The organism is Arthrobacter pullicola (genome assembly GCF_014836875.1).
Lineage (GTDB): Bacteria > Actinomycetota > Actinomycetes > Actinomycetales > Micrococcaceae > Arthrobacter_B > Arthrobacter_B pullicola.
The window spans coordinates 159,920-217,590 of the sequence record NZ_JACSQC010000003.1 but is presented as its reverse complement, the minus strand read 5'-3'; the positions used below and the strand labels follow the sequence as shown (position 1 = coordinate 217,590).

Annotated in this window: 49 protein-coding genes and 1 riboswitch (2 of these 50 running past the window's edge); of the genes, 9 read left to right on the top strand and 40 right to left on the bottom strand. The window is 65.8% G+C overall.

The window, feature by feature from the left end; genetic code table 11:
• From H9638_RS07250 to H9638_RS07220, 7 genes are all read right to left on the bottom strand, one after another.
• Positions 1-1,355, bottom strand: partial view of a ComEC/Rec2 family competence protein gene (locus tag H9638_RS07250; RefSeq protein ID WP_191746540.1) — the 5' portion only. Its footprint begins 1,075 nt before the window's first position; 1,355 of the gene's 2,430 nt are visible here — the first part of the coding sequence; the start codon lies at positions 1,353-1,355; the stop codon falls past the left edge of the window.
• Positions 1,356-2,032: 677 nt separating this feature from the next.
• Positions 2,033-3,325, bottom strand: coding sequence for a hypothetical protein (locus H9638_RS07245; RefSeq protein WP_191746539.1), 1,293 nt, complete (start codon positions 3,323-3,325; stop codon positions 2,033-2,035).
• A gap of 86 nt (positions 3,326-3,411) precedes the next feature.
• The gene (locus H9638_RS07240) at positions 3,412-4,419 is read right to left on the bottom strand and encodes a helix-hairpin-helix domain-containing protein (RefSeq protein ID WP_191746538.1); all 1,008 of its coding nucleotides are present in this window, start codon (positions 4,417-4,419) and stop codon (positions 3,412-3,414) included.
• 98 nt (positions 4,420-4,517) lie between these two features.
• Entirely contained in the window at positions 4,518-5,642 is a 1,125-nt protein-coding gene (locus tag H9638_RS07235; protein WP_191746537.1) for a DegV family protein, read from the bottom strand.
• Between the two features lie 11 nt (positions 5,643-5,653).
• Complete coding sequence (gene leuS, locus H9638_RS07230) at positions 5,654-8,155, bottom strand: leucine--tRNA ligase (RefSeq protein WP_404799650.1); 2,502 nt, start codon at positions 8,153-8,155, stop codon at positions 5,654-5,656.
• Between the two features lie 323 nt (positions 8,156-8,478).
• The gene (glpK, locus tag H9638_RS07225) at positions 8,479-10,005 is read right to left on the bottom strand and encodes a glycerol kinase GlpK (protein WP_191746536.1); all 1,527 of its coding nucleotides are present in this window, start codon (positions 10,003-10,005) and stop codon (positions 8,479-8,481) included.
• Between the two features lie 45 nt (positions 10,006-10,050).
• Positions 10,051-10,794, bottom strand: a complete 744-nt coding sequence (locus tag H9638_RS07220; RefSeq protein ID WP_191746830.1) for an MIP/aquaporin family protein — start codon at positions 10,792-10,794, stop codon at positions 10,051-10,053.
• 251 nt (positions 10,795-11,045) lie between these two features.
• Between H9638_RS07220 and H9638_RS07215 the strand changes: the two genes are divergently transcribed.
• Genes H9638_RS07215 through H9638_RS07205 form a run of 3 tightly spaced genes read left to right on the top strand, consistent with a single transcriptional unit; the run spans position 11,046 to position 13,903 of the window.
• Positions 11,046-11,882, top strand: a complete 837-nt coding sequence (locus H9638_RS07215) for an aldo/keto reductase (protein WP_191746535.1) — start codon at positions 11,046-11,048, stop codon at positions 11,880-11,882.
• Positions 11,883-12,809, top strand: coding sequence for an alpha/beta fold hydrolase (locus H9638_RS07210; protein ID WP_225217133.1), 927 nt, complete (start codon positions 11,883-11,885; stop codon positions 12,807-12,809).
• Positions 12,806-13,903 carry a glycosyltransferase family 4 protein gene (locus tag H9638_RS07205; protein ID WP_191746534.1) on the top strand — a complete coding sequence of 366 codons (1,098 nt, stop codon included), beginning with the start codon at positions 12,806-12,808 and terminating at the stop codon, positions 13,901-13,903. Before H9638_RS07210 ends, H9638_RS07205 begins: the two co-directional genes overlap by 4 nt.
• A gap of 51 nt (positions 13,904-13,954) precedes the next feature.
• Here H9638_RS07205 and H9638_RS07200 read toward each other — a convergent pair whose 3' ends face one another.
• The gene (locus H9638_RS07200) at positions 13,955-14,968 is read right to left on the bottom strand and encodes an NADP-dependent oxidoreductase (RefSeq protein WP_191746533.1); all 1,014 of its coding nucleotides are present in this window, start codon (positions 14,966-14,968) and stop codon (positions 13,955-13,957) included.
• 75 nt (positions 14,969-15,043) lie between these two features.
• On the opposite strand from H9638_RS07200, the gene ccmA reads away from it, so the two are divergent.
• Entirely contained in the window at positions 15,044-15,760 is a 717-nt protein-coding gene (gene ccmA, locus H9638_RS07195; protein WP_191746532.1) for a heme ABC exporter ATP-binding protein CcmA, read from the top strand.
• Entirely contained in the window at positions 15,757-16,491 is a 735-nt protein-coding gene (locus tag H9638_RS07190; RefSeq protein ID WP_191746531.1) for an ABC transporter permease, read from the top strand. The genes ccmA and H9638_RS07190 overlap by 4 nt, the downstream gene beginning before the upstream one ends.
• Positions 16,492-16,553: 62 nt before the next feature.
• Here the strand turns inward: H9638_RS07190 and H9638_RS07185 are convergent, their stop codons facing one another.
• The 14 genes from H9638_RS07185 to pyrR all read right to left on the bottom strand — a co-directional run bounded on the left by H9638_RS07185 (position 16,554) and on the right by pyrR (position 32,238).
• Positions 16,554-17,075 carry a DinB family protein gene (locus tag H9638_RS07185; protein ID WP_191746530.1) on the bottom strand — a complete coding sequence of 174 codons (522 nt, stop codon included), beginning with the start codon at positions 17,073-17,075 and terminating at the stop codon, positions 16,554-16,556.
• Positions 17,076-17,100: 25 nt separating this feature from the next.
• A complete protein-coding gene (locus tag H9638_RS07180) occupies positions 17,101-19,350 on the bottom strand; it encodes a primosomal protein N' (protein WP_191746529.1) in 2,250 nt (749 codons plus the stop codon).
• 5 nt (positions 19,351-19,355) lie between these two features.
• The gene (gene metK / locus H9638_RS07175) at positions 19,356-20,579 is read right to left on the bottom strand and encodes a methionine adenosyltransferase (protein WP_191746528.1); all 1,224 of its coding nucleotides are present in this window, start codon (positions 20,577-20,579) and stop codon (positions 19,356-19,358) included.
• Between the two features lie 112 nt (positions 20,580-20,691).
• A complete protein-coding gene (gene coaBC / locus H9638_RS07170) occupies positions 20,692-21,978 on the bottom strand; it encodes a bifunctional phosphopantothenoylcysteine decarboxylase/phosphopantothenate--cysteine ligase CoaBC (protein WP_191746527.1) in 1,287 nt (428 codons plus the stop codon).
• Between the two features lie 37 nt (positions 21,979-22,015).
• Positions 22,016-22,276, bottom strand: a complete 261-nt coding sequence (gene rpoZ / locus H9638_RS07165) for a DNA-directed RNA polymerase subunit omega (protein ID WP_066297574.1) — start codon at positions 22,274-22,276, stop codon at positions 22,016-22,018.
• A gap of 54 nt (positions 22,277-22,330) precedes the next feature.
• On the bottom strand, positions 22,331-22,900 hold the full coding sequence (gmk, locus tag H9638_RS07160; RefSeq protein ID WP_191746526.1) for a guanylate kinase: 570 nt from the start codon (positions 22,898-22,900) through the stop codon (positions 22,331-22,333).
• Between the two features lie 61 nt (positions 22,901-22,961).
• Positions 22,962-23,279, bottom strand: coding sequence for an integration host factor, actinobacterial type (gene mihF / locus H9638_RS07155; RefSeq protein ID WP_191746525.1), 318 nt, complete (start codon positions 23,277-23,279; stop codon positions 22,962-22,964).
• Positions 23,280-23,419: 140 nt separating this feature from the next.
• Positions 23,420-24,295, bottom strand: a complete 876-nt coding sequence (gene pyrF, locus H9638_RS07150) for an orotidine-5'-phosphate decarboxylase (protein ID WP_318241813.1) — start codon at positions 24,293-24,295, stop codon at positions 23,420-23,422.
• Positions 24,288-27,584, bottom strand: coding sequence for a carbamoyl-phosphate synthase large subunit (gene carB, locus H9638_RS07145; RefSeq protein ID WP_191746523.1), 3,297 nt, complete (start codon positions 27,582-27,584; stop codon positions 24,288-24,290). The genes pyrF and carB overlap by 8 nt, the downstream gene beginning before the upstream one ends.
• A complete protein-coding gene (carA, locus tag H9638_RS07140; RefSeq protein WP_191746828.1) occupies positions 27,584-28,720 on the bottom strand; it encodes a glutamine-hydrolyzing carbamoyl-phosphate synthase small subunit in 1,137 nt (378 codons plus the stop codon). The genes carB and carA overlap by 1 nt, the downstream gene beginning before the upstream one ends.
• 38 nt (positions 28,721-28,758) lie before the next feature.
• On the bottom strand, positions 28,759-29,277 hold the full coding sequence (locus tag H9638_RS07135; protein WP_191746522.1) for a PH-like domain-containing protein: 519 nt from the start codon (positions 29,275-29,277) through the stop codon (positions 28,759-28,761).
• Positions 29,265-30,605, bottom strand: a complete 1,341-nt coding sequence (locus H9638_RS07130) for a dihydroorotase (RefSeq protein ID WP_191746827.1) — start codon at positions 30,603-30,605, stop codon at positions 29,265-29,267. Before H9638_RS07130 ends, H9638_RS07135 begins: the two co-directional genes overlap by 13 nt.
• 56 nt (positions 30,606-30,661) lie before the next feature.
• Positions 30,662-31,660, bottom strand: coding sequence for an aspartate carbamoyltransferase catalytic subunit (locus tag H9638_RS07125; protein WP_191746521.1), 999 nt, complete (start codon positions 31,658-31,660; stop codon positions 30,662-30,664).
• The gene (pyrR, locus tag H9638_RS07120) at positions 31,657-32,238 is read right to left on the bottom strand and encodes a bifunctional pyr operon transcriptional regulator/uracil phosphoribosyltransferase PyrR (RefSeq protein ID WP_191746520.1); all 582 of its coding nucleotides are present in this window, start codon (positions 32,236-32,238) and stop codon (positions 31,657-31,659) included. Before pyrR ends, H9638_RS07125 begins: the two co-directional genes overlap by 4 nt.
• Positions 32,239-32,351: 113 nt before the next feature.
• Here pyrR and H9638_RS07115 point away from each other — a divergent pair, with 113 nt between their 5' ends.
• The gene (locus H9638_RS07115; protein WP_191746519.1) at positions 32,352-33,548 is read left to right on the top strand and encodes a PrsW family intramembrane metalloprotease; all 1,197 of its coding nucleotides are present in this window, start codon (positions 32,352-32,354) and stop codon (positions 33,546-33,548) included.
• A 182-nt stretch (positions 33,549-33,730) separates the two neighbouring features.
• On the opposite strand, the gene nusB is transcribed toward H9638_RS07115, so the two are convergent.
• The 14 genes from nusB to H9638_RS07045 all read right to left on the bottom strand — a co-directional run bounded on the left by nusB (position 33,731) and on the right by H9638_RS07045 (position 47,279).
• A complete protein-coding gene (gene nusB / locus H9638_RS07110; RefSeq protein ID WP_191746518.1) occupies positions 33,731-34,141 on the bottom strand; it encodes a transcription antitermination factor NusB in 411 nt (136 codons plus the stop codon).
• The gene (efp, locus tag H9638_RS07105) at positions 34,138-34,701 is read right to left on the bottom strand and encodes an elongation factor P (RefSeq protein WP_191746517.1); all 564 of its coding nucleotides are present in this window, start codon (positions 34,699-34,701) and stop codon (positions 34,138-34,140) included. Before efp ends, nusB begins: the two co-directional genes overlap by 4 nt.
• Positions 34,702-34,789: 88 nt before the next feature.
• Positions 34,790-35,911, bottom strand: coding sequence for a 3-dehydroquinate synthase (gene aroB / locus H9638_RS07100; protein WP_191746516.1), 1,122 nt, complete (start codon positions 35,909-35,911; stop codon positions 34,790-34,792).
• Positions 35,911-36,426: a shikimate kinase gene (locus H9638_RS07095; RefSeq protein ID WP_318241812.1), complete on the bottom strand. Its 516-nt coding sequence runs from the start codon at positions 36,424-36,426 to the stop codon at positions 35,911-35,913. The genes aroB and H9638_RS07095 overlap by 1 nt, the downstream gene beginning before the upstream one ends.
• Positions 36,419-37,630: a chorismate synthase gene (aroC, locus tag H9638_RS07090; protein WP_191746515.1), complete on the bottom strand. Its 1,212-nt coding sequence runs from the start codon at positions 37,628-37,630 to the stop codon at positions 36,419-36,421. Before aroC ends, H9638_RS07095 begins: the two co-directional genes overlap by 8 nt.
• Before the next feature lie 32 nt (positions 37,631-37,662).
• The gene (locus H9638_RS07085) at positions 37,663-38,541 is read right to left on the bottom strand and encodes a shikimate dehydrogenase (protein ID WP_225217132.1); all 879 of its coding nucleotides are present in this window, start codon (positions 38,539-38,541) and stop codon (positions 37,663-37,665) included.
• Positions 38,542-39,864, bottom strand: coding sequence for an endolytic transglycosylase MltG (gene mltG, locus H9638_RS07080; protein WP_318241811.1), 1,323 nt, complete (start codon positions 39,862-39,864; stop codon positions 38,542-38,544).
• A complete protein-coding gene (ruvX, locus tag H9638_RS07075; RefSeq protein WP_191746514.1) occupies positions 39,861-40,430 on the bottom strand; it encodes a Holliday junction resolvase RuvX in 570 nt (189 codons plus the stop codon). The genes mltG and ruvX overlap by 4 nt, the downstream gene beginning before the upstream one ends.
• 8 nt (positions 40,431-40,438) lie before the next feature.
• The gene (alaS, locus tag H9638_RS07070; protein WP_191746513.1) at positions 40,439-43,132 is read right to left on the bottom strand and encodes an alanine--tRNA ligase; all 2,694 of its coding nucleotides are present in this window, start codon (positions 43,130-43,132) and stop codon (positions 40,439-40,441) included.
• 61 nt (positions 43,133-43,193) lie between these two features.
• The gene (locus H9638_RS07065) at positions 43,194-43,448 is read right to left on the bottom strand and encodes a hypothetical protein (RefSeq protein ID WP_191746512.1); all 255 of its coding nucleotides are present in this window, start codon (positions 43,446-43,448) and stop codon (positions 43,194-43,196) included.
• A 37-nt stretch (positions 43,449-43,485) separates the two neighbouring features.
• On the bottom strand, positions 43,486-43,860 hold the full coding sequence (locus tag H9638_RS07060) for a DUF948 domain-containing protein (RefSeq protein ID WP_066297533.1): 375 nt from the start codon (positions 43,858-43,860) through the stop codon (positions 43,486-43,488).
• A 200-nt stretch (positions 43,861-44,060) separates the two neighbouring features.
• Positions 44,061-44,687: a 30S ribosomal protein S4 gene (gene rpsD, locus H9638_RS07055; protein ID WP_191746511.1), complete on the bottom strand. Its 627-nt coding sequence runs from the start codon at positions 44,685-44,687 to the stop codon at positions 44,061-44,063.
• Between the two features lie 279 nt (positions 44,688-44,966).
• On the bottom strand, positions 44,967-46,367 hold the full coding sequence (locus H9638_RS07050; RefSeq protein WP_191746510.1) for a replication-associated recombination protein A: 1,401 nt from the start codon (positions 46,365-46,367) through the stop codon (positions 44,967-44,969).
• Positions 46,368-46,442: 75 nt separating this feature from the next.
• Positions 46,443-47,279 (bottom strand): PhzF family phenazine biosynthesis protein, encoded by an 837-nt coding sequence (locus tag H9638_RS07045; protein ID WP_191746509.1) that lies wholly within the window; start codon positions 47,277-47,279, stop codon positions 46,443-46,445.
• A gap of 127 nt (positions 47,280-47,406) precedes the next feature.
• Positions 47,407-47,526: riboswitch (SAM riboswitch) on the top strand.
• A gap of 48 nt (positions 47,527-47,574) precedes the next feature.
• Here H9638_RS07045 and H9638_RS07040 point away from each other — a divergent pair.
• Positions 47,575-48,078, top strand: a complete 504-nt coding sequence (locus H9638_RS07040; protein WP_191746508.1) for a flavin reductase family protein — start codon at positions 47,575-47,577, stop codon at positions 48,076-48,078.
• A 105-nt stretch (positions 48,079-48,183) separates the two neighbouring features.
• On the opposite strand, the gene H9638_RS07035 is transcribed toward H9638_RS07040, so the two are convergent.
• Together H9638_RS07035 and aspS are read right to left on the bottom strand one after the other, a co-directional pair.
• Complete coding sequence (locus H9638_RS07035) at positions 48,184-51,408, bottom strand: M66 family metalloprotease (protein ID WP_191746507.1); 3,225 nt, start codon at positions 51,406-51,408, stop codon at positions 48,184-48,186.
• Positions 51,409-52,105: 697 nt separating this feature from the next.
• Entirely contained in the window at positions 52,106-53,902 is a 1,797-nt protein-coding gene (gene aspS, locus H9638_RS07030) for an aspartate--tRNA ligase (RefSeq protein ID WP_191746506.1), read from the bottom strand.
• A 126-nt stretch (positions 53,903-54,028) separates the two neighbouring features.
• On the opposite strand from aspS, the gene H9638_RS07025 reads away from it, so the two are divergent.
• Complete coding sequence (locus H9638_RS07025) at positions 54,029-55,300, top strand: APC family permease (protein WP_191746505.1); 1,272 nt, start codon at positions 54,029-54,031, stop codon at positions 55,298-55,300.
• Here H9638_RS07025 and H9638_RS07020 read toward each other — a convergent pair whose 3' ends face one another.
• Positions 55,301-56,344 (bottom strand): adenosine deaminase, encoded by a 1,044-nt coding sequence (locus H9638_RS07020; RefSeq protein WP_404799649.1) that lies wholly within the window; start codon positions 56,342-56,344, stop codon positions 55,301-55,303.
• A 129-nt stretch (positions 56,345-56,473) separates the two neighbouring features.
• Here H9638_RS07020 and H9638_RS07015 point away from each other — a divergent pair, with 129 nt between their 5' ends.
• The gene (locus H9638_RS07015; protein ID WP_191746503.1) at positions 56,474-56,725 is read left to right on the top strand and encodes a hypothetical protein; all 252 of its coding nucleotides are present in this window, start codon (positions 56,474-56,476) and stop codon (positions 56,723-56,725) included.
• A 101-nt stretch (positions 56,726-56,826) separates the two neighbouring features.
• Here H9638_RS07015 and H9638_RS07010 read toward each other — a convergent pair whose 3' ends face one another.
• A protein-coding gene (locus H9638_RS07010) for an NAD(P)H-dependent flavin oxidoreductase (RefSeq protein WP_191746502.1) crosses the window boundary here: on the bottom strand, positions 56,827-57,671 show its 3' portion. The gene runs 175 nt beyond the window's last position; 845 of the gene's 1,020 nt are visible here — the last part of the coding sequence; its start codon lies beyond the right edge, outside the window; the stop codon is at positions 56,827-56,829.

The window sequence follows — 57,671 nt, the reverse complement described above, 5'->3', positions numbered from 1 at the left end:
GGCGCGCCGGCGAAGAAGCGCGCGACCAGCGCCACCCAGCCTGCGCCGGCACCGGCTGCCCACAGCGGAACGATGGCCAGCGCCGGAAACACGGAGGCCAGGACGACAGCTGCCATGCCCAAGATGGTGATCATCGGCACCACCGGCGCAGCTGCGATATTGGCGGGCACCGAATACAGCGGCACATCGGGCTGCAGCAGAATCAGGACCGGTGCGCAGGCAACCTGGGCCGCCAATGGCACGGCCGTGAGCACTGCCAGCGGCTGCGGCAGTACCCGTTCGAGCGCCGCTGCGAACCTTGGTCCCAGCACAATGAGCCCGGAGGTGGCGCACACCGAGAGTATGAAGGCGTAACTCCCGCTGAGCCACGGATCAATGACCAGGAGAACCGTTATGCACAGGCAGAGCAGGGAGGCCGGAACCTTGCCCCGCCCGGTCAGCACCGCTGCCGTTCCGATGGATCCCATCACCGCGGCGCGCAGGACGCTGGGGTCCGGACGCACCACCAGGACGAAGGCGGCCAGGACCATAAGACCTGCTGCCGCCGCCCAGAACCTCGGCAGCCGCAGCACCCGCGCGGCCAGGACGACGAAGGCCAGCAGATAGCTGCAGTTGGCCCCTGACACAGCCGTGAGGTGTGTCAGCCCGGTGTCCTTCATGGCGGTTGCAAGATCGTCTGCAAGTGCTGCCCGGTCTCCCAGTACCATCCCGGGCAGCAGGCCCGAGGCATCCGTACGTCCCAGCTCTTTGGATTGTTCCGTGAAGTTTGTGCGGAGGGCCGTCGCCGTTCCATAGAGACCCGCGGCACGGATCACGGCCGGCGCTCGGCCGGCCCGGAGCACCGCTGCGGCCGGATCGCCTGCACCGGTGGCTGAAAGCGTGCCGGAGGTGGTGAAACTGTCGCCGAGCCGTATGTGCGCATACGCGTTGCTTCCAATGACCAGCACTGGCGCCTGGGCAGTCGAGCGGGTGCCATCCAGGGTGAAACTCTCCAGCCGTGCGGACACCAGGTAGCGCGGCTCGCCGCTAAAGCGGTCCGGCGTCCCCGCCCGGGCATCCCCCGCGGCACGAAACTCTCCCGAGATGACAGCTTGCCCGGCAATCGCGTCGTCGATCGGGCCGCCGGTGCGGTGCAGGAGGGATGTTCCAGCGGCGGCAGCAACCAGCACGACGACCGCCAGCGGTGCAAGGCACGCGGCTGCCACGCTTCGCACCGCACCGCTGCGCCGGAAAAAGATCGCAGTCCCGAGCACCAGCAGCAAGGCTGCCCCGGCGCCTGCTGCGAGGAAGACAGTTGGTGCCGGCAGGCGGATGGCTGCCGCAGCGGTGGCCCACGCGGCCGCGGCGACCGGCACGAGGCGAAGCTCGGTCAAGGGTGTCGGCAGCGGCCCGGAAGAACCAAGCAACCGTTCAGCTAGACCGCCGGTACGTTCCATCCCTGCCCGTGTGAGCCCTAAGACTGTCGGCGAAGCTGCCAGCTCGTGGGGGCGCGAACCTGGTTGGTGAGCCTGATCTGAGCCGGGCCGCGGCGGCGCCGACAGGTGCGGGCCGGTCAGGCCGGGCGGGCCACCTGCGGAGGACTGAGAGACGGCGGCTGATGTGTAGCGGTCCCAGCGGCTGCGCCGCCTCACCCCCGGTCCCGGCCGGTTCGGCGGAGGAGGGTCCCCTGGGGCCGGCCAGGAAACCATTCCCAGTGATGTGCAGCGAGCCAGGTTCCCAGGGTATTGGCGGGTTCGACATCCCAGCGGTTCGCGGTCATTCCGCTAAGTTAGGCATCTGTTGCCCTGACCTGCCCCCGGTCCCCGGACGATGCGGATACCTACCACCGATACCGTGCCCGGACAGACCGTGTGGAGGGCCAGTTGATGGCCGAATCCAGATCCGTGCCAACAGGGCACTCATTGATTGCCTTCAACCGGTTCGTCACTGATGCAGAGGATCCGAGGCAATGGCAGCGGCCACCCGGTCTTTTCGACGTCGCCGCTTAGAACACCGGTTGGGTTTGGTCCAGGATGTGCGCGGTCAAGCGACGTTACAACCAAGTCTCCCCTGGCAATTTGGCCACCAACCTCGTACCACTCAATCTTTCAAGCAATATGTGCATCACTCCCAGATGCGATACTTCGGGATATTGTGTGGAAGTTATATCACGCACGAGTGTTTCCAATGAAGGACTGGCATGCTTCCAGCGCAGCACAAGGAAACTAAAGTCCAAGAAGGTAAACAGGAGTGCAAATCGGCCATTCTCACGATCTTCATCGCTGAGTGATGCCACTACGAATCTAAACTCTCTTTTCGGCGAAGAACCTTGATCACGAAGCGCCAGCACCTGGGCTCCGCCCAGGCTAGTGTCACCAGCGCGAACAGCCTCCGCCAATACGCGCGGGACGTGAATATTCTGGGAAGCCGCGAGCGTGAGAGCGGTTTTTAGCGCCCACATATTTGTCAGTTTCTCATCACTGAGGAAACTGCCTGCGATAAACGCCTGCTCAATTGGAGACTCAAGTTTACGACCTTGCTCGTTGTTGCATGTTTCACACAAAACCGATGCCACAATTGGTTGAAGTTGCATTTTTTTCATCAGCCAGTTCGGCGTGCAGTGCTCCCGCGTTATATTTTCGGTTGTTAAACAGAGAAGGCATATCTCCTGAACGAGTGTTTTTGAGACTCGCCTGTCCACCGGGTCAATAAAGTAGTGTTCGTAAGTGACCGAATCATTAGCTTGATCGACATAAAGTCGAGGATTTGCGCTGATCTTAGCCCGCCAAGCCCTTGGAGATTTCAGAATCCTGTCAAAATTTGCCTGGGACATTAGAGCACCCGTGTCGGCTACTTGTGGCACTTTCACATCGGAGCCCTCCTGAGGCACAGACAATACTCTGAAGGTATTATCTCCGGCCGCTTGAAGCATCATCCCGAGAGTCTCTGTCAGAAGGATGAAATCTGCAAATAATCGGCTTATCGGAAGTTCCAGGCGCTTACCGTTTGCAGAAATCAGTAATATTATTACACCCTGCAGTTCGGTTATGTCGAAGGAGGCCCGGTTATCAAATTCAAGCGCCAAGGGAAAATAGAATCGACTTTCGCTCAGCGTATAGTTGGCTGGCCCCAGGTCCGGAAACAATGCGCTCCAATTCTGGATGATCACAAAGGGCACACAGCTTGTACGCGGCCTCCCCGCGACATCGGCAGCCATTCCACTGATGCTTTCTTCCAATGTTGCAAGGGTGAGAAGACGTAAAGCAGGGCGGATAACTATGCCACTCCCCTCCAGCTGAACACTAGGTTCGAACCATAAATCTTCGGGGATGGGCTCAGTGGGCATTCTGAAATAGTAGCGGCTAAAACAGGCTCCTCATTACCGGGGCTAGCCGCCTCAACGCCCGCGCCCGGGGGCAGGTCCCACAGGGGTCAGACCGTAACCAATGGCAGAAGCGCTGCGAGCATGGCCTCCCCGATTCCCGGTACGGCATCCAGGTCTTCCGGCCGCGTATACCTGCCGTGGTCGGTCCGCCAGGCTACGATCCGTGCTGCCAGGACCGGCCCCACACGGGGAAGAGTCTGTAGTTCAGCATCGGTGGCGGTGTTGAGGTTTACCGGCCCCGCAGCTGGTCTGCCGCCGGTTACACCTCCCGCTGCGCCACCACCCACCCCAGATGCATACCCCGGCGTGTAACCCACCCCCGGCCCGGATGGGTTTTCAGGCCCAGATGGACCAAAGGGGGCCGAAGCGACTGCCGGTCCCGCGGCGTCCGAGCCAATCGCGGGGATCACCACCATGCTTCCGTCTTCCATGAGTGCGGCGAGGTTCACCAGGGTGAGGTCAGCTTCGGGCAGGGCCCCGCCTGCCGCCCCAACCGCGTCGGCCACCCTGCCACCGGACTTGATACGCACGATTCCCGGGGCGGCAACGGCTCCGGCCACGTGGACCACGAATTCAGGGCTGGTGGCTGTTGTCCGTTCCGGCGACCCGGGCAGCTCACCCGGTGGCGCGCCATCCGACGGGTTCTGGGCCGGTCCCGTGGCTAAATCCGTTCCCGGCAGGCCCAACGCAGGCTGGTCCGATCCAGGAATGGATGTGACGCCACCCTCCGCGGTGTCCACGCCGGCACCAAGTTCCACGGCAATGGTTTCGTGTGGCTCACGATTCTGGATCAGGGGTATGGCGACGGCTGCCGCCACCAGCAGGCACGCAAACATAACGGCAGCACGCAGCGGAAACCGCCACCGTCGGGGAAGGGCAGCCGGTTGCTCAGCAGCCTGGATACCGTCCGGGGTCTCGTCCGGAAGGGCGCTGTCCAACCGCCTGCCAGCTGATTCCGGCGGCAGACCAGCGGCCTGCCGTTCCCTCCGGCGGCGGACTGTGAGGCGCGAGGGCAGGATTTGTGCAGGTTCGGTGTCCCAGCGGTGTGCGGCCATCCCTGAAACCTAGCCCGGGCAGCCTGTCCTGCCGGTTCAACCGAAGCCGTTGTGGATGCCTTCGGGCCGTACCGGTACCTGCCGGAAGTTGTGGAGGGTCAGTCGATGTCCGTGTCCGGATCCAAGTCACGCACTGATGCTGAGCCGCTCACCGGAGCGGGATCCGTTCCCTGCCCGGCGGCATCCGGCCGCTGACCGCGGGACGGTCCGGGATCCTGCTGGCCGGCATCCTTTGTTTCTGCCGGTCCGGGACCGGCCGGCCCGCTGGCATTCGTGCCTGTTTCAGCAGGCCCTGGATCCACCGCCGCCGCAATAGCCACCGCCAGCACACCAAGACCGGCGTGGGCGGCCAGCACAGCGGGCAGCGGACACAGCAACACCGTTGCATCGGCACGTTCACGGATCACCGCCGACGCCAGCCGCTCGGCCTCCGCTTCGTTGCCGAAATGGTGCACTGCCACACGGACCGGTCCGGTTCTGGCAGCGAGCTCCGCGCGGCAGAGCTCTTCCAGCCGGGCCAGGGCCTTCGGGGCAGTGCGGACACGTTCGATCGGGACCACCAGTCCGTCCCGGATGGCCAGGATCGGTTTGACCGCCAGCAGGGTGCCGAACCATCCGGCGGCAGCCCCGATCCGGCCGCCGCGGCGGAGCTGTTCGAGGCTGGGGACGTAAAAGAGGATGTCACCTGCGGCAGCCCGGGACGTGGCAGCCAACGCCACGCTCTGAGCGTCCGCACCCGCTGCCGCCGCTTCCGCCGCGGCCTCCACCGCGAATCCCAGTCCCATGGCCACGGACGCAGTATCTACAACGTGGACCGGGATTTTTGCCGTCCGGGCCGCCAGGCGGGCCGAGTCCACGGTTCCGGAGAGTTTGCCGGAAAGGTGGACGGAGACAATGGCTGCGTAGCCGGCGTCGGCGAGTTCGGCGTACACCGCCTCAAACTGCCCCGGCGCCGGGCGTGACGTGCGGACGTCCTGTCCCTGCGCGAGAGCCAGGGCCAGGGCACCGATCATTTTGTCGGTGCCCTCACCGTAGATCTGGTCGCCGATCATCACGGGCATGGAAACGACCCGGACCAGGGCGGCGACGCGTTCCGACTCCGCCCAGCCGCTGGGCAGCGAGCAGGATGAATCCGTGACGACGGCGATGCGCGGCGGCGGCACGGTGTCCGCCCCGGTTGCCCGGGGCTTGAACCACCGTCCGCGCAGCGCCGTCCAGTCCATGGAGCGCAGTCCTAGGCCGGCACGATGTTCACGAGCTTGGGTGCCTTGACGATCACCGTGCGGATCCCGGCTCCGTCGAGGACCTTGATGATCTGCTCCGAGGAAAGTGCCAGTTCGCGCAGGGCATCCTCGGTGATGTCGGCCGGAACCTCGAGCCGGTCGCGGACCTTGCCCTTGACCTGGACGATGGCAGTCACTCTGTCCTGTACGAGCAGCTCCGGGTCGACTGCCGGCCAGCCGGCGTTCGCCACGGAGGCCGGGTGGCCCAGCGCGTTCCAGAGGTCTTCCGCCGTGTACGGCGCGAAGAGGCTCAGGATCACGGCCACGGCTTCAGCAGCCTCGCGGACGGCCGGGTCGGCTGCGCCGGCACCGGAATCGATGGTCTTGCGGGTGGCATTGACCAGTTCCATCAGCTTGGCAATGACGACGTTGAACTTGCCGGCATCCAGCAGATCGGCGGCGTCCGCGACCGTGCGGTGCGTAACCGCGCGCAGCTTTTTATCACCCGCGGCGACATCGGCTCCGGGCTCGCTGGTGATGTCCTGGCCCAGGCGCCAGGCGCGGGCCAGGAACTTGGCGGAGCCCGACGGCGAAACATCCGCCCAGTCGACGTCGTCCTCCGGCGGAGACGCGAAGATCATGGTGAGGCGCACGGCGTCGACACCGTATTTATCCAGCTGCTGGCCCAGGTCCACACCGTTGCCCAGCGACTTGGACATGGCCTTGCCGCCGTTGAGCACCTGGCCCTGGTTCAGCAGGGCGCTGAACGGCTCGTCGGCCTCAATGAGGCCCATGTCCTTGACCACCTTGGTGAAGAACCGGGAGTAAAGCAGGTGCAGAATGGCGTGCTCCACACCGCCCACGTACTGCCCCACCGGCATCCAGTTCCGCACGGCTTCGGGATCGAAGGGACCCTCGGTGTAGTGCGGGGAAACGAAGCGCATGAAGTACCAGGAGGAGTCCACGAACGTGTCCATGGTGTCCGTGTCCCGCTTGGCCGGACCATCGCAGGACGGGCACGGGACGTTGACCCATTCCTCAACCGAAGCCAGCGGAGAGGTGCCCTTGGGCGCCAGTGCCTCGCCCTTCAGGTTGTCCGGCAGGGTCACCGGCAGCTGGTCATCCGGAACCGGAACCTCGCCGCACTTTTCGCAGTGGATGATCGGGATGGGGGTTCCCCAGAAGCGCTGCCGGGAGAGCAGCCAGTCCCGCAGCCGGAAGTTCACGAACTTCTCGCCGGTGCCCTTCTCCTCCAGCACGCGGATGGCAGCGGGAATAGCCTCCGCCTTCGGCAGCCCGTCCAGGCTGCCGGAGTTCACCAGGGTTCCCTCGCCGGTGGTGGCGGTGCCGGAGACGGCGGGGTCTTCTTCGCCGGTGTCGAGGACGGCACGCACGGGCAGGCCGAAGGCCTTGGCGAAGTCCAGGTCTCGCTGGTCATGTGCCGGGACGGCCATGATGGCGCCGGTGCCGTAGTCGGCCAGCACGTAGTCGGCGGCCCAGACCGGCAGCTTTTCGCCGTTGAGCGGGTTGACTGCATAGCGGCCGGTAAAGACACCGGTCTTCGTGCGGTCGGTGGCCTGGCGTTCGATGTCGGAGAGGGCCTTGACCTGCTCGCGGTATTCCAGCAGGGCCTCACGGTGCTCTTCGGTCACCAGGTCCAGTGCCAGCGGCGCGTCGGCAGCGACCACGAAGAAGGTTGCTCCGTACAGGGTGTCCGGACGTGTGGTGAAGACGGTGACCTGCTCTTCGGGCTTGCCGCCGGCGGCTTCGATATTGAAGCGGACGTGGGCGCCTTCGGAGCGGCCGATCCAGTTCTTCTGCATAGCCAGAACACGCTCCGGCCAGTAGCCCTTGAGCTGTTCCATGTCATCCAGGAGCCGGTCGGCGTAGTCGGTGATCTTGAAGTACCACTGGTTCAGCGACTTCTTGGTGACCTGGGTGCCGCAGCGTTCACAGGCGCCGTTGACAACCTGCTCGTTGGCCAGCACGGTCTGGTCCTTGGGGCACCAGTTGACCGGGGAGTTTTTCCGGTAGGCCAGTCCACGCTCGTAGAAGCGGGTGAACAGCCACTGCGTCCACCGGTAGTAGCCGGGATCCGAGGTGTGCAGGCGCCGGGACCAGTCCACGCTGATCGCGTAGCGCTTGAAGGACTCAGCCTGGGTATCGATGTTGCGGTACGTCCACTCGCTGGGGTGGGCGTTGTGCTTGATGGCCGCGTTTTCAGCGGGCAGGCCGAAGGAGTCCCAGCCGATTGGGTGCAGCACGTCGAAGCCGAGCTGGCGCCAGTAGCGGGCAACAACGTCGCCCATGGCGAATGCTTCAGCATGGCCCATGTGCAGGTCACCCGAGGGGTACGGGAACATGTCCAGGACGTAGCGGCGTTCACGGCTTCCGTCGTCGGCGGGCGTGAAGACGCCAAGATCGTCCCAGACGGCCGGCCACTTCTGCTCCATGGCCGCGAAACTGTATACGGCATCTTCCGACTGGTCAGTCTGTGACTGCGTGCTCACTATGCTTCGCCTCTGTCCTCAATGAATCCTGGTGATCCGCGGTCTCCGGCATGCCGCCGGTTCCGCCTGCGCTGTTAACTCTTCCCAGACACACAAAAGCCCCTCGTCAAATGCAAGGGGCTGCCGCGTTGTGCATCAACGCGGCTATCTAAGGAGGAGCAAAGCGGTCATTTATCCACTTTACAACAGGCAGTGCCCGACGGCGGCAGCGGAACAGGTGCCGCGCGCCCGGTTACGGACCCATGCAGACACCGGGAATGCCGTTTTCCGGTGGAAAACGGCATTCCCGGTCCTGGCGCATGTCCCTCCGGACAGGGAACCGGACCTTAACGCACGTCTTCGTCCACCCAATCGAAGGTGCGCGTGACGGCCTTGTTCCACAGCCGCATCTGGCGGTCGCGCTCCGCCGGCTCCATCTGCGGGGTCCAGCGCTTGTCTTCCTTCCAGTTTGACGCGAGTTCCGCGGTGTCATTCCAGAAGCCGACGGCGAGGCCGGCGGCGTACGCAGCTCCGAGCGCCGTGGTTTCCACGACCTCGGGGCGGACAACGTCAACGCCCAGGATGTCAGCTTGGAACTGCATCAGCGCGTCGTTGGCGACCATGCCGCCGTCGACCCGCAGTTCGGTGAGCGGAACACCGGAGTCGGCATTGACGGCGTCGAGCACTTCCCGGGTCTGGAAGGCCGTGGCTTCCAGTGCGGCCCGGGCAATATGGTTCTTGTTCACGAACCGGGTCAGGCCGACGATCACACCGCGGGCGTCAGCGCGCCAGTGCGGCGCGAAGAGGCCGGAGAACGCGGGGACGATGTACACGCCGCCGTTATCCTCCACCGCCTCGGCCAGCTTTTCGATTTCCGGGGCGCTCTTGATGATGCCGAGGTTGTCCCGCAGCCACTGGACCAATGAACCGGTGACGGCGATGGACCCTTCGAGCGCATAGACCTGAGGCCTGTCCCCGATTTTGTAGGCCACCGTGGTGAGGAGGCCGTTCTGCGACATGACCTTCTCTTCACCGGTATTGAAGATCAGGAAGTTGCCGGTGCCGTAAGTGTTTTTTGCGTCCCCGATCCCAAAGGCTGCCTGCCCAAAGGTCGCGGCCTGCTGATCGCCCAGAATGCCCGCTACCGGGACTTCACGGAGCAGCTGGGAACCGTGCACCGCTCCGTAGACTTCGGACGAGGACCGGATCTCGGGGAGCATCGACTTCGGAACACCGAAGACCTCCAGGATCGAGTCGTCCCACTGCAGCGTGTCCAGGTCCATGAACATGGTCCGCGAGGCGTTGCTGACGTCAGTGATATGGACCCCGCCCTCAACCCCTCCGGTGAGGTTCCAGACGACCCAGGAGTCCGTGTTCCCGAACATCAGCTCGCCCTTTTCGGCCTTTTCCCGGGCACCGTCAACATTATCGAGGATCCATTTGATCTTGGTGCCGGAGAAGTAGGTTGCCAGCGGCAGGCCCACTTTGGACTTGAACCGGTCCATCCCGCCGTCCTTGGCCAGTTCATCCACGATGGGCTGGGTTCTGGTGTCCTGCCAGACGATCGCATTGTAGACGGGTTTGCCGGTGTAGCGGTCCCAGACCACCGCGGTTTCGCGCTGGTTGGTGATTCCCACGGCGGCGATGTCGTGCCGGGTGAGGTTCGCCTTGGAGAGGGCGGTTCCGACGACTTCGCGGACATTGGTCCAGATCTCTTCGGGGTTGTGCTCCACCCAGCCGGCGCGGGGAAAGATCTGCTCATGTTCTTTTTGTCCGGACGAGACGATGCTGCCGGTGTGGTCGAAGACAATCGCCCGGCTGCTCGTGGTGCCCTGATCGATCGCGATGACGTACTGCTGCTTGCTGTCTGACACTTGGTCTCTCCTTCGAGGTGAGTGGATCGTGGGACCCGGGACCGGTTAGAGGATTGCCGGCAGTGGAATAATCGAGCCTACCCAGCCGCCGAGCGCTCCGCCGACCAGGGGCCCGAGAACAGGCACCCAGGCATAGGCCCAGTCGCTGTTTCCCTTGTTGCGGATCGGCAGCAGGGCGTGGACGATGCGGGGGCCGAGGTCACGCGCCGGGTTAATGGCGTAGCCTGTCGGACCGCCGAGGGAGGCACCAATGCCGACGACCAGCAGCGCCACAGCCAACGGCCCCAGCCCCGAAGGAGTGCCGGCGAAGGCCACGATAACGACCATCAGCATGAAGGTGCCGATAACTTCGGTCACGAGGTTCCAGCCATAGGACCGGATGGCAGGCCCGGTGGAGAACACACCAAGGATGTTGGCCGGATCCGGCTCTTCGTCGAACTGTTTCTTGTAGGCCAGCCAGGCTGCGAAGGCGCCGATCATTGCCCCGAGCAGCTGCCCGCCGAAGTAGGTCAGCGTGGAGCCGAAGGTCACGTCGATGCCGGGAACGAACTCCTCCGCGCCGCTGGTGATGATGCCGACGGTCACTGCGGGGTTGATGTGGGCGCCGGAAACCGCTGCCAGATAGACGCCGGCGAACACGCCGAGCCCCCACCCCCAGTTCACCATCAGGAAGCCGCCGCCATTGCCTTTGGTCTTCACCAAGGCCACGTTTGCGACGACGCCGCAGCCCAGGACGATCAGGGCTGCTGTACCCATCATTTCGCTGACGAATATCTCTCCTAGAGTCACCATCGACTCCCTCCGATCCATTGTTTGTTGTTCTGTTTAGGTTCTCATGGCGTGACCGTGACTCTGAGAGCGGGATGTAGCGCAGGCGGGGGCCTTCCAGCTCGGCGCACTGTAGGCCTATGGAATCAAGCTTTTACGTTTAGCGCCACGAAAACTTTAAAACTGCAGGTCAGCAAGTCTAATAAGCCGTGGTCAGGGACCCGCACCACCTCGTTGCTAACCCCGCGGGCTGATCTCGGTAGAGTTTGAGCATGCAACGGGCCCCAAAACTGACCTTGAACAACGGCGTGGAGATGGACCAGGCCGGATTCGGCACGTACAAAGTCCCGCCGAGGGAGGCCGCGGAACTGGTCACCTCCGCCCTGGACGCCGGTTACCGGCACATCGACACTGCCGCCCTGTACGGCAACGAGGAAGGCGTCGGCGCTGCGGTCCGGAACTTCACAGCCGCAGGGCATGTGGTCCGCGACGACCTGTTCGTCACGTCCAAGCTCTGGAACACCGACCAGGGGTACGATGCCGCCTTCCGCGCCTTTGATGCCTCGCTGGACCGGCTGGGGTTCGAATACCTTGACCTCTATCTCATCCACTGGCCCTGCCCCGGACGGGGACTGTTCGTCGAAACCTACCGGGCGCTGGAGGAGATCTATGCGTCCGGACGGGTGCGCGCCATCGGCGTCTCGAATTTCAACCAGGAGCACCTCGAGGAACTGGCCGCAGCCACCGGAATCGTGCCCGCGGTAAACCAGGTGGAGCTTCATCCGTGGCTGGCGCAGGCCGGACTGCGGGCCTTCCACGACGCGTACGGCATCCGCACGGTTGCCTGGAGTCCCCTGGGACGGGGCGCCGTCCTGGCCGATCCAGTGATCGAAGAGATGTCAGCTGATCTGGGACGGACACCTGCACAGGTGGTGCTGCGCTGGCATATCCAGTCCGGGAACACCGTGATTCCCAAGGCCAGCAGCGAGGACCGGATCGCCGGGAACCTCGACGTGTTTTCCTTCGAGCTCGACGCCGCCCAGATGGCCTCCCTCAACGCACTCGACCGCGGTCAGCGCACCGGCTCAGACCCCCGTGAGGTGAACTAGATGCGGCTGCTGCGCCGGCCCGGCACCGCCGGAATGGGTGCTCCCGGACCGTTCACGCGCGAAGCGGATGTCCGTACCTACCGGGTCCAGGGGACGGCCCAGCGGTGCTGGGACTTCCCCCAGCTTGGCGGGGCTCCGGACGCGCCGCCCATTTTTATGGTGCATGGTTTCCGGGGCGACCACCACGGCCTGCTCCGCATCGCCGAGGCCCTGCCGAACCACCGCGTGATCGTCCCGGACCTGCCTGGATTTGGCCAGGGCGCCGTCCTTCCGGGCACCCATGACGCGGCGGCCTACGCGGACTTTGTCCGCGCCAGTTTCAGTGAACTCGGGCTGGGCAGCGACACGGTCCTGCTGGGCCATTCCTTCGGTTCGATCGTCGCGGCACGGACCGCGGCGGAATCGCCGGAACTGATCAGCGAACTCGTTTTGGTCAACCCGATCTGCGAACCGGCGTTGGAGGGGCCGAAGGGCATCACCAGCAAGGCAGCCGAACTGTATTACCGGGCCGCGGCGAAGCTGCCGGAGGCTGCCGGGCATGCCCTGCTGGCCCATCCCCTCATCGTGCGGGGCACGAGCATCATGATGGCAAAGACGTCCGATCCGGGGCTGCGCCGCTGGATCCATGCCCAGCACGATGCCTACTTCAGCGCCTTCGCTTCCCGCGCCGTCGTACTAGAAGCGTTCCGTTCCTCCATTTCCGAGACCGTGCGGGACTCCGCTGCGGCGCTGCGGATGCCCGTCCTGCTGATCGCGGCGGACCGGGATGATCTCGGGTCGGTTCCCGCCCAGCGCAGGCTCGCCGGCATGATCCCGGACTCGGAGCTGGAGATCATCGAGGGCTGCGGGCACCTGGTGCACTACGAGGCCCCGGACGCGGCGGCGGCCCTGATCGCCGGCTTCCTGGACCGGAGGCACCGGGCATGAAAATTCTGTTCGATGCCCGGTTCACGCGCACTGATCAGCACGACGGGATCAGCCGGTACGGTGCCAGCCTTATCGAGGCCGTGTCCCGGCATGCGCAGGTGCAGATGCTGATCAGTGACGAGAGACAGCTGGCGCTGCTCCCGGATGTGCCCTGGGTCAAGGTTAATTCCCCACTCTCCCCCGCTGAGCTTTTCGTCGCGCGCAGGCTTAACCGGTTCGACGCCGATGCGGTGGTCAGCCCGATGCAGACCATGGGCAGCTGGGGGCGGAACTACCCGCTGATTCTGACCCTGCACGACCTGATCTACTACCAGAATCCGACGCCGCCGGGTTTCCTGCCGCTGCCGGTGCGGCTGCTGTGGCGGCTCTACCACCTGGCCTACTGGCCACAGCGCGTGCTCCTGAACCGGGCCGACGTCGTCGCCACCATCAGCCACACCACGGCTGACCTGATCAAACGGCACCGCCTGACCCGCCGTCCGGTCCGGCTGGTCTCCAACGCCCCGCAGCCCGGGACCGTGCCGCGTGCGGCCGGTTCCGCGCCGGAACCGTTCCTGCTCTACATGGGTTCCTTCATGCCGTACAAGAATGTTGAGACGATCGTTCGCGGCATGTCCGCCCTGCCCGGTTACACCCTTCACCTGCTCAGCAGGATCAGCCCGGACAGGCAGTCCGAGCTGGCAGCGCTGGCCGCGGAACCGTCCCGGCTGGTCTTCCACAACGGGGTAACCGATGAGGAATACGATGCCCTGCTCCGCCGGGCCACTGCGCTGGTCACTCTGTCCAAGGCGGAGGGTTACGGACTGCCCGTGATCGAAGCCATGGCGGCCGGGACACCCGTGATTGCCAGTGACATCCCCATTTTCCGCGAGGTGTCCGGCGGGGCGGCCCTTCTGGTTGATCCGGACAGGCCGGAAGCCTTCGCGGCAGCAGTCAATGATCTTACGGATCCGGGGTGCTGGGAGGCGACCGCCGCCGCCGGGCTGCGCCGGGCCGGCGAATACGGCTGGGATGCCTCAGCAAAGCAGCTCGTTGACGCGGCAGCGGAGGCCTCCCGCCTGTTCGCGGCGAGGAAACGCCGCAGGGCCCGCTAAACCGGGTGATCCGCTAAACCGGGGTGCCCGGGTGAACCCCGGTGCTCCGGGCTAGCCCAGCCGGACCACCATTTTGCCCTTGTTGGCGCCCTTCATCAGGTCGATGAACGCCTGCGGTGCGTTCTCCAGGCCGTCGACAAAGGTCTCGTCATAGCTGACCTGGCCGTCGCGCAGCCAACCGGCCATCAGCGCGGCGAATTCGTCCGCGTACTGGTTGTAGCTGCTCGCAATGAATCCACGCAGCGTCAGTTCCTTGCCGATCGCCAGCGCCAGGTTGCGCGGTCCGGTGGGCTTTTCGGTGGTGTTGTACTGCGAAATCGCGCCGCACATGGCAATCCGCCCGAACTTGTTCAGCACCGAAATCGCGGCTTCAAGATGATCTCCGCCGACATTGTCAAAGTAGACGTCGATACCTTCGGCACCGGCGGCCTGTGCCAGCTGCTCCTTGACGGGACCGTCGTGATAATTGAAGGCGGCGTCGAAGCCCAGTTCCAGCAGCCGCTCCACCTTCTCCGCGGAACCGGCGCTTCCGATTACCCGGCGTGCGCCCAGTGCCTTGGCGATCTGGCCAACCAGGGATCCCACGGCGCCGGCAGCGCCTGAAACGAAGACGGTGTCGCCTTCCTTGAATTCAGCCACCTTGGTCAGGCCGGCGTAGGCGGTCAGGCCGGTCAGGCCCAAAGCGCCGAGGTAAGCGCTGGCCGGGGCCAGGCTGGTATCGATCCTGCGGGCACGTGCGCCGTCCAGGACGGCGTAGTCCCGCCAGCCCAGGCCATGCAGAACGGTGTCGCCGGGCTTGAGGGCGTCGGAACGGGACTCGATGACTTCACCGACGGCGCCGCCGTCGAGCGGCTGATCGAGCTGGAAGGGCGGAACATAAGACTTCACATCATTCATCCGGCCGCGCATGTAGGGGTCAACCGACATTGCCGTGTTCCGAACCAGGACCTGGCCGTCCTGCAGTTCAGGCACGGGAACTTCGGTCAGCCGGAAGTTCCCGTCAACGGGCCACCCTTCGGGACGGGAGGCCAGGTGGATTTCGCGGCTTGTCTGGGGGTAGGACATCGATCTCCTTCGTGGGACGCCCTCTAATGACGGGCGCCCGAGTATTTCATAAGCACCCTGTCTATCCTGAGTGCCATGGAAAGACTATCAGCGGTGTCCGTGCAGAACCTCGCCGTGCGGCGCGGCGGGAGGGAAGTGTTCAGCGGATTGTCGCTGGAGGTTCCACGCGGCCAGGTGGTTGGCCTGATGGGTCCAAGCGGCAGCGGCAAAACAACGCTCCTGCGGTCCGTGGCAGGCACCCAGATAACCAGCGGCGGAGTGGTCACTGTGCTGGGTCAGCCGGCCGGTTCGGCCCAGCTGCGCGGCCGGATCGGCTATATGACCCAGGCGCCCAGCGTCTACGACGATCTCACGGCAGCGGAGAACCTGGCCTACTTTGCGCGGCTGCTGGGACGCGGGAGGGACGCCGTGGAGCAGGCCATCCGTGAGGTTAATCTCGGACCCGAAGCCCACCGGCCCGTGTCCGGCCTCAGTGGCGGCCAGCGCAGCAGGGTCTCGCTGGCGGCCGCACTGGTCGGCAACCCGGACCTGCTGGTGCTCGACGAGCCAACCGTGGGACTCGATCCGCTGCTGCGCCAGGAGCTCTGGAAGCTGTTCGCGCAGCTCGCCGAACGCGGCACCAGCCTGCTGGTGAGCAGCCATGTCATGGATGAGGCCAGCCGCTGTGGACGCCTGCTCCTGCTGCACAAAGGCCGGCTGCTGGCTGACCTGACCCCCATGGAGCTCCTGGAACAGACCGGGGCACGCGACGCTGACCGGGCTTTCCTTGTCCTGCTCGGCGGAGAACCGTGAAGCCCCGGCCGGCCCTGGCCACCGCTGTCCGCGTCCTCCGGCAGGTCCGGCATGATCCCCGCACCATCGTCCTGCTCCTGGTGATGCCCATCCTGCTGATCGGCCTGATGTCCTGGATCTTCGTGGACACTTCGGTGTTTGGGCAGGTGGGGCCGGCCCTGCTGGGTCTTTTCCCTTTTGTGGTCATGTTCCTCGTAACCAGCATCACCACCCTGCGGGAGCGGCGCTCGGGGACGCTGGAACGGCTGATGACGCTGCCGGTGGGCAAATTCGACCTGATAGCAGGTTACGCGGTCGCGTTTGGACTCCTGGGAACCGTGCAGTCACTGATCGCGGCCGGCTTTTCCGTGTGGGTCTGCGGCCTTGAAGTGAGTTCCCCGCCGTGGCTGCTGGTCTTCGTGGCCGTGATGAATGCCCTCCTGGGCACCACCCTGGGCCTGTTCGCCAGTGCTTTTGCCCGCACCGAGTTCCAGGTGATCCAGTTCATGCCTGCCATCGTTTTTCCACAGATCCTCCTGGGCGGGATATTCATTCCCCGCGACCAGATGCCCGATGTCCTGGCGGCAGTCTCCGATTGGCTGCCCCTCTCCCACACGATCTCAGCGCTCCAGGACGTCTCAACCGAGACGGATGCAGCGCCAGACGTCCTGCGTGAAGTGGGGATCCTGGCGGCTTTTACCGTGGCCTTCCTGGTGCTGGGTTCGGTGACGCTGCGCCGCCGGACCCCGTAGCCGGCGGCGGGACTCAGCCTGCGGGACTCAGCCTGTGGGACTCAGACTGCGGGACGGAGCCCCTACCGGGGACGGACGTCCCAGAGGTGATGGAGCGCGTCGTGAAGGAAGTAGCGGGCCAGGGAATCCACGGTGAAGGCGCTGCCGTCGGAACGCAGCCCGCGCCGGGAGAGCTGCCAGGGTTCGACGGCAGCGAAAGCCGCCGCGGTGGCCTCGGCCTGCGCTGCCAGTTCGGCGGCGACCACCGCCGGGTCCTGCTCGCCGTACCGCTCGGCAACCGCGGTGGCGTCCTGGTCCCAGTCTGCGAACCCGGCGCCGTCGGTCGCGAGCATCAGGTTCAGCCGCATCCGGTAGACCCGGCACAGGTCCCGGACATGGGCTGCGTATTCCAGGGGTGACCAGGTAGCGTCATCCGGGCGGCGCGCGGCACCCGGGGCGGCGAGAATTCCCTGCCATTGTTCCGCGCTGCCGCGCAGCAGGTCCGGAACGTCGCCGAAGGCCGTGGCAGCGGCGTCGAATCCGCACTCGGGGCACGGCCGTTCCAGGACCCAGGTCCAGTTTTTGGTATCGGGGGTTATGACCATCTGCACACTGTAGTGGACAGAACCGCTACAGGATGTCCGGGCCGTCAACCCGGACATAAACGGGATCACCGGTGCGGCGGGCGGAAAGCGCGGCCTTCGCGGCCCGCATGGCCGCCGTGACGGCTGGAGCGTCCCCGTAGGGGAAGAAGCACAGGGTGCGCCAGCGGCCTGTGCCGTTCAGGGTGCCGGGCTCTTCCCCGCGGAACGACTCCTCCACCGGTGCGGGTCCCACGATCCGGGCACGCTCCGGGAGGCTCAGTCTGGACACAAAACCTTCCAGGCCCTCCCGGGAACCGGTCAGCTCGGCGTACCGGACGGCCGGCGGGAGTCCGAGCTCGCGTCGGAGGGCAAGTTCACGTTCCGCGGCGCCCGCGGGATCCCAGCGGAGCAGATGGCCGACGGTTGCGGTGTCATCCGCCGTCACAACCACCACTCCCCCGTCCCTGGCAGGACGGACCAGGGCCGCGGCGGTCAGCCAGCGGCGCAGCGTTTCTTCCTGCGCGTCCAGGGACTGCCGCGAGAGCATCGCGGTACCGTCCAGCAGCAGCGCTGCCGCATAGCCCGACGGCGCGACGGGTTCGGCACCGGGGGTCGCCACCACCAGTGCCGGCGCGTCCGGGACCTCGGTCCGGATGTGATCCCCGGCCGAGGACACCACGGTCACTGACGGGAAGGCACGGCCCAGCTCCTCGGCTGTCCGGCCGGCGCCTGCGGTGGAGGCCCGGAGCCGGAAACTGCCGCAGGACGGGCAGTGCCAGCGCGGTTCGGGACGGGCACACCAGCGGCAGGCGGGCAGGGCATTGCGGCCGGCCTGGGCCATCGGGCCCTGGCACTGGCTGCACCGGGCCGGCTCACGGCAGTCCTGGCAGGACAGTGCAGGTGAGAAGCCGGTCCGTGCAACCTGCACCAGCACCGGGCCACGCTTCAGCCCATCCTGGGCAGCCTTCCACGCCGCGTGCGGGATCCGGGCGCGGGCGGCCAGCGGATCACGCTCCATGTTGAACGTGTCGGCAGTGCTCATGACCCGGGGTGTGGACTCGCGGACCAGCGTTCGATCAGCGGTGAGTGCAGCAGCCCAGCCCGATTCCACCAGGCGCTGTGCCTCGGTGCTTCGGGTATGGGAGGCAACGAGCATTGCGGCGCCGGCGGCCTCAGCCCGCAGCAGCAGGACGTCGCGGGCGTGCTGGTACGGTGCCCGCTGTTCGGCATGCAGGTCATCGGCGTCGTCCCAGATGCAGACCAGGCCCAGGTTCGCCACCGGCGCATATGCTGCCGAGCGCGTACCCACCGCCACCGTGGCATCTCCGTAGAGCAGCTGCAGGAAGCTGCGGTAACGCGGGGTCGGTCCGTCTTCGGCGGTCAGCCGCACTGCTGTGCCGTCCGCCAGGCGGGGCTCCAGGGCTGCCATCACGCGGGCCAGGTCCTTCTGGTCCGGGACGACGACGACGGCGCCGCGGCCTGAGCGCACGGTCGCCTCGACGGCGGCGGCGATTTCGGCCGGCCAGGCGTCGGGTCCGTAGCCGCGCAGGGAAGACAGCACGGCCCGCGGGCTGTGTCCGGCAGCCAGGTGGCCAAGGAACCGGGGTCCATGGGGATACCGCCGGAAGGGGGAAGGGGCAACGGGTTCGCTGGGTTCACTGGGTTTGCCCGGTTCAGCGGGTTCACCGGGGGCAGCCAGAGTGGAATCCACCGTGTCCTGGTCCGCTGCCGCCGGTACATCCGGAACATCCGGAGTTTCCGGAGTTTCCGCTCTTTCCGGCGCATTCGGTATGTCCGGAGCATCCGTCACGTCCGGTGATTCCGGTACCCCGCGGCCGGCGAACTCCTTTTCCACCCGCGCCACGCGGGGCGGCACGGCCACCCGGAGCACATCGTGAACGGAACCGGCGTACCGGAGAGCTACTGCCTCAGCCAGCTGCAGGACCTGCTGGCTCAGGACCGGGACGGGCGATACCACTTTACCCAGGGCGATCAGGCGGGCGGTGGTGTCCGTGGACTCCAGCCGTGCGGTCAGATATCCCGGCAGCTCCTGGCCGCCGAACCGCACCTTGACCCGGACGCCGGGCCGGGCAACGGCGTCGTACTCCGCCGCTACCAGGTAGTCGAAGGGCCGGTCTAGGTGCGGCAGCGGCGAGTCCAGGAGAACCCGTGCAATCGGCAGATGCAGGGCCGGCTGGGTCTTGCCCACCGGAGCCGCCGGTGGCGTGAAGCCGTGGAGCAGTGAAAGCTGCACGGCCTCACCGTTCCGGGCTTCCCCTTCCGGCCGCTGTCCCATCCGGATCAGGCGTTGAAGTAGCTGCGCAGGTCCTCGACCTTGTCGAGGCGCTCCCAGGTGAAGCCTTCCTCTTCGCGGCCGAAGTGACCGTGTGCTGCCGTCTTCTGATAGATGGGGCGCTTGAGGTCCAGGGCGTTGATGATCCCCAGCGGACGAAGGTCGAAGACCTCGTTGATGGCCGCCGCAATGCGCATCGGGTCTACGGTTTCGGTCCCGAAGGTCTCCACGTAGATGCCGACCGGACGCGCCATGCCGATTGCGTAGGCGATCTGGATTTCCGCGCGGCGGGCCAGGCCGGCCGCAACCACGTTCTTGGCGACCCAGCGCATGGCGTAGGCAGCGGAACGGTCCACCTTGCTGGGATCCTTACCGCTGAAGGCGCCGCCGCCGTGGCGGGAGAACCCGCCGTAGGTATCCACAATGATCTTGCGTCCGGTCAGGCCGGCGTCGCCCACCGGGCCGCCGATCACGAACGGGCCGCCCGGGTTGATGATGTGGCGGACATTGGAAGTGTCCAGGTCGATGCCGGCCAGGACGGGCTTCACTACCTGGGCAATCATGTCCTGGTGCAGCTGTTCCTGGTCAAGATCGGCGGCGTGCTGGGTGGAGACCACCACGGAGTCCACCGAAACCGGCCGGTCGCCGTCGTAGCCAATGGTCACCTGGGTCTTGCCGTCCGGGCGCAGGTACGGAAGTGTCCCGTCCTTGCGGACCTGGGTCAGCCGCTCGGAGAGCCGGTGCGCCAGCCAGATCGGGGTGGGCATCAGGACGCTGGTTTCGTCGCTGGCGAAGCCGAACATAATTCCCTGGTCGCCTGCGCCCTGCGCGTCGAGGGGATCAACGGCGCTGCCGGACCGGTTCTCCACCGAGTTGAAGACCCGCGAGGCGATTTCCGGGGACTGCTGTCCGATCGACACGGAGACACCGCAGCGGGCTCCGTCGAAGCCGTTGGCAGAGGAATCGTAGCCAATCTCAAGGATCGTGTCGCGGACCAGCTGCGGGATCTCTACGTAACCCTCGGTGGTGACCTCGCCTGCGACGTGGACCAGCCCGGTGGTCACAAGGGTCTCTACGGCGACGCGGGACTCGGGATCGGCCTTGAGCAGGCCGTCCAGGATGGCATCGCTGATCTGGTCACAGATTTTGTCCGGGTGTCCCTCGGTCACGGACTCGGAGGTGAACAGCCGGAGCGGGCGCTCGGCGCTGGCGGGAGAATTGCTGGAAGTCACGGGTTTACTCTACTTCGTTCCGGGGACAGTCCCCGTGCGGGGAGGTGCGTAGCTGTTCGAATGCCGTGCGGCTGCAATGCACAGCAATCCACAGTCATCTAACTTCTTCTGGCTAAACCGAGGGCAGTGCGGCGTCAAGTTCTTCCGCAATGCGGTCCACGAGGTGGCGGGCAACGTCTGCCTTGCTGCCGGCGACGGCCTCCGGCTCGGAGCCCGGCGCGTCCTGCGGGGAGAGGATACGGACTTCGGTGTTGTCCTGGCCAAACACCAGGGACCGGCCCACCTGATTCAGGACCAAAAGGTCGCAGCCTTTGCGTTCCAGCTTGCGGCGGCCGTACTCCAGGACCGAGGCAGAACCGTCTCCTGTTTCGGCGGCGAAACCGACGATAAGTGCTGGCCCCGTGCCGGATTCGGCCCGGCACTGCACGGCCTCCTGCAGGATGTCCGGGTTGCGGACCAGGGTGATCACGGGGTCCGCGCCGTCGTCACGCTTCTTGATTTTGGTCTCGGCGTTTTCGCCGGGACGGAAGTCCGCCACGGCGGCAGACATCACCAGGACGTCGGTGGAGGCCGCCGCAGCGTGCACTGCCTCGCGCAGTTCCAGCGCGGTTTCCACCTGGACCAGGTCGACGCCGGAGGGCACGGGCGTTTCCAGGTGGGCCGCAATGAAGCGCACCCGGGCACCGGCGGCAAGGGCTGCTTCAGCGATGGCTGCGCCCTGTTTGCCGGAGGAGCGGTTGCCCAGGAAACGTACCGGGTCCAGGGGTTCGCGGGTGCCGCCCGCCGTAACCGTCACGGTCTTGCCGGCGAGCCTGCCGCTGTTCGTGGAATTGTCCTGGTCCGTGTTTTCAGCGGCGGACTTTTCAGCCTTGGTTACTCCAGCGGCCGCAAGGGCCGCGGCGAAGATGTCATCGGGTTCAGGGAGGCGGCCCGGACCGGAATCTTTACCGGTAAGCCGCCCGGAGGCCGGCTCCATGACAATGGCGCCGCGTGAACGCAGGGTGGCCACATTCGCCTGGGTGGCCGGATGGTTCCACATTTCGGTGTGCATGGCGGGGGCAAAAAACACCGGCCCGCGCGCCATCAGCAGCGTGTTGGTCAGCAGATCGGAGGCCAGGCCGGCAGCCGCCCGCGCCAGCAGGTCGGCCGTGGCCGGTGCCACTACGATCAGGTCTGCCTCGTGGCCCAGCCGGACGTGGTTGACCGTGTCAACGGCGTCGAACACCGAGGTGCTCACGGGGTGTCCGGAGAGCGCTTCCCAGGTGGCTATGCCAACAAACCTGGTGGACGCTTCCGTGGGGATGACCTGGACACTGTGTCCGGCCTCCGTGAACAGGCGCAGCAGCGATGCCGACTTGTAGGCGGCGATGCCGCCGCCTACCCCCAGGACAATGCGCACGCCTGTCCTACCTCCCCTTGCAGCGCTAAGCCGTTAGTTACTCGGCGGTTTCGTTGGCGCGGCAGACCAGCATGCCGTCATTGATCTCGCGCAGGGCGATGGAGAGCGGCTTTTCATTGAGCTTGGTTTCCACCAGCGGGCCAACGTACTCGAAGAGGCCTTCGTGCAGCTGGGAGTAGTACGCGTTGATCTGGCGGGCACGCTTGGCACCGTAGATGACCAGGGCGTACTTCGAGTCGGCGGCCGTCAGCAGGTCGTCGATCGGCGGGTTGATAATGCCTTCAGGCTGGGTAGACAAAAGATCTCCAAAGTATTCGTGCGGGTCAGTAGGTTGCGCCTGCGCCAGAGCAGATCAGCGTGGGCGGGGACTGATCCCCATGAGTGATACGAGCTCTGCTGCAGCCCGCTGAACGTCATCGTTGATGACAGTGTGATTGAACTCGGACTCGGCAGCAAGTTCCAGTTTAGCGGTTTCCAGCCGCTGCTGCTGCTCTTCGGGTGTTTCCGTGCCGCGGCCGACCAGCCGGCGGACCATTTCATCCCAGGACGGCGGAGCCAGGAACACGAAATTCGCCTCCGGCATGGACTCCTTGACCTGGCGTGCGCCCTGCAGGTCTATCTCCAGCAGCACAGACTTCCCGTCGGCCATGGCGGCCTCCACGGTCCGCCGCAGGGTGCCGTAGCGGTTGCGCCCGTGGACAACGGCCCATTCGAGCATCTGCCCTTCGGCAACCAGCTCATCGAACTCCTCGGCGGTGACGAAGAAGTAGTGCACGCCGTTTTCCTCACCCGGGCGCGGGGCCCGGGTGGTGGCGGAAACGGAGAGCCAGACCTCGGGATAGTTGTCCCGGATGTAGGTGGACACAGTGCCTTTGCCAACGGCGGTGGGACCTGCCAGAACTGTCAGCCGCGGTTGCGACACGTAGACCTCACTTGTTTAGGGTTTCGGTCCGACGCCGCTGCCCGCAGTATGCGGAACAGCCTTAGTCGGACTCCAGTAATTCGATCAGCGCCTTGCGCTGGTGGACGCCGAGCCCCCGCACACGGCGGGTTGGGGCGATACCCACCGTAGCCATTATTCCAGCTGCGCGGCGTTCCCCCACACCGGGCAGGGCGCGCAGCAGGTCGACCACCTTCAGCCGGCCCACCGCTTCCTCGCCGGCGCGCGAAACGATGACCTCTTCGATGGAGAGTTCACCGGACTTGATTTTGGACTTAATCTCGGCCCGCACAGTGCGCGCGGCTGTGGCTTTCTCCCGCGCCCTGGTGCGCTCTTCTTCAGTCAGTGGTTTGAGGTTCAATTGACTCTCCCGGGCGAAGACGAACCGCTCAGGCACGGGTGCCGCCGGCGGTCTTTCGGTTACTTGGGCTAGTGTCCGAACCTATCCGCAAGGGTCCCGCTTTGCAACGGATACCGGCGGGGAAACCCCCGCCGGCACCGCTATGCGCGGGGCAGTCCTTCCAGCGTCCGTGCAGCCGCGGCCTGCAGCGACGCCCGGTCCGGGCCCGCTTTGAGGATGTCCCGGCTCGATGTCGCCAGCACATTGGCATAGGCGGCACCGAAGGTCCTCCGCAGGTCCTCGCCGGTGGCGCCCTGGGCTCCCAGCCCGGGCGCCAGGATCGGCGCGTTCGCGGCGGCCAGGTTGATGCCCAGATCCGCCAGCGCCGTTCCCACGGTTGCCCCTATCACCAGGCCGGTGGAGCCCAGCGTGCCCGCGGCGGAGTTCTCCGCCGCGGCCGAGTCGACAATGCGGGCCGCGACCGACCGGTCAGCACCCACATGCTGCACGGAGGCACCCTCCGGGTTGGAAGTCAGGCCCAGGACAAAAACTCCGCGGCCGGTCTCCGCCGCCAGATCCAGCGCCGGACGCAGCGACTCGAAGCCCAGGTACGGGCTCAGCGTCACCGAGTCGGCCGCCAGTGGCGAGCCGTTCCGGAGCCAGGCGTCCGCGTAGGCGGCCATCGTGGAACCGATGTCCCCCCGCTTGGCGTCGGCGATGGACAGCACACCGGCCCCGGTGCAGGCGGCAAGCAGCTTCTCCAGCACGGCCATACCGGCCGAACCATGGCGCTCGTACAGCGCCACCTGCGGCTTCAGGGCAGCAGCCTGCTCCCCCACCGCCTCCAGGACCGTGAGGGAAAAGCGCTCCAGCCCGGCGGCGTCGTCGTTCAATCCCCAGGCGGCAAGAAGGGCCGGGTGCGGATCAATTCCGACGCACAGCGGGCCGCGGGCATCCATCGCCGCCCGCAGGCGCGCACCGAAGAGTGCGCGCCCGGGGACGGCATCATGATTGCCGCGGGCCTGCTGCTCAGGCACCGGTGGAAGCCTGCAGCTTGGCAGCGTATTCCTGCAGCGAGCAGACATCCCATTCGTAGGAGCGCATGGCTTCGATAGCCTGCACCGCCGCACCGAACTCGGACACGGTGGTCATAACCGGGCAGCCGATCGAGGTGGCCGCTGCCCGGATTTCATAACCGTCGCCGCGGGCCTGGCCGCCGGAGGGAGTGTTGATCACCATGTTGATGTCACCGGCGGTGATCAGGTCCACCACGGTGCCTTCGCCGTCCGGCCCGCTGCCTTCGCCGACCTTGCGGACGGTGGTGGCCTGGATGCCGTTGCGGCGCAGCACCTCAGCGGTGCCGCCGGTGGAGAGGATCTCGAAGCCGAGGTCCACCATGAGCTTCACCGGCATGATGATGGAGCGCTTGTCCCGGTTGGCGACTGACACGAAGATCTTCCCCGAGGTGGGCAGCGCGGAGTTGGCTGCAGCCTGGGACTTGGCGAACGCGGTGTCGAAGTACTTGTCGATGCCCATGACTTCACCGGTGGAACGCATTTCCGGGCCGAGCAGGGAGTCAACGACGGTGCCTTCGGGCGTGCGGAACCGGCTGAACGGCAGCACGGCTTCCTTGACTGCCACGGGGGCGTCCAGGGGCAGGACCGAACCGTCGCCGGTGGCCTTCAGCTTCCCGGCCGCACGCAGCTCGGCGATGGTGGTTCCCATGCCGATCAGGGCGGCTGCCTTGGCCAGCTGAACGCCGGTCGCCTTGGAGACGAACGGGACCGTGCGGGAAGCCCGCGGGTTCGCTTCGATCACGTAGAGCACATCCGAGGCCAGGGCGAACTGGATGTTGATCAGGCCGCGCACGCCGACGCCGGAGGCGATGGCCCGGGTGGCTTCAACCACGCGGTCGGTCACGTCGGCACCCAGGGTGATCGGAGGCAGCACACAGGAGGAGTCACCGGAGTGGATGCCGGCTTCCTCGATGTGTTCCATGATCCCGCCGACGTACAGGTCGGTGCCGTCGAAGAGGGCGTCGACGTCGATCTCGATCGCGTCTTCCAGGAACCGGTCCACCAGGACGGGATGGTCCGGGGTGATTTCCGTGGCGTTGGCGATGTAACGCGAGAGGTTGGCTTCGTCATAGACGATTTCCATGCCGCGGCCGCCGAGCACGTAGGACGGGCGGACCAGGACCGGGTAGCCGATCTCGTCGGCGATCTTCTTCGCCTCGTCGAAGGACACCGCTGTGCCGTTCTTCGGGGCGATCAGGCCGCCTTCATCCAGCACGTGCTGGAAGGCGCCGCGGTGTTCGGCCAGGTCAATCGCTTCCGGGGACGTGCCCAGGATCGGGATGCCGGCGTCGGCCAGGGCCTGGGACAGCTTCAGCGGAGTCTGGCCGCCGAGCTGGACGAAGACGCCCAGCACGCCGCCGGTGCGCTGCTCCGCGTGGATGACTTCCAGCACGTCTTCAAGCGTCAGCGGTTCGAAGTAGAGCCGGTCGGAGATGTCGTAGTCCGTGGACACGGTTTCCGGGTTGCAGTTGATCATCACGGTCTCGTGGCCGGCTTCACGCAGGGCCATGGTCGCGTGGACGCAGGAGTAGTCGAACTCGATGCCCTGCCCAATCCGGTTCGGACCGGAGCCGAGGATGATCACGGACGGCTTGGCGTGCTGCGCAACCTCGTCCTCCTCGTCATAGGACGAGTAGTGGTACGGGGTGTACGCGGCGAATTCGGCGGCGCAGGTATCAACCGTCTTGTAGACCGGACGGATGCCCAGCACGTGCCGGACGCCGCGGATCACGGATTCGGACTGGTTGGTGAGCTTGCCGATCTGCTCGTCGGAAAAACCGTGGCGCTTCGCCAGCCGCAGGACGTCCTCGGTGACCTGCGGGGCGCTGCGGATTTCGGCGGCGACCTCGTTGATCAGTTCCAGCTGGTCCAGGTACCACGGATCGATGCCCGTGGCCTCGTAGAGCTGCTCGTTGGTGGCGCCGCCCAGCAGTGCCTGCTGGACCTGGGCCAGCCGGTCCGTGGTGGGGCGCTTGGCTGCCTCGATCAGGGCAGGAACATCAGCGGGGTCCACCGGGTCGAACGTGAGCTGGGCACCCTTCTGTTCCAGGGAGCGCAGTGCCTTCTGCAGGGCTTCGGTGAAGTTACGGCCGATCGCCATCGCCTCGCCGACCGACTTCATGGTGGTGGTCAGCGTGGGATCGGCGGCCGGGAACTTCTCGAAGGCGAAGCGCGGCACCTTCACGACGACGTAGTCCAGGGTCGGTTCGAAGGACGCCGGGGTCTTCTTGGTGATGTCGTTCGGGATCTCGTCCAGGGTGTAGCCCAGCGAGAGCTTCGTGGCGATCTTGGCGATCGCAAAACCGGTGGCCTTGGAGGCCAGTGCCGAGGAACGCGAAACACGCGGGTTCATTTCAATCACGACGACGCGGCCGGTGTCCGGTTCGATGGCGAACTGGATGTTGCAGCCGCCGGTGTCAACGCCGACTTCGCGGATCACGGCGATCGCGATGTCCCGCAGCTTCTGGTATTCGCGGTCGGTCAGCGTCATGGCCGGGGCGACGGTGATGGAGTCGCCGGTGTGCACGCCTACCGGGTCGAAGTTCTCGATGGAACAGACGACAACCACGTTGTCGTTCTTGTCCCGCATCATCTCCAGCTCATATTCCTTCCAGCCGAGGATGCTCTCTTCGAGCAATACCTCGGAGGTCGGGCTGTACTGGATGCCGGCGCCGGCAATCCGGCGGAGGTCCTCGGCGTTGTAGGCGAGGCCTGAGCCGAGCCCGCCCATGGTGAAGGACGGACGGACGACCATCGGATAGCCAAGCTTTTCCGCGGCGGCGAAGGCCTCGTCCATGCTGTGCACGATGATGGATTCCGCGGATTCGGCACCGCAGCGCTCGACGACGCCCTTGAACTTCTCCCGGTCCTCACCGAGCTCAATGGCTTCGATGTTGGCGCCGATGAGTTCGACGTTGTACTTCTCCAGCACACCGTTCTTGTCCAGGGCAATCGCGGTGTTCAGCGCGGTCTGGCCGCCCAGGGTCGGCAGGACGGCGTCGGGGCGCTCCTTGGCGATGATCTTCTCGACCACCTCCGGGGTAATCGGCTCAACATAGGTGGCGTCAGCGAACTCCGGATCGGTCATGATGGTGGCCGGGTTGGAGTTGACCAGGATGACCCGCAGGCCTTCCTCCTTCAGGACGCGGAGAGCCTGCGTGCCTGAGTAGTCGAATTCGGCGGCCTGGCCAATAACGATCGGGCCGGAGCCGATCACCAGGACGGACTTGAGATCGGTTCTGCGGGGCATTAGTTGGATTCCTTGTTCTTGCTGGCGGCCATCAGGTCGACGAAGCGGTCGAAGAGGTAGGCGGAGTCATGGGGTCCGGAAGCAGCTTCGGGGTGGTACTGGACGGAGAACGCGGGGATGTCCAGGCACGCCAGGCCTTCCACCACGTTGTCGTTGAGGCTGATGTGGCTGACCTCGACCTGCCCGAAGCGCGCTTCGGGAGCGGTTACCGGGCCGTCCAGAGGTGCGTCGACGGCGAAGCCGTGGTTTTGGCTGGTGATTTCCACCTTGCCGGTGCGCCGGTCCAGGACCGGCTGGTTGATGCCGCGGTGGCCGTAGGGCAGCTTGTAGGTGCCGAAGCCCAGCGCGCGGCCGAGGATCTGGTTGCCGAAGCAGATGCCGAAGAACGGCACTCCGCTGTCCAGGACATCGCGCAGCAGCTTGACCTGGTCATCGGCGGTGGCGGGGTCGCCGGGTCCGTTGGACATAAACACGCCGTCCGGGTTCACTGCCTGGACGTCAGCCAGGGTGGCGGAGGCCGGCAGGACGTGGACACGCACGCCGCGTTCGGCGAAGCGGACCGGGGTCATCGACTTGATCCCGAGGTCAAGGGCGGCGACGGTGAACAGCGGTTCCCCGTCCCAGCCGTGGGCGGACGGCTCCACGGTGTAGGCGGCGTCGATGCTGACTTCTTCAGCCAGCCGGGCGCCGGCCATGGATTCCTGTGCACGTACATCGGCCAGCAGTTCGGCGTCGGTGCGCTGTGCTGCTTCGCCGGAGAAGATGCCGGCTTTCATGGCGCCGCGTTCGCGCAGGTGCCGGGTGACGGCACGGGTATCAACGCCGGAAATACCGACGACGCCCTGGGCTTCGAGCTCTTCGTCCAGCGTCCGTTCGGAGCGCCAGTTGGAGGGCCGGCGGGCGGCGTCGCGGACGATGTAGCCGGCGACCCAGATGCGGCGGGACTCGGCGTCGTCGTTGTTCACGCCGGTGTTACCGATGTGCGGAGCCGTCTGGACAACCAGCTGGCGCGCGTAGGAGGGATCGGTGATGGTCTCCTGGTAGCCGGTCATGCCGGTGGCGAAGACGGCCTCACCCAGGGCCGACCCGGTTGCTCCGTAGCTGCGGCCGCGGAAGCTGCGGCCGTCCTCGAGCATGAGGACAGCTGTGGTCGGGGCGGGAGTTTGGTTCACTGTCACAGTTGTTCCTCGCTAGATGTTGCAGATGATTCCGGCAGCAGTGCCTTGATGGCCGAAACCAGGGGGGTCTTGTGGTCCGCGGACCGGGTGCGGAACCCGGTGTCGACGGTTTTGGGTCCGAGCTGCCAGGTCACCATGACCAGCCCGTCCTTTTCAACGAATTTGCCGGCCATGCCGCGTTCCAGGCGGACGCTGCGCAGGTCAGCGCGGTCAATCCAGACGTCGGGGGCGCCGCTGCGGGCGAAAAAGAGGCCCTCCGGGAAGACAGCCGCGGTGGCAGTTGACTTCACCCCCAGGCCGTAGACGGCAACCCGGTCCAGCCAGTCGCCTGCCGTGGTGGTGGCGACGTACTGCCCTTCAGCCTGGAAACGGGGCATTTCCAGGTCGTCCGGGAGCGGGCGCGGCCGGGGAATGTCTGATTGGCGGCGGCGGCGTCCCCGCCAGCCCAGGGCGAACAGCCCGAGCAGGAGCACTGCGCCGGCCAGGGCGCAGAACAGGAAGATCAGCCAATCCATGGTGTCTCCTCCGCAGCCGCGGGGCGCGGCGTGTTCAGTACTCCGTCAAGGACGGTCGGATGGCCGGCAAAGAAATTGGTCCGCACCACGCCGGGCAGTTCCAGCCCTGCAAAAGGACTGTTCCTGCCCATGGTTGCCATCTTATGGGGGTCGACCGTGCGGCGCGCAGCCGGGTCAACCAATATGACGTTGGCCGGTTCGCCCGGTTCCAGCGGCCGGCCCTGGGTGGCAACGCGGCCAATCTCGGCAGGGGCGGCGGAGGTTACCCGCGCGAAGTCCGCCCAGGTCATCAGACCGGTGTCGATCATGGTTGCCTGGACCACTGAGAGCGCCGTTTCCAGGCCGGTCATGCCCATGGCAGCCTGCGCCCACTCGCATTCCTTATGCTCGCTGGGGTGCGGCGCGTGATCAGTACCGACGATGTCGATGGTGCCGTCGGCCAGGCCGCGGCGCAGTGCCTCGACATCGGATTCGGTGCGCAGCGGCGGGTTGACCTTGTAAACGGGGTCGTAGCTGCGCACGGATTCGTCGGTCAGGAGCAGGTGGTGCGGGGTGACCTCTGCGGTGACGTTGATGCCGCGTTCCTTCGCCCAGCGGATGATTTCCACGGAACCGGCGGTCGAGACATGGCAGATGTGCAGCCGGGAACCCGTGTGCTGGGCCAGCAGGACGTCACGGGCAATGATGGATTCCTCGGCGACGGCGGGCCAGCCGGGCAGACCGAGGACGGCGCTGACATCACCCTCGTGCATCTGCGCGCCGTCGGTCATCCGCGGCTCCTGCGCGTGCTGCGCGATCACGCCGTCGAACGCCTTGACATATTCCAGGGCACGGCGCATCAGGATCGGGTCGTGGACGCACATGCCGTCGTCGGAGAAGACGCGGACCCGGGCACGGGAGTCGGCCATGGCACCGAGCTCGGCCATCCGTTCCCCCTTGAGCCCCACGGTGACGGCACCGACCGGGCGGACGTCCACCCAGCCGGACTTCAGGCCCAGGCTGTAGACCTGCTCCACGACGCCGGCGGTGTCAGCGACGGGATTGGAGTTCGCCATCGCGTGCACCGAGGTGAACCCGCCAAGCGCAGCGGCACGGGTGCCCGTCTCCACCGTTTCCGCGTCTTCCCGGCCCGGCTCACGGAGGTGGGTGTGCAGGTCCACCATGCCGGGAAGGGCAATCAGGCCGTCGGCGTCGATGACCAGTGCGCCTTCAGGGCCAGTGAGGTCCTGGCCGACGGCGGCGATCAGTCCGTCCTGAATGAGGAGGTCGGCACGCTCTTTCCCCAGCAGCGAGGCACCGCGGATCAGGTAGGCGCCGTTCGGGGACAGGGTCGGCTGCGCGGCGGGCGCGGGCGCTGCTGTAGTTGCAGTGTGTGTTGCGGTGTTCACTGTGCGGAAACTTCCTGTGGTGTTCGCTGGGAGCTGCCCTCACCGGAGAGCAGAAGGTAGAGGGCCGCCATCCGGACGGAAACGCCGTTGCTGACCTGGGCCAGGACGGTCGAACGCGGTGAATCGGCGGCGCGGGAGGAAATCTCCAGCCCGCGGTTCATAGGACCGGGATGCAGCAGGATCGTATCGTCCAGGCCAAGCGCATCCAGGCGGTCCAGCCGGACATCGTCAAATCCCCACCGGCGGGAGTATTCCCGGACGGTCGGGAAGAACGCCGAATGCATGCGCTCTGCCTGGACCCGGAGCATCATCACGGCGTCGGGCTTGGACTCCAGCGTCTCATCGAGTGAGTAGCTGACCTTGCAGGGCCAGGACTCCACGCCGAAGGGAAGCAGCGTGGGCGGGGCCACGAGCGTCACCTCGGCCCCGAGGGTTTTCAGCAGCCAGAGGTCGGAGCGCGCCACGCGGGAGTGCAGGATGTCCCCGACGATCGCCACGCGCATTCCGGAAAGGTCGGTGCCCTGGGACGGTGTACCGTGCAGCCGGGCCCAGTGCCGGCGCATGGTGAACGCGTCCAGCAGGGCCTGGGTGGGATGCTCGTGCGTTCCGTCGCCGGCGTTGAGGACTGCGGCATCGATCCAGCCGGAGTTCGCCAGCCGGGCCGGGGCGCCGGAAGCGCCGTGGCGGATGACGACGGCGTCGGCACCGATGGCGGCGAGAGTCTGGGCGGTGTCCTTGAGCGATTCGCCCTTGGAGACCGAGGAGCCCTTCGCGGAGAAATTGATGACGTCGGCGGAGAGGCGCTTGGCTGCGGCCTCGAAGGAAATCCGGGTGCGGGTGGAGTCTTCGAAGAACAGGTTGACGACTGTGCGGCCGCGCAGGGCAGGGAGCTTTTTCACTTCCCGCTCCCCTACTGCGGCCATGGTCTCCGCAGTATCCAGGATGGAAATCGCATCCTGGTGGGAGAGGTCCAGGGTGGAGAGCAGGTGTTTCATGCAGAGCCTTCGATCACGACTTCGTCTGCCGCGGGAAGGTCCGTTTCGACCAGCCGGACACGGACTTTTTCCACGGCTGCGGTGGGCAGGTTCTTACCCACGTGGTCGGCGCGGATGGGCAGTTCGCGGTGGCCCCGGTCCACCAGCACGGCCAGCCGTACGGCGCGGGGGCGGCCCAGGTCAACGAGCGCGTCAAGGGCGGCACGGATGGTGCGGCCGGAATAGAGGACGTCGTCCACGAGGACCACGACTTTGCCGTCAATGCCGCAGGCCGGAAGTTCGGTGGGGTACGGGGACCGGGTGGGCTGGTGGGCCAGATCGTCACGGAACATCGTGACGTCAAGCTGGCCGGTGATGGCGCCGGCGTCCACGGTGGGATCGGCGGCGGCGATTTTGGCGGCGAGACGCAGGGCCAGGGGATATCCGCGGCGCGGAATGCCCATCAGGACCAGGTCGGTGCCACCCTTGTTCGCCTCGAGAATTTCGTGGGCGATCCGCGTCAGGGCGCGGTCAATGTCAGCTGAAGCCAGAACGGTGCGGGCAGGCGCTGCGGCCTGCGTGGGATCGCTAAGATCCATATTCTGCTTCCTCCTTCCCCGCCTCACAGGACGGACTTAAAGGTTGAATGCCCTTCAAAGCTATCACAGCAGACCGGCCCGGATATTGTTGGGTCCATGACAGGCAACCGCACATGATCCCGCAGTCCGGACCGGGCTTTCCGGGGCTGCCCGGGCAGCCGGCAGACGGCGTCGCACCCCTCCAGGTTCCCCCCGCACCCCGGGCCGGAAGCGGCACGGTGCTCAATGTGCTGCTTATCACTGCAGCCTCGGTGGTCGTGGTGCTGGTGGGGTTCTTTCTTTTTGCCGCACTGGGCAGCGAAGCGTTCATCCTGTGCGGTTTTCTGGCACTGATCCCGCTGGGCATCTGCCTGCTGGGGCTTCATTGGATCGACCGGTGGGAACCGGAACCGCGGGCTGCCCTGCTGTTCGCTTTCCTCTGGGGCGCAGGGGTCTCCGTGGCCATCACCCTGCTGCTGGGGAGCATGGTCAACGAGGTCCTGATGACCCTGCTGCCGCTCACCCCGGCAGATGTCATTGCCACGGTGGTCCAGGCTCCGCTGGTTGAGGAGGCAGCCAAAGGCCTGGGAGTGCTGCTGCTGGTCTTCGTGCGGCGCAGCCACTTCGACGGCCCGCTGGACGGGATTGTCTATGCGGGCACGGTCGGTGCCGGTTTTGCCTTCACCGAGAACATCCTCTACTTCAGTGCCGCGCTCTTCGAAACCGGAGGCGTGAGCCTGCAGCTGGGCTTCGTGTTTGTGCTGCGCGGGCTCTTCTCCCCCTTCGCCCATGTGCTCTTCACGGCAGCGCTGGGAGCGGCCCTTGGACTCGCCGTCAGGAAGCCGGGCGGTGTTCGGATCCTCATCGGCTTTATTGCCGGCCTGGCCGCCGCGGTCCTGGGGCACATGTTCTGGAACGGCGGCATGGCACTGGTCTATGACGACTTCTTCCTGTTCTACTTCCTGCTCCAGGTCCCACTGTTCGCCCTGGCCCTCACCGGGGTCGCCTATCTTCGCCGAGCCGAGCAGCGCTTGACGCGGGAGCGGCTGGATGAATACGCGGCGGCCGGCTGGTTCACCGCTGCGGAGGTGGATATGCTCGCCACCCGGTCCGGCCGGCGGCAGGCCCTGCGCTGGGCCGGTGGTTTTGGGGGCAGGCCCACCATGCGGACCTTCATCCGGGAGGCGACGAACCTTGCCCTCACCCGGCAGCAGCTGGTGAGCGGGCGGGACCCGCGCGCCAATGCCGCCCGCGAAGACCGGATCCTGGACGCGCTGACCCGGACCCGGACCCGCCTCCTGCAGACGGCGGGCGCGCCGCAACGGTCCTGAGTCCGGGCGGTACTGAGACCCCCGGTACTGAGGTCCCCCGGTACTGAGGCCCCCGGTACTGAGCACACACAGCCCCGGCCAGCGCCGGACGGCCTTGGACAGCCCCTGGACAGCACAATGCCCGGCAGGAAACCTGCCGGGCATTGGGACAAATGTACTGCGGCGGAAGGACTGCATGGCCTCTAGGCCAGCAGTGAGTCCTTAAGCTGGTGCAGCCGGCCCAGCAGCCCGTTGATGAATGCGGGTGATTCATCGGTGGAGAGGGTCTTGGCCAGTTCGACGGCTTCGCTGATGGCGACCTTGTCCGGAACGTCCTCGTTGTAGAGCAGCTCCCAGCTGCCGATGCGCAGGATGATGCGGTCAACGGCCGGCATCCGGTCCAGCGCCCAGCCCTGCGAGTAGGTGCTCAGGAACTCATCGATCTGTGCCTGCTTGGCAATAACGCCTTCCACCAGGTCCATGGTGTACGGGTTAATGACCTGGTCCGTCTGCTCCCGGCGGGAACGGAGGGACTCAAGCGGAGACATGGATCGCTGCTCCGCTTCGAAGAGCACTTCAAGTGCCCTGGTCCGGGCTTTACTGCGTGCACTCACTCGTTAACGCGTCCCAGGTAGTCGCCGGTGCGGGTATCAACCTTGACCTTGGTGCCCTGCTCCAGGAACAGCGGCACCTGGATTTCGTAGCCGGTTTCCACGGTGGCGGGCTTGGTGCCGCCGGTGGAGCGGTCGCCCTGCAGGCCCGGCTCGGTGTACGTGATTTCCAGAACCACCGACGCCGGCAGTTCGATGTAGAGCGGGGAACCCTCGTGGATGGCGATGGTGACCATCATGGACTCGAGCATGAAGTTGGCGTAGTCGCCGACGATTGCGCCCGGTACCGTGAGCTGGTCGTAGTCCGACGTGTCCATGAACACGTAGTCATCGCCGTCCTTGTACAGGTACTGGTAGTCGCGGCGGTCAACAGTGGCAGTTTCGATCTTGATGCCGGCGTTGAACGTCTTATCGACGACCTTGCCCGAACGGACGTTGCGCATTTTGGTACGGACGAACGCACCACCCTTGCCCGGCTTTACGTGCTGGAACTCAATGATGCTCCAGAGGTTGCCTTCAAGCTTCAGCACCGTGCCGTTCTTGATGTCGTTGGTCGTTGCCACAGTTTCTCTTTCGTCGTTTCGCGTAACTACGTGTCTTGTCCGTCGACCATTCTACCTGTTCGGCGAATCCGCCCACGATGCCCGGAGGCTACAGGCTGAGCCGGATCCCGCCGTCGGGCTCCGAGGCGATCTCCTGGTACGCAGCGAACAGCAGCGAGGTGTCCGGCACTTCCAGGATGGACGGTTTAGCCAGGCCGTCCAGGACCACGAAGCGAAGCAGGTCCCCGCGGGACTTCTTATCCCGGCGCATACCGTCAAGCAGGGCGCTCCAGCGGTCCTTCCGGTAGGTCACCGGCAATCCGAGGGAGGTGAGGACGGCCTTGTGCCGGTCAGCCGTGGCATCATCGAGCCGGCCGACCATCCGGCCGAGCTCGGCCGCGAAGACCAGGCCCACGGAGACCGCAGCACCATGCCGCCACTGGTAGCGCTCGGCCAGTTCGATCGAGTGCCCCAGGGTGTGGCCGTAGTTCAGGAATTCCCGGCGCCCTGCCTCACGCAGGTCACCGGAAACCACCTCGGCCTTAACCCGCACAGCGCGCTCAACGAGCTCGCGGACAACGCCTGAGCTCCCGTCCGCCACGGCTTCCGGGTTGGCCTCAATGAGGTCCAGGATGGCCGGGTCGGCGATGAAACCGCACTTGACCACTTCTGCCATACCGCTGAGCAGTTCGTTCTTTGGCAGGGATCCCAGCGCATCCAGGTCTGCCAGGACGCCGGCGGGCGGGTGGAACGCGCCGACCAGGTTCTTGCCCTCGGCGGTGTTGATTCCGGTCTTGCCGCCTACGGAGGCGTCCACCATGCCGAGCAGGCTGGTGGGTACGTGCACTACTTTGATACCGCGGAGCCAGGTCGCGGCCACGAAACCGGCGACGTCGGTGACCGCTCCCCCGCCCACGGCGACAACCGCGTCGGAACGGGTGAAGTCATTCTGGCCAAGAACCTGCCAGCAGAAGGACGCCACCTGGATGTGCTTGCCTTCTTCGGCGTCCGGGATTTCCGCGGTGAGCGCCGTGAGACCGGCCGCGGCCAGTTCGTCCCGGACCGTGTCGCCCGTGGTGCGCAGGGCACGCGGGTGGATCACCAGGACACGGCGGACGCGCTCCCCCAGCATGCCGGGAAGGCGGCCCAGCAGGCCATTGCCGATGACGACGTCGTAATTTTCGGCGGGCTTATCGCCCGTCACCTTGATAACGGTGGGTTCAGCGGGCATTAGTGTTCTCCTTCGTCCAGGGCGGCGGTGATACGTTCCACGACTTCCGGAACGGCCAGTCCCCTGGTGTCTATAACAATGTCTGCCAGCGATTCATACAGCGGGCGGCGTGCCTGGGCCAGCGCGGACCAGCGGACCACCGGATCCCCGGCCAGCAGCGGCCGGTGGCCGGACCGTGAAATCCGCGGCAGGACGGTAGCCAGGTCGGTGTCCAGGAACACCACGGTAGCGTGCTGCAGGAGCTGCTGTGTGCCGGCGTCCAGCACGGCCCCGCCCCCCAGGGAGATCACCGAACGGACCGGTGAGTCCAGGGCGGCGGCCACGGCGCGTGCCTCCACCTCGCGGAAGTAGGCCTCGCTGTGGCTGGCGAAAATTTCGGGGATGGGCCCGTGTTCGTCCACTACCAGCTGATCGGTGTCCACATAGGGCAGCCCATGGCGGGAGGCAAAGGAACGGCCGACGACGGATTTGCCGGCAGCCATCAGCCCGATCAGGACCAGATGCTGCTCAGGCACCGGTGCCGGTGCCGATTGATCCGAGGGACGCCGGGATGTTCTCGAGGTAGGTGCGCAGGTTCCGTGCAGTCTCCGCCACTGAATCGCCGCCGAATTTCTCCGTGACGGCTTCGGCCAGGACCAGGGCAACCATGGCCTCCGCGACCACGCCGGCCGCCGGCACGGCGCAGACATCCGAGCGCTGGTGGTGGGCCCGTGCAGCTTGGCCGGTGCTCACGTCAATGGTCTTCAGTGCCCGCGGAACCGTGGCAATGGGCTTCATGGCAGCGCGGACCCGCAGGACCTCACCAATGCTCATGCCGCCTTCGATTCCGCCGGCCCGGTTGCCCGAACGGACAACCTGTCCGTTTTCGTCCTTCAGGATTTCGTCATGGGCGGCTGATCCACGGCGCGTGGCGGTCAGGAAACCGTCTCCGACCTCTACGCCCTTGATCGCCTGGATGCCCATCAGTGCGCCTGCAATCCGCGAGTCCAGCCGGCGGTCCCAATGGACGTAGCTGCCGAGTCCCGGCGGCAGGCCGTAGGCGAGTACCTCGACGACACCGCCAAGGGTCTCGCCCTCCTTGTGGGCGGCGTCCACCTCAGCAACCATCGCTTCGGTGACCGCAGGATCGAAGCAGCGCATGGGGTTTGCGTCCAGGGCGGCAACATCACCGGGGACAGGCAGGGCCGATCCCTCCGGCGAGCTGACGCCGGCGATCGCCACGGTGTGGCTCACGAGCTCGATGCCGAGCTCCTTCAGGAACGCGGCGGCGACGGCTCCGAGGGCAACCCGGGCAGCCGTTTCGCGGGCGCTGGCCCGTTCAAGGACGGGACGGGCCTCGTCGAAACCGTACTTCTGCATACCGGTGAAATCTGCGTGGCCCGGACGGGGCCGGGTCAGCGGTGCGTTGCGGGCCTGGTCGGCCAGGACCTCCGGGTCCACCGGGTCAGATGCCATGATCTGCTCCCACTTGGGCCATTCGGTGTTGGCGATCTCGATGGCGATGGGGCCGCCCTGGGTCAGTCCGTGCCGCACACCTCCGAGGATCCGCACCTCGTCCTGCTCAAACTTCATCCTGGCGCCGCGGCCATAGCCGAGCCGCCGGCGGGCCAGCGCCTCCTGGATGGACGGCGTGCTTACCTCGACGCCGGCGGGGACGCCCTCAACAATTCCAACCAGTGCAGGCCCATGGGACTCACCGGCGGTCAACCAACGCAACATGGCTTCAATACTGCCATGTCCGGCAGGTGGCTTCAGCGCTGAGGCAGCCCCACTGCGTCACACATCACGTTTATGACGGCACGTTCGTCGCGGAAGGCGTCCCTGGTGAAAAGGCGGACCTGTTCCACAGCCTGGTAGAGGAGCATTTCCAGCCCCGGCACGATCGTTCCCCCGGCCGCCTGCCAGGCAGCGGCAATGGCGCTGGGCCAGGGATCGTAAGCCGCGTCCAGCAGCACCGCGCCGTCGCGCCGGCGGCCCAGGTCCGCGAATTCGCCGGCAATCCCGTCCGCGCCGCGCGGCGGCAGGGTGCAGATCACGACGTCGGCTTCCGCGCAGGCGGCGGCGGCCATGTCCCAGCCGTGAAGCGCAACGTCGGTGCCCAGCCGGCTGCCCACTTCCTGGACTGCCGGCTGCCCGCCGGCGTCGCCCCGGAAACTGCGGGCGTAAATGTCCACACTGCTGCAGCCGAGTTCCGTCAGGGCCGCCACGGCAGCTGTTGCGGTGCCTCCGGCGCCCAGTACGGCCGCCTTTGGGGCGTCACCGGCACCCGCATGGCGCAAGGCGTTGACCAGCCCCGCGACGTCGGTGTTCCAGCCGGTCAGCACCGTTCCGCCGGCGCCGGGCTCGAACGTGACCGTGTTGATGACGCCAAGCGCTTCAGCCAGTGGATCCAGTGTGTCGACGGCGGCTGCCATGGCACTCTTCAGGGGCATGGTGACGGACAGCCCGTTCCAGCCCGGTTCCTGCCGGACGGCCGCGGCGAAGTCCGCCGCGGCCTCCTCTTCCACATCGATTGCAGCGTAGTCGCAGTCGAATTCCAGGTACCGGTATGCGGCACGGTGCAGCTCAGGTGAGCGCGAGTGGGCAATGGGATGCCCCAGAACCGCTGCGCGGCGGGTGATGGCAGACAACTACTCGCACCTTCCCGCTTCCTGCGTTCCGCACCACTCCTGGTATTCGGCAACATAGCGGGCATGCTCGGCCAGGGTCGAGGAGAACTCTGTCTTCCCGCTGTCCAGGTTGACGGTGACCCAGTAGAAGTACGGAACGTCGGCAGGGTTTGCCGCGGCCTCGATAGCCTCGATACTCGGTGAGCCGATCGGGCCCACCGGCAGACCCGGATTCGCGTACGTGTTGTACCGGTTACCCTTATCTGCCTTCTCCTCCGGCGTGAGGTTGTAGCTCTTGCGGCCCAGGCCGTAAGTGACCGTGGCGTCAGACTGGATCAGCCCGTTGGTTTCGGTGTTGTCAGCACGGAGCCGGTTTTCGATGGCACCGGCGACCGTGGCGTAATCCGCTTCGCCGGCCTCGGCCTGGATGATGCTGGCCTTGGTCAGGACGTCGTACTGGGCGGCAGCGTCGCTCACACCGCTTTCCTCCAGGGCGGAGAATGCGTTGTCCACCATCTCGGTGACGATTTCCGTGGCGGTGCTGTCAACCGGGAAACGGTATTCACCGGGGAAGAGGTAACCCTCCAGGCTCACGGCCTCTGCCGGCAGGCCAAAGTCCTGCGGGCTGGCTGCCAGGGCTTCGAATTCCGTCAGCGGGATACCGGTGGACTCAACCAGGATGTCGAAGGTTTCGCTTTGCCGGAGATCCCGGGCGATCGCGGCGTAGTGCACGGCCGTTCCGCCGTCGCCGAGCAGTGCGGTGACCGCTCCGGAGGCCGACATCTGGAGCCGCATTTCGTAGGTGCCTGGCTGGATTTCGCGCCCGTCTGCTTCCTGCTGGAAGACTTCGACGAACTTTTTGCCCGTGGCCACAATGTCCTGTGCTGCGAGGCTCTCCCCGATCAGCAGCGGCCCCTCACCCGGATGGACCACGAAGGAGACTGTTCCCTCGCCCGGACCCGGGTAGTCCTTGGTCTCGTTCATTCCGAGCAGGTCCCGCAGGAACAGCGTCAGGCCGAACACGACTCCGGCAAAGACCGCAAGGACAACGACCATCACCAGCGTGCGCCGGCGGCGCCTGCGCTGCTTGTCACGGGAAGGCCGCCGGCTGCGCCGGCTTGGTGCTTCATCGGCAAAGAAGGTCTGGACTACGGGCGCGGGCTCATAGCCTTGTTCGGCTCCAACGTGCTGCAGGCTTTCATGGGCGCCGGCGTAGGCGTCCTGGTGGCCGTCGGCTGGACCGTATCCCTGCTCCGGAGCACCCTCGCCGGCAGATCCGCCCGCACTTGGATCGTATTCCGGTTCCTGTCCCGGCGGACGATGGTCGGGATACCTGTGGCTCACGGCGCTGAATCGCTTTCGGGGCGGCTTTCCTCGGAAATAGTTAGCTCCTCGTCTGGGGCCGAAGCCGCGGGTCGCGCGCTTCGGCGAAATGTGACCGATGCCCCCACATCGCGTCCAAGGGAACGCTGCATATCAATGGCCTGCTGCAATATACCCACAGCGGCCACTTGGTCTACCACTCTACGGTGATTTCTGGTGTCCAAGCCAGCTTCTCTTAACGAGCGGTGGGCGCTGACCGTACTCAGCCGCTCATCAATCAGGCGTACCGGGACGTCCAGGCCTGCCCGGTCGAGTGCTTCGGCAAGGGCCTGGGCGTAGCCGCGGGCCATCGCCGTCGAGGCGGTTTCGGTGCCGCGCATGCTTTGGGGCAGGCCCACAAAAACCTGAACGGCACCCCGTTCGGCCGCTTCGCGCACCAGCACGGCAATGTCGCTGTTTTTCTTCGCGTCCCGCTTGAGCGTCCGGACCGGCGTGGCCAGGAGCGCGTCGGGGTCACAGGTTGCGACCCCGACGCGCGCCAGACCGACGTCGACGCCGAGCTTTGGTCCGCGGGGATAGTCCGGCATCAGCGGTGCTAAGCCCGGTTGGCCACCGCGGCACGGATGGCAGTCAGCGCCTCGGATACCTTGGAGGCGTCGGTTCCGCCGCCCTGGGCGACATCGTCCTTGCCGCCGCCGCCGCCGCCGAGGACTCCGGCGGCGGTTTTGACCAGCGCGCCGGCCTTGACGCCTGCGGCGCGGGCTGCCTCGTTGGTGGCCACGATCACCACCGGCCGTCCGTTGGCTGCGCCTGCGGCGGCAACGACAGCAGCTTCACTGCCGAGCCGGGAACGGAGGTCCAGCGCCAGGGTGCGCAGGTCGTCGGCCCCGGAAACGGTGCCGGCGTCGTGGGCCAGGAGACGGACGCCGTCAATATCCACGGCGGTGTTCACCAGGGCCGCAGCCGAGGCGGCCAGCTGCTCGCGGCGCAGGCGCTCCAGTTCCTTTTCAACCTGCTTGAGCTTGGCCAGTGTGGCGGCCACGCGCTCCGGCAGCTGCACCGAGGGAACCTTCAGCAGGTCGGACAGTTCGTTCACCAGGGCGCGCTCGGCGGCCAGGTGCCGGAAGGCATCCATCCCGACGAAGGCTTCAACACGGCGGTTGCCGGATCCGACCGACTGTTCGCCGAGCAGGGTCAGGCTGCCGATCCGGGACGTGGAATCAACGTGTGTGCCGCCGCAGAGCTCGCGGGACCAGTCGCCGTCGATCTCCACTACGCGGACCTGGTCACCGTAGGCTTCGCCGAACAGTGCCATGGCGCCCAGCGCCTTGGCCTCTGCCAGCGGCATGACCTTGGTCTCGACCTTGTGGTTGTTGCGGATCGCCAGGTTGGAGACCTCTTCGATTTCCGACTTCGCGGCATCGGACAGGCCTTCGCCCCAGGCGAAGTCGAACCGCAGGTAGCCTGCCTTGTTGAAGGAGCCGCGCTGCAGTGCCTCCGGGCCGAGGATCTGGTGGAGCGCGGCATGCACGATGTGCGTGCCGGAGTGCGCCTGCTCGGCGGCATGCCGCTGCTCGGCATCGACTGCAGCCATGGCCAGGGCGCCGGCGGAAATTTCACCCTCCCGCACGATCGCCTTGTGCACGGTCAGGCCCTTGACGGGGCGCTGGACATCGGACACCTCGAGTACGAAGCCGTCACCGGTGATCAGTCCGACGTCGGCTGCCTGGCCGCCTGCTTCGGCGTAGAACGGCGTCTCATTCAGCACCAGCTGGATTTCCGAGCCCGGGCCGGCGTGGGAGACGGATTCACCGTTGGAAATGATCCCGCGCACGGCTGATTCGGTGGTCAGCTCGTCATACCCGGTGAACACGGTCTGGCCGGCCTTGAGCAGTTCGTTGAAGACCGAGACATCGGAATGGCCGTGCTTCTTGCCGCGGGCATCAGCCTGGGCACGCTTGCGCTGTTCCTGCATCAGGGAGCGGAATCCGGCCTCGTCCACCTTGAGCCCGGCTTCTTCGGCCATTTCCAGGGTGAGGTCGATCGGGAAGCCGTAGGTGTCGTGGAGGGCGAAGGCGTCCTCGCCGGACAGCGGACGGCCAGCTGCCTTGGATTCCTTCACCGCGGCGTCGAGGCGCTCGGTGCCGGAGGCGATGGTGCGCAGGAACGCCTTTTCCTCGGCGTAGGCGATGCGGGAAATCCGGGCGAAGTCGGTTTCGACCTCGGGGTAGGTGCCCTTCATGGCGTCCCGTGAGACCGGCAGCAGTTCCGGCAGCACAGCGGTTTCGACGCCGAGCAGGCGCATGGCCCGTACGGCACGGCGGATCAGGCGGCGCAGCACGTAGCCGCGGCCCTCGTTGGACGGGGTCACGCCGTCGGAGATCAGCATCAGGGCGGACCGGATGTGGTCGCCTACAACACGCATCCGGACATCATCGGTGTGGTGCGGGTCCGAGGGATCTTCAGCGGAAGTGTATTCCTTGCCGGAGAGCTCAGCGGCCTTGTCCAGCACCGGACGGACCTGATCGGTCTCGTACATGTTTTCCACGCCCTGGAGGATCATCGCAAGGCGTTCCAGGCCGAGGCCGGTGTCGATGTTCTTCTGCGGCAGTTCGCCGGCAACGTCGAAGTCGGTCTTGGAGCGGACTGCGGAGAGCTGGTACTGCATAAAGACCAGGTTCCAGATTTCGATGTACCGGGTCTCGTCGACGGCAGGGCCGCCCTCCTGGCCGTAGGCCGGACCGCGGTCGTAGTAGATCTCGGAGCAGGGTCCGCCGGGACCGGCCTGGCCGGTGGTCCAGTAGTTGTCTTCCTTGCCGGTGCCGATGATCCGCTCATCCGGCACGCCGATCTTGTCCCGCCAGATGGCGCGGGCCTCGTCGTCGCGCTCATCGCCGTCCTGGTAGACAGTGACCCAGAGGCGTTCGGGATCCAGGCCGTAGCCGCCGTCCTCGACCGGGCTGGTGAGCAGCTCCCAGGCGAAGGTGATTGCCTCTTCCTTGAAGTAGTCGCCGAAGGAAAAGTTTCCGGCCATCTGGAAGAAGGTACCGTGTCGGGCGGTCTTGCCGACCTCTTCGATGTCGGCGGTGCGGATGCACTTCTGCACGCTGGTCGCGCGGTTGTACGGCGGTGTTTCCCGGGCGGTGAGGTACGGGATGAAGGGCACCATGCCGGCGACCGTGAACAGCAGCGACGGGTCATTGGAAACGAGCGACGCGGAGGGAACGACCGTGTGGCCCTTCCGGCTGAAGAAATCCAGCCAGCGGCGTGCAATCTCGTGGGACTTCATGGTGTTTCTTACCCTTCTGGTAAATCAGGCACGCGCAGGGCAGCTGCACGCGGGGGAAAAGTCAGCGGCGCGCAGCTGACATGGTGTCGGCGACGGTGTCAGTGGTTTCCAGCCCCAGGGCGGAGCGGAGCTCGCCCTCCCGCTGGTTCATGGCGTCGCGGAACGCGTCGGTGAAGTGGTGAACGGCGTCGGAGGCACTGCCAACGGCGCGGTTGAGCCCGGCGGGACCCAGCGTTTCCCTGGCCTCCGAAAGGCGGCGGACGGCGATGACGCCGATGGTGATGCCGATCGACATCCAAAACACACGCTTAATCATGGCTGCTCCTGTGGTGGGCTGTGTGGGGCGGTCAGGCCTAGCGGCTGCGGCGGCCGCGGCCGGCGGGCCGGCGGGCAGCCAGCGCTGTACGTACACCGTAGGTGAAAGCGGAGACCTTGATCAGCGGGGAGCCGACGGTAGCCGCGATCAGCGATGTCAGTGCCGAGACGTTCGCGGACGCATCGGAGACGTTCGAGGAAATGCCGTCCACCTTCTGCAGCTGCAGGTTGGTGGTGGAAACGGTGGTGGTCACTTCGTCGATCAACGGAGTGGTCTCGTCACTGAGGGTCTTGATGGATCCGCGAAGTTCATCGAAGACCTTCCCAAGTTTGATGATGGGTACGGCCAGCAGTGCAACCAGCACGGCAAATACACCGGCTGCGATCAGACCGGCGATATCTCCACCTGACATGGTTCTCCTTGGGATCGGTTCGAAGACATTTCCGCTATGTACCTTACCCATTCACGGGCCGGGACACTCACTCGCATGCTGCGGGACTGCGGTTGCGTCCAGCCCTGTGCGGCTGGAACAAACGAAACAGCCCGCGGCACGGGGGCCGCGGGCTGTTCCGGTTTCGCCTTGTGTCCCCGGGAACCGGGAACGCAGTCGAATTAGCGTGCGTAGTATTCCACCACGAGCTGCTCTTCGCAGGTCACGGGGATTTCCGAGCGCTTCGGGCGGCGAACCAGGCGGGCCTGCAGCTTGTCCAGGGAGACATCCAGGTAACCCGGAACAGCGGGCAGGACGTCGCGGTGGGCGCCGGCAGCGGCAACCTGGAACGGCGTCATGGTCTCGCTGCGCTGGTGCACATGGATGAGCTGGCCTTCGGACACGCGGAACGACGGGCGGTCCACGCGGGCGCCGTCAACCATGATGTGGCGGTGCACAACAAGCTGGCGGGCCTGGGCGATCGTCCGGGCGAAGCCGGCACGCAGCACGAGGGCGTCAAGACGCATCTCGAGAAGCTCGATCAGGTTTTCACCGGTCAGGCCGGCGGTGCGGCGGGCTTCTTCGAAGACACGGGTCATCTGTGCTTCGCGGATGCCGTACTGTGCACGCAGACGCTGCTTTTCACGCAGACGTACTGCGTAGTCGCTGTCCTGCTTGCGGCGGGCGCGGCCGTGCTCACCCGGGGGGTAAGGCCGACGCTCGAAGTACTTTGCTGCCTTGGGGGTCAAAGCAATGCCGAGGGCGCGCGAAGCGCGGGCCTGACGGCGTGCACGTGTTGAATTAGCCACGTTCACCTTTCACTGTTTTGGCGGTTTCGCTGCGTCTGCGCCGGGACAACCCGGCGTTTCCGCAGCTGATACGTAGTCACTGGCCTCCATTAGGGAGAGCTCCGGCCAACCGCTGCCTTCCGCTGCAACGCTGCTGTCCTGACACGCCTCTGACCTGCCGGGATGAACCGGCTGAAGCAGAATTGGAGTGTCCGGCAGAACGCTTGCCAGTCAACCATCAATCCTAGCATGGGCGGACCCGCCAGCCGCGGCACCGTGGCGAGGCTGGATTATTGCCCGTCACTGCCCGCGGATGATCCCGCGCAGGCGTTCCAGCCGCGCCGAAATATCCCGTTCGGCACCATTGGCGGTGGGCTTGTAGTAATCCTTGCCCACCAGGTCATCGGGGGCATACTGCTGCTTGGCGACGCCGTGCGGTTCGTCGTGCGAGTAGACGTAGCCTTTGCCGTGGCCCAGCTGTTTCGCCCCCGGGTAATGAGCGTCCCGCAGGTGGGCCGGCACCCCGGCGCCGTAGCCGGCCCGCACATCGGCTGTTGCAGCACCAATTGCCTTGTATGCGGCATTGGATTTGGGCGCCGTTGCTATGTGGACCACTGCTTCCGCCAGGATCAGGCGGCCCTCCGGCATGCCGATCATCTGCACCGCCTGGGCTGCGGCAACCGCCGTCTGCAGCGCCGTCGGGTCCGCCATGCCAACGTCCTCCGCTGCGGAAATCATCAGGCGCCGGGAGATGAAGCGCGGGTCCTCCCCCGCTTCGAGCATTTTCGCCAGGTAGTGCAGGGCGGCGTCGACGTCGGATCCCCGCAGTGACTTGATGAACGCGCTGGTGACGTCATAGTGCTGGTCCCCTGCCCGGTCATAACGCAGGGCGGCAACGTCCAGGGCCTGCTCGGCATGGGAAAGCAGGACGGTAGGCACCTCTTCGTCCGGGCCGCGCTCGGAATAAGCGACGCCGGCAGCGGCTTCCAGCGCGGTCAGTCCGCGGCGGGCGTCCCCGGCAGCGAGCCGGACCAGATGCTCCAGGGCCTCGTCGCTGAGTTTGATCCGTCCGGCGAGGCCACGCTCATCGGCTACGGCGCGGAGCAGAAGGTTGGAGATGTCCGCCTCGGTCAGCGGCTTCAGCGTCAGGAGCAGTGACCGGGAAAGCAGGGGCGAGACCACGGAAAAGGACGGATTCTCGGTGGTCGCGGCAATCAGCACCACCCAGCGGTTCTCCACGCCGGGCAGCAGGGCATCCTGCTGGGCCTTGTTGAACCGGTGGATTTCGTCCAGGAACAGTACTGTGGTCAGGCCGTGCAGGTCCCTGGCCGTCAGAGCATCGTCCATGACCCTCCGGACGTCCTTGACACCTGAGGTGATGGCGGAGAGTTCCACGAACTTCCGTCCCGATCCGCGGGCCACGACGTGGGCCAGGGTGGTCTTGCCGGTACCGGGAGGCCCCCAGAGCATGACGGATGAGGGTCCCGCCGGGCCGCTCTGCGGACTTTCGGCCAGGGTGCGCAGCGGGGAACCGGGTGCCAGCAGGTGCTGCTGGCCGACTACCTCATCGAGGCTGCGCGGACGCATCCGCACCGCCAGCGGACTGCGCGGACGTTTGCGCGCATTGTCGTCGTCGCGCTCCCCCGGGGCATCGACGTCATCGAGGTCCGCGTCCTCATCGCTGCTGAACAAGTCACTCACGGTCTCAAGGCTACCCGCGCCCTCCCCCTGCCCTTGCCGCCCGGGGTCCGGGCAGCCGGTTCCTCAGGGCAGCGCTCAGAGCGAAACCGATCCGTCGACGCAGGTCACGGACTCCCCGCCCACCCAGATCCGGCCTTCGCGCATAAAGACCCGAACCAGCCCGGACCGGTGGACCGCTGTGCCCTGCGTGACCGTGTAGCGCTCCCCGGCTAGGCCTTCTCCGATCAGCCACTGGGCCAGGCCGGCATTCAGGCTGCCGGTGACAGGATCCTCGGACACCCCCAGGCCGGGGGCAAAGGCACGTACCTCGAAGTCCGTTTCAGCAGTCTCAGGCTGTGGACCGATCACACCGACCCGCAGGCTGCCGAGCGCCGCGTGGTCCGGCCGCAGTGAAAGCACCGTCTCGGCGTCGGGGAGCAGCAGCCCCAGCCAGCCCGGACCGTTATCCACCCATTGGTGGCCGTTCACCTGGTTCGCCGTGAGGCCCAGTGCCGCGGTGACCCGGGCCAGGATGTCCTCTTCCACCGGTCCGGTGCGGATGAGCCGCGGCGCGGCGAAAGCCGCCAATCCGGCGTTAACCCGCAGCGGAACCAGGCCGATTCCGCACTCCTGAATGACCAGTCCCGGTCTCATCGGTGTGTTTCCGGCCTCGGTCCAGGCATGGCAGGTGCCAAGTGTCGGATGGCCGGCGAACGGGATCTCTCCCCCGGGCGTAAAGATCCGGACCCGGTAGTCGGCCTCGTCCTGCGTGGCAGGGAGCACGAACGTCGTCTCCGAGAGATTGGTCCAGCGCGCGAACTGGAGCATGGCTTCGTCGTCGAGGTCTTCACCGTCCAGCACCACCGCCAGCGGATTGCCCTGGTAGGGCCGGCTGCCAAAGACGTCTACCTGCTTGAACCAGCGTTGTCTCATGCGGACACTTTAGTGGTTTTCCCGGCGCCGGCCCGGCAGCCCGGTGGTTACGAAGTGTTGCGCATCCCCTGCTGCGTGTGACGCGGGTTTGCACCCACCCCTGCCCCGCCCCTAGATTGATGGGCAGAATCAAGAGTTCCAGCCACAGGCCCTGGCCGGTTGGACGGCAACCCTCTCGCCATAGCGGGGTGCTCCAGGTGACGATTCGGCCGTCCCGGTGGATCTCCCGGTGCGGCAAGTACAGCGTCCCCGTGCTGCTTCAGTGCAGTTGGGCGCATCAGGCAGAGGAAGTCCCATGGCCCTTGAAACCGATCTGCAGCCCAATGCACTCCGCCGGGCGTTCGGCCGTTTTCCCTCCGGAATCGCCGCTCTGTGCGCTGAAATTGGCGGCGTGCCGCAGGGCATCGTCGCTTCATCCTTCACCGTGGGAGTCTCCATGGAGCCTCCGCTGGTGATGTTTGCCGTCCAGAACACCTCACGGACCTGGCCGGTGCTGCGCTCTGCGCGGCGGATCGGCGTATCCGTTCTCGGGACGGGGCACGACGGCGTCTGCCGCCAGATTGCTTCCCGGGACGGCGACCGGTTCGCCGGCCTGGACCTGCACGAGGCCGGGGGCGCGCTCTTCCTGGACGACGCTGCCCTGTGGCTCGACTGCTCGATCGAAAACGAGGTGCCAGCCGGAGACCATGCCGTTGTGCTGCTGCGGGTCCACGGGTACTCCACGCATGAAGACGCCCATGAACCGCTGGTGTTCCACGGTTCGGCGTTCCGGAACCTCTCGGTTCCTGAGTTCGCATGACCCGCGCTGGGAACAGGCGGGCAGGGCCCAATAGTCAGGGTGCCCGTCCCGGCCGGGACGGGCACCCTCACTATTGCTTACGGGATCTAGCTGATATCTGCCGTGCTACGCGTCGAGGCCGAGGCTGAACAGGGTTGCGAGGCTGGCCGCCTTCAGGCTGGCCATCCCCGGATTGGCTGACACGGTGAGCCCTGTCCAGAGCTGGTTTGCCCCGTCGTTCTTCGAATACATGCCCACCAGTCCCTCGTCACGGTAGAAGTCGAGGTAGCTGGAGACCGCACTCTTAAGGTGACCGTCGGCCTCCGGAATCCACACCTGGGATGCATCGGCCGGCGAGCAGGCAGCAACGTTGACCGGCGTGCCGGGCACCAGGCACATATCCGGCCGGGCTTCGCTGTGGATCGCACCGCGCACGTCGATAAACCAGCGCTGGGCAGCGGTGTCGGCGCACCAGGTCTTGTATTTGGGGACAGTAACGCCAAGGTTGCCGCCCAGCACCAGACAGTGGCCATTGTTGACGAGCAGCCGTCCACCGGCGGGAAGGACCCGGGTGGAGCTTTCCGTGAAGCCGTTTGAGGACAGCAGCGAGGTGAGTTCCGCCGTGGCTGCCTTGTCCTTCGCGTCGAGTTTGGCCTGGTTGTCCTGGATAAACGTGTCGATCGCGGCGGTGGCGAAATTCAGTCCGGAAAGTGTCGCCAGGCTGCTGGCCTTCAGCGTGGCCATTCCCGGGTTTGAAGAGGCCGCCAGGCCCGTCCAGATCTGGTTGGCTCCGGATGTCCGGCCGTACATCCCGGCGATTCCCTGATGGCGGTGGAAGTCGAGATAATTCGACACCGCGCTCTTCAGGTGTCCGTCCGCCTCCGCGATCCACACCTGGGACGCCGCGGTTATTGCGCAGGATGCCACCTTCACCGGCGTTCCCGGTACCAGGCACAGGTCCGGGCGCGCTTCGCTGTGAACCGCCCCACGGGCGTCCATCACCCAGCGCTGGGCGGCGGTGTCGGCGCACAGTGTTTTGTCCTGCGGCACCGTGACACCTAAGTCCGGACCCAAGACCAGGCAATGACCGCCGTCGACTTGCAGCCGGCCACCGGCAGGGAGGACCTGGGTGGGGCTCTCGACGAGGCCGCGGGAAGACAGCAGCGCGAAGAGCTCCGCCGTGGCGGCCGCATCCTGGGTGTCAAGCTTGGCCTGATTGCGCTGGATGAAGGCATCAACCGAGTCGGCGGCCGCGGACTGTTCCTGGAGGGCTGCTGCCACGCCCTGGGCCACCGGGGTGAGTCCGCTCAGATCGTCTTTCCAGCTCTCCAGCAGGACCGTGCCGTCCGTGTCCAGCAGCGGGAGCTCCCGGTTGGCTGCCGCCTGAAGCTTCACCTCAAGTTCCGGGAGTTCGACGGCGCGCAGCGCTTCGTAGCCGGCGTCCTGGCCGATGACGACAGCCGGACGCAGCGGCTCCTGGTCCGGTGCGATGCTAATCGTGTTGCCGAGCTTCGTCGTAGTGCCGTTCACCCGGCAGTGGATGCTGGCACCGGTTGGCTTGTCGGCCTGGGAGAGGTTGATGTTGAACTGCTTGACGCCGTTGGTGGCCAGCAATGCGGTTTTGTCCACGCGTCCGTCCTGGAAGCTGATTTCCATCCAGCACCGGCGGGTGGAGTCCGTGGCCGCGGTCTCCGCCTGCGGAAGGTTGAAGACGTTCCCGTAGTTGCTCCGGAAGGCAGGGTAGAGCACTGTCTGCTCAGGTGTTCCAGGGTTGTACCCGCCGAGCAGGGTGTACACGGGAACTCCGATCTGGGAGGGCCGGGGCGCTGAGAAAGACGGCGTTTTGGCTTTCGCGTCGACGTATCCGCCGGCGGCGGAATCCCAGTCGCGGTAGCCGCTCGGATAGGCAAGATCCGGCACCACGGTCCGGAATGAGCGCTGGCTGATTTCAGCGCTGTAGCCGGTGAGGTGCGTGTAGCGGGAGAGGGTGCTGGAGTTGGCTCCCCCGGACATGGTGTCCCGGTGGTAGTTGTAGATGCCCTGGTAGTTCTGCGTGAAGTTGCCGGCACTCAAATCGAAGCCGGCGGCGGTAAAGGCCGTGTTCGCCGAGAGATTGGAACGCATCCGGTCCCGGTAGGCGATGTAGCCCCAGCCGCTCTCACTGTGATGGCTCGCATTGATCACCCGCTCATCGCCCTGCTTTGACGTGTCGACGCCGGGATAGTGCCCCAGGCCGTAGGAGTGCCCGAGCTCGTGGCTGAGCTCGTTCCCCACCGAGTCGTACAGGGTGGCCATGCCGTTGCCGCCGCTGAGGCCGTGGGTCTGCACGCCGTTGGCGTAGTTCCCGGCGGAGTGGTGGATGATCCGCTGGTTGAAGGTGCCCGGCTGCTTTTGGTCCATCGGTCCGCTGGTGGTGCCGAAGTTGGCGAGGTTGATACCGGTGCTCACCTGCGCCTTGCCGACGTTTTCGCGCAGGTCGCCGGAGTAGACGTCACCGTTGACGGCGCTCTTCTGGTCGTAGATCACTCCGGACGCCACAATCACCTTGTCGAGACGGACCGGTTCATAAATGGCCATTGTCAGTTTCGAGACCGGAATTGTCTGGAAATAGTCTGCTCCGGATTTCTCCGGTTCGTTGAACATGTAGTGGCCGTCTGACCTCGGGTAGTCCGTGAGCATGCCGAGCTCAATGGAGCTGATGATCATTTCGGCCGGAGCGGCGAACTCGATGCTGTTCGACCCTAGGACTCCGCTGCCAGTATCCGTTGCGAAGGTCAGTTCCAGGCCGGGTTTCATCCAATTCCACGGCAGCTCGGCTGTCCAGGCCGTCGATGAATAGGTGACATCCGGTCTGTTATTCGTGATATTCATATCCGACCGGGGAATATCGGACGGCGGGGCCAGTTCCAGCGTTCCCTGTGCTGCCCCGTTAACCGTGGCCGTGACACTTACCCGCGTGGCTCCGGAAAGCGGTGAGAAGAGAACCAGTGCAGCCCTGTCAGTGACCAGGGACGGCATTTTTGCCGCAGCGTTGCCGTTCGCGTTGATTGTATGGCTCTGGGCGAACTGCACCTGGCCTTCGAGATTTCCGGTGAGGTCGCTGCGGAGCTGCCGTGCGGTTCCGTCTGCCGATGTGTCATAAAAACCGGCGAGGGCTGGAGGAAGGGGGGTCGATGCCGCATTCGCGGTGAAGGATTCTCCTCCGCGTCCTTCTCCCGTCCGGGGTATGTCTGCGAACCCGGTGATGCCCAACACGAGGGCCGGTCCGACGGTTGCCGTGGCCAGCCGGGTCAGAAACGGGTATTTGTGGCTCTTACTGCGTCTCCTGATGGGCGGAGCGTTGCGCTGCATTCGTGTTCCTCGTCGGCCCGCGGTATATCGACGATGTGACTTATTGTCAGGTGCGGGCAGAAAACAATCGCCTTCTAAACCCTAGGATCGGCATTCCTCAGCTGGAATAGCGGGCACCTGAAAACGGCTCCAAAACCCGGAATTAATTCTGCGGTAAATACAAGCCTGCTTGCTTTTCTTTCTCGTGCGTAGCGGGATTGCGCAAAGTTCCGCGGAAATGCGGGAGACGCGCGCTGTTGCGGCTGCTCCCGTTGGGCTGGGACTGGCCCGTTTGGGGACAAACCGTTTGGGGACAATCCGTCCGCCGCGGGACAATCCTGCCGCGGCGCCGCGCAGGAAAGTCCCCTAACGGCAGGAATGTCCCACACTGGAGGAGAACCTCGCCGCGCCGGTCCCCGGCGGACAGCCAGGCGGCGTCCATGCCCTGGGAAGACCAGCCGCAGACGCGATCCAGCCGGAACCGAAGCCAGCACCGGTCTCCCTGAGTCTTCCTGCGTCCCCCTGAAGCCCGAAGCAGGCAAACACAGGACCACCGTCCCGAAACGGGGCGGTCAGCACGCAAACGCCCGGCTGGGGATTCCCAGCCGGGCGTTTGGACAATGCCTCATAAACCTGTACTCAGACAGCCGAGGCTGTGATGGGCCGCCCGGAAATCCCAAATGACTTCCGGATGCCCTTCAAGGCCTGGCGGCACCTGCTACTCAGCGGCAGGCTTCTCCTGCTGCTTGTCCTGCTTCTTCTCCGGCTTGAAATCGACGCCGGCTTCCTTGCGCTGCTGGGCGCTGATCGGAGCCGGAGCGGAGGTCAGCGGATCGTACCCGCCGCCGGACTTCGGGAAAGCGATGACGTCGCGGATGGAGTCGGCACCGGCCAGCAGGGCCACCACGCGGTCCCAGCCGAAGGCGATGCCGCCGTGCGGCGGAGCGCCGTACTTGAAGCCTTCGAGCAGGAAGCCGAACTGCTCCTGCGCGGTTTCCTCGGAAATGCCCATCACCTTGAAGACGCGTTCCTGCACATCGCGCTGGTGGATACGGATGGAGCCGCCGCCGATTTCGTTGCCGTTGCAGACAATGTCGTAGGCGTAGGCCAGGGCGGAACCGGGATCCTTGTCGAAGGTGTCCATGAACTCGGGCTTCGGCGAGGTGAACGCGTGGTGCACCGCGGTCCATTCACCTTCACCTGCGGCGACGTCGCCGGCAGCGACGGCTGCGGCGGCGGGCTCGAACATCGGGGCGTCGACGATCCAGACGAATGCCCAGTCCTTGGGGTCGATCAGGCCGGTGCGGTGGCCGATTTCGACGCGGGCTGCGCCGAGCAGGGCGCGTGCTTCGGAGGTCTGGCCGGCGGCGAAGAAGATGCAGTCGCCGGGCTTGGCGCCGACCTTTTCGGCGAGGTTCTCGCGCTCAAAGTCGGTGAGGTTCTTGGCGACCGGACCGGTGAGGGTGCCGTCTTCCTGGACCAGCACGTAGGCCAGCCCCTTGGCGCCGCGCTGCTTGGCCCATTCCTGCCAGGCATCGAGGGTCCGGCGGGCCTGCGAGGCACCGCCGGGCATCACCACGGCGCCGACGTACGGAGCCTGGAAGACGCGGAAGGTGGTGTCCTTGAAGAATTCGGTCAGTTCGGTCAGTTCCAGGCCGAACCGGAGGTCGGGCTTGTCCGAGCCGTAACGGGCCATGGCGTCGGCGTAGGTCATACGGCGGATCGGCGTTTCGATCTCGACGCCGATCAGCTTCCAGAGCGCCTTCACGATTTCCTCGCCCAGGGCGATGATGTCGTTTTCCTCGACGAAGCTGGCTTCGATGTCCAGCTGGGTGAACTCCGGCTGGCGGTCGGCGCGGAAGTCCTCGTCACGGTAGCAGCGGGCAATCTGGTAGTACTTTTCGAACCCGCCGACCTGGAGCAGCTGCTTGAACAGCTGCGGCGACTGGGGCAGGGCGTACCAGGAACCGGGTGCCAGGCGCGCCGGCACCACGAAGTCGCGGGCACCTTCGGGCGTGGACCGGGTCAGGGTCGGGGTTTCGATTTCAACGAAGCCTTCGCCGTGCAGCAGTTCGCGGGCCACGCGGTTGGCTTCGGAGCGCAGCCGCAGGGCCGCGGACGGTGCCGGGCGGCGCAGGTCCAGGTAGCGGTGCTTCAGGCGGGCTTCCTCGCCTACTTCCACGTGCTCGTCGATCTGGAAGGGCAGAGGATCGGAGGTGTTGAGGATAACCACCTCGTCGGCAATGACCTCGACTTCACCGGTGGCCAGGGCCGGGTTCTCATTGCCTTCGGGACGGCGTTCGACCTTGCCGGTAATCTGCAGGACGTACTCGTTGCGCAGGCCGTGGAAAACGTCTTCTTCCCGGACAACCACCTGGGCAACGCCGGAGGCATCACGCAGGTCAAGGAAGGCGACGCCTCCGTGGTCGCGGCGGCGGGCAACCCAGCCGGCCAGGGTAACGGTCTGTCCAATATGCTCGGCCCTCAGGGAACCAAGGGCGTGTGTGCGCAGCACAGCAGTCCTTTCAAGTTTGATTGCTTGCGGAAACACCTGTTCCCGCCCATTGTGAGTAGAGATCTTCTTCGAGTTTACCGGTGATCCATTCTGTTCCCGGCCAAGGGCAGACTGATCGGAGGATGAGTGTCCGGCAACGCTGCCCTCAACCGTCCCCTCGGCGGCTTCGACGCGACGATGGCCGGCATCGGTTCCATTGTCGGAGCCGGGGTATTTGTGGTCTTCCCGGCTGCCATTGCTGCTGACGGCGGCGGGCTGTTACTGCCGCTGATTATCGCGGCTGTCATTGCCTACGCCTGCGGTGTGTCGATCTTTCAGGTCAGTGCCGCCCTGGATGCGGGAAGGGCCAATTACGACGACGGCGGGACCCGCGCAGCGCGCCTGCTCCTGGGACCCACGGCAGCCTTTGTCACCGGCTGGGTGTTCCTCTGTTCACGGCTGGCCGCCTCCGCTGTTGCTGCCCTGATGGTTGGCACCTACCTGCTGCCGGATTTCGCGGTGCCCGCGGCGGTGGCCGCCGTCGTCCTAACCGCTGGGTTGAATGTCTTTGGGATAACGCGCAGCGACTGGGTGTCCCGTTTCATCGTCGCGTTCGTGATCGCGGTGCTGGCCTTCGTGGCGGTGGCTGCCTTCAATTCCGACCGCCCGCCCGGAAGCGTCAAACTGGCGACCCTGCCGGAACCGGGGCTGGCCGGCACCCTGGAATCGGCTGCGCTGCTCTACTTCGGCTTCATCGGCTATGGCTATCTCGCGTCGCTGGGCCCGCACGTGCGCTCCCCCGCACGGAACATTCCGCTGGCCCTGCCCGCCGCCCTCGCCGTCGTACTGGGCCTGTATCTGGTGGTGGGGCAGTCACTGCTGAGCTACTTTGGGGCTCCGGCCCTGGCCGCGGAAGCCACTCCTCTCATGGGTCCGGTAAGCCAGGTCAGCGGCGGTATTGGCATCGGGGCTGTCATGATTGCCGCCGCGGCTGCCGGGCTGGGTGCGCTCTCTGCCCTGAATGCGGGCTGCGCCCGGGTTGCGGCGGCCATGGCGGACGAAGGGGAACTGCCTTCGGTATTCGGCAGGACACGGGCCACGCTGAAGGGGCGCCCGGAGACGCACTGGGCGGGCGTGACCGCGGGAGCCGCCGTCGTCGTTGTCCTGGTGGTGGCGTTTCCGCCCGGCACCCTGCTGGGGGTGGCCGCCTTCTTTGGCCTGCTCTATGCCGGCACCACCGCCGTGACCGCCTTCAGCCTGCGGTCACGGCACTGGTATACGCCGCGGGTGCTGAACCTGCTGGGACTGGCCGGTGCCCTGCTGCTGGCGCTGTCCCTGCCGTTGCTGGTCATCTCCCTGGGGTTGATGGCCATTGTTGCCGGTGCCGTCGTCCGCCTGGCCTTCCGGCGGGGACGGTGACTATTCAGTCCCCTGCACCAGCAGCCAGGCCTCGAGCTCGGCCAGCAGCTCATCCTTGCGTTCGGCAGCAGCAAACGAGCCGGTGATCGAGTTGCCGGCCAGCTGCGCCAGCTGGGCTGGATTCAGGTCGAAGGTCTCGCGGAGGACGGCGAAGTTGTCGTCCACGTAACCGCCGAAGTAAGCCGGATCATCGGAATTGACTGAGACGTTCAGGCCCTGTTCCAGCAACAGCGGCAGCGGGTGGCTTTCCAGCGAGTCCACGGCCTGCAGCCGGACATTGGAGAGCGGGCAGATGGTCAGGGGAATCTGGTCCCGCTCCAGGCGCTCAACCAGCGCCGGATCATCCATGCAGCGGATTCCGTGGTCAATCCGGTCCACCAGCAGCAGATCCAGGGCCTGCTCGATGTAGTGCGAGGGACCTTCCTCGCCCGCGTGGGCCACCAGTTTCAGGCCGGCGGCGCGTGCCTGCTCGTACAGCGGCACGAAGTTCTCCGGCGGGTTGCCCACTTCCGCTGAATCCAGGCCGATGCCGATGATCGGGGCGTTCATGTCAAGCAGGTCGGTGAGGACCTTTGCGGCCTCCTCCGGTGACCGGTCGCGCAGGAAGGCGGCAATCAGGGCCGAGGAGACCCCGAACTCCTCCTGGGACACCGCCAGGACGGAGGCCACACCGTTGATGCAGGTTTCCAGCGAGACGCCGCGGACCAGGTGCGCCTGCGGGTCCACCATCATTTCCACGTGCCGGACGCCGGCCGCCGCTGCACGCTTGAGGTAGGCGCGGGTCATGTCCGCGAAGTCCGCTTCGGTGCGCAGCACGTTCATGTTGGCGTAGTACAGGTCCAGGAAGGACTGCAGATCGGTGAACTCGTAGCGCGCGCGGAGCTCGTCCAGATCTGCGTAGGGCAGCTCGATGCCGTTCCGGGCAGCCAGCTCAAAGATCAGCTCCGGCTCCAGGGTGCCTTCAATATGGAGGTGGAGTTCAGCGCAGGGCAGCTTGCTCAAGGGAGTCCTTTCAATGATCCGTCGGCTGCGGGCGTGCCGCAGCGTCCCGTTAAGCCTAGGGTGCCGCCGCCGCGGAGACCATTCCGCGTACCTGGCGGTTCCTTCGACTATGTGGCGGTCCCTTCTACTAAGCACTGGGCCTCGCCTGTAGCAGCAGGCCATACTGTGGAAATGAGCAGCGACCAGCCGGCAGCGAACACACAGTGGTGGTCACGGTTGGAACCCGCCACCCGTACATGGCTGATGAACAACAACGGCGATGCCGTTCCCGACGGCGTGGCAGCTGAAGTCCTGCGTGCGGGAGGCCCAGCAGCCCTGCCTGCTGAGGTGCCTGCTGAGGAAGACGGTGGCCAGGGTGGCCTCTACTACTCAGATGAAGTCATCGACTGGATCGAGGCAACTGCCAACGCTGAGGACGCATAGGGGCCACTCTTTTTGGGGGCCATGCCCGGCGGGCTTTTCACTGCCAAGCCACCAGAGCTGCACACTCCCGGTCCAGCCAGCCCCGGCAGCCCCGGCAGCAGCTACTCGCCCGCCAACCACCCGATGATGCCGGACGCCGGCCCGACCGGAGCGCTGCGCCAACCGGTGCCCGCCCACAGATGCAGGGTGTCACTGTCTCCCGCCTTGCCCGCCGCCTGGCGCAGGCCACGGGTGAGGTGGTGGACGGAAGGGTAGGCATTCAGGGCGTGCGCCTCGTGCCGGTCGATGAAGCCGTTGCGCAGCGCGCGGGCCGGACGTCCGGTGAAAGAACGGGTCAGGATGGTCTCGGTGTAGGCGGCGTCGGCCAGGGCTGCCCGGTGTGTTGCGGAGGTGCCGGCCTCGTCGGCCAGCAGCAGGAGTGTGCCAACCGCAGCTGCTTCGGCTCCGGCGTCCAGCAGCCCGCGGATAGTCCCCGGGCCGTCGACTCCGCCGGCGGCGATGATCGGCAGGCTGGATTCGGCGCGGACCGTCCGGACCAGATCCTCAGTGCTGACCGGATCGATCCTGCGCTCCGGGTTGAACGTGGCGCTGTGCCCTCCCGCGGACGGGCCCTGCACCACCAGACCGTCCACCCCGGCTGCTTTTGCCCGATGCGCTTCGGCCGTGGTGGTCACCGAAGCGAGGACCCGGCTTCCTGCCCGCTGCAGGGCGGCGATGGCCGCGGGCTCGGGCAGCGCAAAAGTCAGCGAGACCACCGGCACGGGATCCTGCATCAGGAGGGCCAGCTTCTGGTCCCAGAAATCGTTGTCCTGAACGGGGACCGGGTCGAGCTTCATACCGTAGCGGTCCGCTTCCGGCTGGAGTTCCTCCGCATAACCGCGGAAGGCTTCTTCATCAACCTTGGCAGGGGCGGGGACGAAGAGGTTTACCCCAAACGGATGCCCGC

Excerpts from the sequence above, each read along its gene's own strand:
- H9638_RS07245 (WP_191746539.1), bottom strand. The coding sequence starts at position 3,325 with ATGCCCACTGAGCCCATCCCCGAAGATTTATGGTTCGAACCTAGTGTT.
- H9638_RS07240 (WP_191746538.1), bottom strand. The coding sequence starts at position 4,419 with ATGGCCGCACACCGCTGGGACACCGAACCTGCACAAATCCTGCCCTCG.
- H9638_RS07235 (WP_191746537.1), bottom strand. The coding sequence starts at position 5,642 with ATGGACTGGACGGCGCTGCGCGGACGGTGGTTCAAGCCCCGGGCAACC.
- H9638_RS07215 (WP_191746535.1), top strand. The coding sequence starts at position 11,046 with ATGCAACGGGCCCCAAAACTGACCTTGAACAACGGCGTGGAGATGGAC.
- H9638_RS07210 (WP_225217133.1), top strand. The coding sequence starts at position 11,883 with ATGCGGCTGCTGCGCCGGCCCGGCACCGCCGGAATGGGTGCTCCCGGA.
- H9638_RS07205 (WP_191746534.1), top strand. The coding sequence starts at position 12,806 with ATGAAAATTCTGTTCGATGCCCGGTTCACGCGCACTGATCAGCACGAC.
- H9638_RS07200 (WP_191746533.1), bottom strand. The coding sequence starts at position 14,968 with ATGTCCTACCCCCAGACAAGCCGCGAAATCCACCTGGCCTCCCGTCCC.
- ccmA (WP_191746532.1), top strand. The coding sequence starts at position 15,044 with ATGGAAAGACTATCAGCGGTGTCCGTGCAGAACCTCGCCGTGCGGCGC.
- H9638_RS07185 (WP_191746530.1), bottom strand. The coding sequence starts at position 17,075 with ATGGTCATAACCCCCGATACCAAAAACTGGACCTGGGTCCTGGAACGG.
- H9638_RS07180 (WP_191746529.1), bottom strand. The coding sequence starts at position 19,350 with ATGGGACAGCGGCCGGAAGGGGAAGCCCGGAACGGTGAGGCCGTGCAG.
- carB (WP_191746523.1), bottom strand. The coding sequence starts at position 27,584 with ATGCCCCGCAGAACCGATCTCAAGTCCGTCCTGGTGATCGGCTCCGGC.
- carA (WP_191746828.1), bottom strand. The coding sequence starts at position 28,720 with ATGCTCGAGGACGGCCGCAGCTTCCGCGGCCGCAGCTACGGAGCAACC.
- H9638_RS07135 (WP_191746522.1), bottom strand. The coding sequence starts at position 29,277 with ATGGATTGGCTGATCTTCCTGTTCTGCGCCCTGGCCGGCGCAGTGCTC.
- H9638_RS07125 (WP_191746521.1), bottom strand. The coding sequence starts at position 31,660 with ATGAAACACCTGCTCTCCACCCTGGACCTCTCCCACCAGGATGCGATT.
- pyrR (WP_191746520.1), bottom strand. The coding sequence starts at position 32,238 with ATGGATCTTAGCGATCCCACGCAGGCCGCAGCGCCTGCCCGCACCGTT.
- H9638_RS07115 (WP_191746519.1), top strand. The coding sequence starts at position 32,352 with ATGATCCCGCAGTCCGGACCGGGCTTTCCGGGGCTGCCCGGGCAGCCG.
- aroB (WP_191746516.1), bottom strand. The coding sequence starts at position 35,911 with ATGCCCGCTGAACCCACCGTTATCAAGGTGACGGGCGATAAGCCCGCC.
- aroC (WP_191746515.1), bottom strand. The coding sequence starts at position 37,630 with ATGTTGCGTTGGTTGACCGCCGGTGAGTCCCATGGGCCTGCACTGGTT.
- ruvX (WP_191746514.1), bottom strand. The coding sequence starts at position 40,430 with ATGCCGGACTATCCCCGCGGACCAAAGCTCGGCGTCGACGTCGGTCTG.
- alaS (WP_191746513.1), bottom strand. The coding sequence starts at position 43,132 with ATGAAGTCCCACGAGATTGCACGCCGCTGGCTGGATTTCTTCAGCCGG.
- H9638_RS07065 (WP_191746512.1), bottom strand. The coding sequence starts at position 43,448 with ATGATTAAGCGTGTGTTTTGGATGTCGATCGGCATCACCATCGGCGTC.
- H9638_RS07060 (WP_066297533.1), bottom strand. The coding sequence starts at position 43,860 with ATGTCAGGTGGAGATATCGCCGGTCTGATCGCAGCCGGTGTATTTGCC.
- H9638_RS07045 (WP_191746509.1), bottom strand. The coding sequence starts at position 47,279 with ATGAGACAACGCTGGTTCAAGCAGGTAGACGTCTTTGGCAGCCGGCCC.
- H9638_RS07040 (WP_191746508.1), top strand. The coding sequence starts at position 47,575 with ATGGCCCTTGAAACCGATCTGCAGCCCAATGCACTCCGCCGGGCGTTC.
- H9638_RS07035 (WP_191746507.1), bottom strand. The coding sequence starts at position 51,408 with ATGCAGCGCAACGCTCCGCCCATCAGGAGACGCAGTAAGAGCCACAAA.
- H9638_RS07015 (WP_191746503.1), top strand. The coding sequence starts at position 56,474 with ATGAGCAGCGACCAGCCGGCAGCGAACACACAGTGGTGGTCACGGTTG.